We start from the raw sequence: 57671 nt of genomic DNA, 5'->3' as shown, positions 1-57671 counted from the left end.
TCCGGTACGACGTACCTCCCGGCGCTCACGCGGAGCAGCGCCTCGTCGACGTCGGACGCGCGCTGCCCGAGCATCATCGCGACCTGGTCGAGATCGCTGCGCTGGTCGGGTGAGATCTCGCCGGTCCCCCACGACGCGGTCGCCAGCGCGGACACGTACCACCGATGGAGGTGATCGACCTGCGGGCGTGTCATCCCGAGCTCGGTTGCCACCTGCACCAACTGATCGGCGTCCGCGGCCGTGATCTCGCGGTTGGCGAGGATCGTGTCGAGGAGGACGAGATACGAGTCGGCCTGCGGCGGCTCCGGGACGCGTGGCAACTGGTCGACGAGCCGACTCATCCAGCCGTGGCGACCACCGGCATGCACCGGTCGCACCGTCGGCGCGACGTCCGTGCCCGGAAGCTCCGGCCAGCGCAGCCGACGTACCTCCTCGTAGGCCCACTGCCACGGTGGCGGTGCCGCGAAAGCCCCGAGGTACTGGGCGAAGAGCTCCGCCGTCGCGCGGGTGTCCGCCAACGCCGAATGCCAGCCCTCGATCGAGATCCCGGCCGCGGCGCAACAGGCGCCGAGGGTCCGTTTGGCGCCCGGATGCAGATACCCGGCCAAAGCCATCGTGCACATCGACCGCTCGGTGATCAGCGGAACGGTGACACCGAGCCGCGCGAACTCGGCCCGCAGGAATCCAAGATCGAACTCGACGTTGTGCCCGACCACCATCCGCCCGGCGAGCAGCTCGCCCAACTGCCGTGCGATGTCCCGGAACTCCGGCGCCGCCAGCACGTCGGCGGTGAGGATCCCGTGAATGTGCTGCGGGCCCAGATCGCGTTGCGGATTCAGCAACGTCACCCACTCGCGCTCGACCCGCCCACGCGCGTCCAGCAGCACGACAGCGATCTCGATGATCCGGTGCCGATGGGTCGGCAGCAGACCGGTCGTCTCGGTGTCGATGACGGCGTACATCCAGGCCTCCTCCGGCTCGCTGACCGACTGAGACAACCCAATCACACGCCGCCGACAGTTTCCGTCACGTCAGGTATCGGACGGGATGTGGACCTCGATCTCCTCGCCCAGCCGCGCGCCGCGCGCCAGCTGGAGTTCGTCGCCGCTCCAGAACCGCCCCGGGTCGTACCAGTTGAGCTTCCGCCCGCGCAGCAGTCCCATTTCCTCGTACGTCACCGCGACCACCTCGGCGCAGTACGCCGACTCCAGCTCGAGCTCACGCGATCCGCGACGAATCGCCGGCACCCGTCCGCGGACCCAGCGCGACGCGAGCCGGGCCGTCGACGGGAACGGCGTACCGTCCAGGCGGGCGACGGTCCGCAGTACCGCGTCCTCCATCTCCCGCGTGACGGGATGATCGAGCTGCCGCAGCCAGGCTTGCTGACCGTACTTGCGGGCCCACACCAGCACCGCGTCGCGCAGGTTGTGCAGCTGCGCACCGCGCTGGTGCTGGCCGGTCCACATGTCCGGGAGCGAGCGACCCAGCTCCGCGTGCCACATCAGCGGCGGGAGGTCCTCGACGACGACCGCCATCCCGACGTGGTTGACCGGGCTGTTGGTGGTCATCTGAATGGCGCGATCCGCGGCGCTCCCACCGCGGAACAGCCAAATGTCACCTGTTCGTGTCAGTTCCGTAGCGTCATCCAGTGAAATCCGGCTGGTCACGTCGCTAGGTTAGTCGGCATGAAGGTATGGAAGGTGGTAGGGCTTGCGGGACTCGTCGGCGTCGCCGCGACGGGGGTCGTGATCGCCCGGGGCGAGCGGAAGCGCCGTGCGTACACGCCGGAAGAGGTCCGCGATCGCCTCAAGACCCGGGTCAAGGAAGCAGCCAACGCCTGACCCTGGCGACAACCGGCCGGGCAGTCGTGGTGCGCCGTAACTCGGTGGTACGGCGCCGTCCACGTCCGCCCGGCCGCGGTCGTTGCAGTACGCAACTTAAAGGTTGCGCAAGGCAACCTGTTGCAGTCGGCCGGCGGTGATCGTCGCGGTCTGGTAAGTGCAGTACGGCTGCCGCCTGCGATCGGTCGGCGACCCCGGGTTCAGCAGCCGGAGCCCGCCGGGCGCGGTCGTGTCCCACGGAATGTGGCTGTGCCCGAACACGAGGCGGAGCATCGTGGCCTTTGCACCCGTGCGGCGAGGTGCCGTGCCGAGTGCCCCGCAGTAGGCGGGGAACCATCAGACACCCCCTAAGCCTTCAGGGCCGCCAGCAACTCTTTCTCCTTGGACGGGCTGAGGCCTGCCTTCCGCTCGCGGTCCAGGCCGAGCTCGCGCTCCCAGGCCAGGGTGTCCTCGACGAACTCCCGGCGGGATCGGTGGACGAGGCCGGCCGCGGCCGCCGCCGCACCGCTGCGGGACGACCAGCCCTCGTAGCCCGGCTCGGTCAGCCACATCGCCAACGAGTCCGGGCCCATGTACTGCTCGACCTTCTGCTCCTCCAGCCACTCCCGCGGCGCGAGCACCACCGGCCCGGCGTGACCGCCCACCTCCCGCGCCAGCTCGATCCACTCACCGAACGGCACCACAGGCCCGAACGTGTCGAACGTCCCCGTACGCCCCTCGGTCGCGTTGTCCAGCAGCCATCCCGCGAGGTCCCGTACGTCGATCACCGCCGTCGTCAGCTCGGGCGTGTCGGGCACCAGCAACGGCTCCTCCGGCGCCCGCGCCGCCCGCGCGACCCAGGCGCCCGCGCGATCGGTTCCGTCCCCCGGCCCACCGATCAGACCGGCGCGAGCGATCACCAGCCGATCCCCGACCACCTCGCGCGAGGCGAGCTCACACGCGACCTTCGCCTCGCCGTACAGCTCCCGATCGGCCACGTCGTCCGCGGTCGGCTCCCGCAGGGCCGCGGTCTCGTCCGCGCCGGGAGTGTCGTACTTCTCGTACGCGTTCACCGACGACACGTACGTCCAATGCTTGGCACGGGCACCGAACGCCGCGAGCGCGCCCTTCACGAAACCGGGCTGCCACGAGACCTCGAACACCGCGTCCCAGTCCTGTACGGGCACCGCGTCGTACGCGTCCGGGCTGCTGCGATCGGCCGCGACCAATGTCGCACCGTCCGCCACCGTGCCGCTCTCGCCACGGGCCACACACGTCACCGCATGCCCGCGCGCGATCGCCTGGGTCGCGATCTCCCGACCGAGCCACGCCGTACCACCGAGGATCAGAATCTCCATACCGGCCAGCCAATCAGGCCCGGCCGGCATTGCCCAGGCGCCTCTGCCGAGGGCAGAAACACCCGATGCCCTCGTCACGTCACCGTAATCGTCGCCCCCTTGCCAGGCAGGCGATCCGGGCGCACTGTCGAACCAGAAGACACCCAGGGGTGAGTGTCTGTGGAAACAGGGGGAAGTGATGGCTGGTTTCGTTCAGATCATCGAGTACCGGACGTCCAAGCCGGACGAGGTCGCGGCGCTGCTGGAGGACTTCCGCGCGAAACGCGAGGCCGAGGGCGACGGACCGGCGCCGACCCGCGGCATCACCTGCGCCGACCGCGACGAGCCGGGGCGCTACTTCGCCATCGTCGAGTTCGAGTCGTACGAGGCGGCGATGGAGAACTCACAGCGTGCCGACACCACCGAGATGTCGGAGAAGATGATGGCGCTGTGCGACGGTCCGGGCGCGTTCTACAACCTCGACAAGATCGCCTCGATGGAGTGAATCCTCAGGTACGGCGTACGCCGGCTCGCCCAGGCGTACGCCGTACCGAGGTGACCGGTGCCGGGAGGGGTTTGGGCCGGCACCGGTGGATCGGGACCTCAGCGGAAGGCGCGGTACGACGACGTGGACGGCGGCGCCGCGCCGTACGGGCCGAGGTCGCGGTCGGAGTGCAGCGGGTCGGGGTCCTGCGGCTCGGGCGCCGAGTGCAGGTCCGGCCACGGCCGCGGCGGGAGGGACTCGCGGGGCGGCAACTGAAGGTCGGGATCGGGACCCCGTTCGGGGTCGAGCCACTCGACCGTCGTGGCCCCGCCGTGCCCGTGGATCGCGACGACGGAGTCGATACCGTCCCAGACGGTCGTGGTCGGATAGTCGCCGTACCAGCGGAGCGCGACCGCGCCGTCGGTGAACTGCACACCCTCGGCGACGGGTCCGGTGCCGCTGACCCCGGAGACATCTTGATGACGGATCAGCCGGAAGCGACGGGAACTCATTTCGGCGCTACCTCCCAGAGCCGCTCCCCCGGCAGCTTCCGTTCCGGTCCTGGATCGTGGTCCGGCACCGGGTCACTGGTCACCCGCAACCCGGCGAACCTGCGCGACATGGCCGCGGCGTACCGCTCGGCCAGCTCCGCTTCGGCCCGGTAGTCGGCGACCACATGGTCCCCGAACCAGACCCTCACCCGACGACGCTCCACCCGGACCGCAGCCGGGCGCGGATCACCACCGTCAGGCATCTCAATACACCCGGCACCGAGTCGAGCCGGATCCCATCAGCGACCTCGCAAGACAACCCTTCACGGCAATCACTTCCACTTCCCTGTGGGGATGGGTTCACAGGTAGTGACGGCCCGCCCAGCCGTTCATGACGCGATTCCACAGAAAAATCTCACACCCAGTGAGAAGGCCCACGGAGGACCCATCAACGTCGGGCGACCCAGGGTTCCCAGGTGCTCAGGTCGGGGTCGTCGACGGTCGTGCCGGGGTCGAAGGTGTGGGTGCCGCGGCCTGGGAGGGACGCCGCGACGAGCACCTCCACGTTGTGCGACAGGAGCGCTGGTACGTCGCTCAATGCGTCGACCAACCGCTCGAACATCAGCCGGGCTTCTTCCGCCTGCGCGTCCTTCCGCGTGCGGTACTGGACATCGACGACAACGGCGTATCCGTCCATCGCCTGGACCTCGTCCGGCTCCGGCTCGAAGGTGTTCGGACCGATGTAGACACCGACGACCCCATCGGACGTCCGCGCGCGGACCTTGTACTGCAGCTCGCCCGTCTCGGCCCGCAGATCTCCGTTGAACTCCAGCTCCAGTACGCGGGCCACCCGCTCAGCCGCCACCTCCAACGGCTCGTCCAGCGCCAGGAAGATCTCATCGCTGTCGGCCATCACGACTCCTTCACAAAGGTCACCAGACGTCCATCCCCAAGAATCACATGCACCATGCTCGCCACTCGTGACCCCGGCTGCCCGCAGGCCCGCCGAAAGGCCCGAAGCGCGTCGTCCTCCGACAGACCGATCGGACGGCCGTCGATCACCACCTCGCCGTCTCGTCCAGCCTGTTTGCTGCCGGTGTTCATGTTCCGCTTGAGGGCACTGTTCTTGCCGCTCGTCGGTGTCTTGAACTCGACGACGACCCCGCTGCTGGAACCCGACTTGCGAACCATGACGTCCGGATTCTTCTTGTGCGGTGTGTCGTGGTCGGCCAGGCGGGCGTCGATGCGCCAACCTTCCTCGGCCAGCCGCTCCGCGATCGCCAGCTCCTGCGGGTCGAACGTGCGCGTCGGATCGTGCACCCCGGGAGTGAAGTCGACCTCGAGGGGCCGGACGTCGAAGGCGGGATCGAGATCCGGTACGTCGAGCGGCGGGAGTTCGAGGTCGACGATGAGCGGGGCGGGAGGGTTCTCGGGGTAGTCGAAGGTGGCTTCGATGTGGTTTGTGGTGATGGTGAGGGTGGCGTGTTGCCACTTCTCGGTGTTCTCGTCGGTCATGGAGTCGAGGAGGGTTTTGACGGCTTCGGTGAGGGTGGGGTCGATGTCGAAGTCGCGGGTCAGGCGTTCGGTGCGTTTCTCGTCTTCCTTCTCGTCGCGTTCCTCGAAGATCACCTCGCCGGTTTCGGTGACGGTGATTTCCAGCTCCAGGAGGTTTTCGTCGTCGCGGTCCCGGTCGTCGTCGTCCTTCTCGTGGGCCTTGCGGTAGTTCTCGAAGGCCTTGCGGGCGACTGTGACCAGGGGCGGCTCGTTGTCCTCGGCAACCTCCAGGTCCTCGTACGTCGCGGTCAGGCGTCGCGTGCGGATCTCGGCGCCGGTGCCGCTGGTCGCCTTGTTGCGGTCGGCGGAATCGGACGAGGGGCGGTTGGTCGACGGTCCCGCCGTACCGACCAGGCCTTCGGCCCAGCCGCGCGCCTTGGGCGGTGCCATCGACAGGAAGTGCGCCGCGGCTTCGCAGGCGCGTGCCGCGGCGTCGAGCTGCTGGGCGGCGACGGTCGCCTGCCCGCGGGAGGCGATCAGCGCGACCTGTGCGTTCTCGCGGCAGCGCGCGGCCGTCCGCAGCAGCTGGTCGACGACCCGGGGGATCTCGTCGAAGCAGTCGATCAGGCCGCGGGCGACCCGCTGCAGCTCGGACGGCACCTTGGTGGCTCGGGCGTCAGATCTGGTCGGCGTAGTTCTTGCAGCCGGCCGAGGCGATCTCCAGCGCCTCGGCGGCCTGTTCGACGGCCTTGCTGGCGGCCTCCAGGATCTCGGTGATGTCGCGGTCGATGCCGGTGGCGGTCCCCGCGATCAGGCTCTCCACCAACTGACTGTGCTGCGTGAACCGGAGCTTGAATCCGGCCAGGCCACCGGCTGCCTGCTTGGCCTCCATCGAGACCTGGTGCAGCTGTTCCTTGAGCCGCAGTACGTCGGACACCTCAACCCACTCCCAAACCTAGTTGCGCTTCTTCGGCAGCACGATCGCCGTACCGGCCACGACGACCGGGACCAGGATCCCGAGCCACCACGGCAGACCGGCCGCCATCGCGACGACGACGAGGACCGCGCCGCCCCAGCCCCACCAGCGCGCGCCGGGCAGCCTTGGCAGCCCGAGCACCCGCGACGCGGCCAGCATCGTGACGGCGGCGATCGCCGCGGCCTCGACCCCGGCCAGGAACGATCCGGTGAGCACCCATACCAGCACGAACCCGACCAGTGCCAGGACCGCGCTGATGGTACGCCGCTTGCGCTGCTCCTGGAGCGCGCGGGCCGCCGTCCGCAACTCCTCCAGCTGGTCGACCGACTCTGCGAGCTGCTTGGTGATCCGCTCCGCGACCGTCTCGATGTCGTTCAGCGCGCGGATCTCGGGCAGCGTGTGGTTCGCCCGCTCGCCGTCAGCGGGCAGCCCGGCGCGCTGCAAACTCTCGGCCGCCTTGTCGGCGAGCGAGTTCAGCCGGGTCTGCAGTTTCCGTCCGCGTTCGGCCATCGCGTCGGCCTCGGCGGCCGCGGTCGCCTCGGCTTTCGACTTGTGCGCCGTCACCCGATCCTGTGCCTGCTGCGCGTCGGCCCGCGCCATCGCGACAGTCCGCAGCGCGCGCACGTACTCGGACCACTCCTGCGCTTCTGTTTTCATCGGCGTACCAGCTCCACGGCGCGATCGACCTCGTCCGACCGCAGTGCGGCGAACGGTACGACGACCTGTGCCTCAGGATGCAGCCCGTCCCACAGCAACGCCCGATGCGGTTCGGAGGCCCACCGCACCAGCGGACCCGCCACCGCGCGTACGCCGTCCTGCGGGTGCCGGAGGAACAGGTGGGTCGCGACGTTCGCCCGCCCGTACCCGAGCTGCTCGGTGCACACGTGCAGCCGGTTCCACCACCCGAACGTGATGAGGCCCTGCGCCGGCCCGTCCCGCACGATGTCCTGCAACGCGTTCGCCGGGCTCTCGAAGAACCCCTCTGCATGCAACTGCATCCGCGGTACGCCGTGGAACCCGAAGCCGATCAAGTACGTCCCGCCGGCCTCCCCGCTGCGCATCGCATCCCGCAGCGCGAACATCCGCGGCGCGATGTCGTCGTGCTTGTCCACGGTCTCGACCTCGCACCCGAGCTGCCGCAGCACCTGCACCAACGCATCCTTGCCCTCAGCAACGGACGGTGCCGAGTTCGTACCGTCCATGAAGAGGAACCGCGGCGGCTCCACGGCTGATGCGGCCGTCGACACCGCCAGCCCGGTCAGTACGCCGAGCGCGTCCGGCGGCCCGTCCCCCAGCACCAGTACGCCGGCGCCGGGCTCCGGCCGTACCTCGACCGACACCGGCTCCTCGGTCACCGCGATCGGCAACCCGGTCCACGGCCGCCCCAACTCGGGCTTCACCGCCGTCGCCGTGTCCGTCAACCGCGCCGGCTCAGCCAGATGGAACACCCGCGGCGGATGCACCGCCGAACCCGCGCGCGTCCACAGCTCCTCCCGCAGCGAGTCCAGCACGGGCTTGTCTGCATAGCTCACGAGCACGTGCTGGTTGTCGTCCGGCGACCCGAAGTTCGCGTTCAGCACCGCCTCGCCGCGGAACTGCAGCTCGGCCGCCGCCGTGTTCCCGCTCCGCAGGATCGCCTGCGAATCGGCCGGCGTCGTCTTCAACGCGATCCGGTACGGCACCTGCCCGAAGATCGAGTCCCGCCGCGTCGACAGCCGCTTCACACCCTCGATCGTCTGCGTCGCCAGGACGACGTGAACGCCGTACGCGCGCCCCAGCCGCACCAACCGCTCCAACAGCTTGGCCGCCTCGTCCGCCAACTCGTCGTCGTCCTCGAGCAGCACCTGGAACTCGTCCAGTACGACGAGGATCCGCGGCGGCCGCTCCGGACCCGGGGGCAGCTCCGCGATATCGGCGACGTTCCCGTGCGACTTGAAGATCTCGCTGCGCCGCGCGAGTTCGTCGGACAGATGACGCAGTACGGCCAGACCGAACGCGCGGTCGCTGTGCACGCCGAGCACGCGGATCTGTGGCAGCCAGTGCGGACGGTCCGGGCCGGGGCCGAGCGCCGAGAACTCGACACCGTGCTTGAAGTCGAGCAGGTACATCTCCAGGTCGGCCGGGGAATACCGCGCGGCGAGACCGTGGATCAGGACGAGCAGCAGGTTCGACTTGCCCTGGCCGACCGCGCCGCCGACGAGCACGTGCGGCAGGGCCGGGTTGCCGCTGCGCAACCGCACCAGCGCCGGCGTGCGGTCGTCGTACCCGATCACCGTCCCGACCTCGTCCTTGACCGGCTGCCACCAGGTCGAACGGTCCGGCAGGGTCCGGTCGAAGTCGATGGTCGGGAGGACGGCGATCTCGGCCTGCTCGGCGATCACGTCACAGATGCCCGCGGCAACGGTCGCGTCGAACGGCGGATCGAGCCGGGCCGGCGGCAGCTGCGCGACCTCGACGCGATCGTTGACGATGGCCACCGGATTGAGGAGATCGAGCAACTGTTTCGAGTCCACGTCGAGCTCGGCCGCCGTGGACGCGTCGTAGTGCACGAGGAAGCAGATACCGCGCTTGCCCGCGGTCGCGGCCAGCCGGAGCAGGTCGCGCTGGGCGAGTGTGTCGATCCCTGACGGGTAGTCGAACAGGACGACGATCCGGTAGGGATCGGTGACCTGGCCGGTCTCCTTCAGCAGGTCCTCGAACCGCTCGTGCCCGAGCTGCGCCTGCCGGCTCGCGCGCAGCGACGACACGTCGACCAGGCCGGACAGCACGGTGTGCAGCTGCTCCGCGGTATGTGTTGCCCTGGGCACCAATTGCGGGTACTTCGTGGTCAGATGACCGAGCAGCCCCATCATCCCGGTCAGCCGCGGATCGAACGCGTCGATGCGCAGCCGGAACGGTTCGGCCGCCGCCACGAGTCGCAGCGCGACGCTCTGCAGCAGGCGGCGTGCCGACTCGTTGCGGTCGCCGGTCACCTTCCAGCCGTTGGTGCGGAGCAGCGGCGCCACCACCGGCGTACCGGCCTCCAGCTCACCGACCCGGACGTACGCCGGAACGCCCGCGCCGACCAGTTGACGCGAACGCCAGCGGGCGTCGTTCGGCGGGATCGACGCCAGACCCGGCGCGAGCCGGTCCGCGAGCAGCCGTGCCTTCGGCTCGGCCTCGGACAACGCCTCCGCGGTCTTCGCGTCGACCAGGGACCGCGACTCACGCCGGGCGGCGGCGGTCTGCTCCTGCAGTTGACGATGCAGCTTCACGGCGCGCTGATGCTCGCCGTACGTCAGCCGCCGTGCGTTGTCCAGCAACTGCCCCAGCGCGTGCTGCAAACCGCGGATCCGCGCTTCCAGGAGCTCCGGCGCAACCGGTCCCCCGTCAGGCTTCTCCGTCACGAGCATCGTCCTTCCACACTTGCCCCGCGACCGTACAAACTGCCTGGTGTAACCATGTCATACCGGCAGTCCCAGTGGTCACTCAGGCATCAGTAGTCTCACGGGGCGACAATCTCCAGTTCGTAGCCGTCGGTGTTGTGGAGGAAGGCGGCGTAATGCTGCGGGCCGCCGGCGTAGGGATGGCGGTCGGCGAACATCAGCGTCCAGCCGTGTTCGGCGGCCTCCGCGACGATGCCGTCGACCTCGGCCCGGCCGGCCGCGTTCAGCGCCAGGTGGTTCATCCCCGGCCGCATCCGGTCGTGCTCGGCGGCCGACAGCGCGGGGCTCTGCTCGACGACGACGTAGCAGCCGTCCGGGGCGGTCCAGGTCATGCCGCCCGGCCAGCCGTCACCGTCCTTCCAGCCGAGCCGGTTGAGCACCCAGCCCCAGCTCGTGACGGCCCGGGACAGGTCCGGGACCCAGATCTCGACGTGATGCACCGCGGCAGCCATCGGAGCATTATCTGTGCTCGGCGTGATGGTGCGACACGGCTGTCGAGATCCCTGCCGCGATCGCGCCGGAAACCAGCAGCCAGACCAGCGCGGCGAGCAGCCACGGCCACCACGGCCGGACCTGCGCGGCCTCGGCGACGGCCTTGCCGAACAGCCCGCCCGCCGGCGCGAAGACGAGCACGAGCACCAACCGTGCGAACCTCGTCTCCCTGGTCATTTCTTCATTGTGCGAGGCGTCCGCCGACCCTGCAGAAACCTTGGCGTTTCGCGCCCGGTCATCTTTCTGTCCGTGGGAGGGTTTACGGTCTCGGTGACAGACAACAGATCGGGGCTTCGTCGTGGGTACCACCCGGATCGAGAGCACGGCGTACGGCGCCGCGGCTCTGGAGCGCTTGGAAGCCGTCGTCGCGCGGCTCAAGGCCGACGATCCGATGACCCCTGTCACCCTCCTCCTGCCGAACAACCTGGCCGGCGTGATCGCCCGCCGCCACCTCGCCCGGTCCACGGTCGCCGGTCTGTACCTGGCGACCCTCGAGCGACTCGCCGAGCAGATCGCCGCCGGGCTGCTGTCGCCGCGACGTCCCGCGACCCGTCCGATCGTGGCGGCCACCTGGCGGACAGCACTCGCGAAGGCCCCTGGCATCTTCGACGAGGTCGCAGAGCACCCGTCGACCATCCAAGCGCTTGCATCCGCCCATCGCGAGCTCCGCGACCTCACCGAGCCGGCGCTCGACAAGGTCGCGAAGGCCTCGGCGCTCGGGCCCGATCTGGTCCGTCTGCATCGGCACGTGACCGCCGAGCTGGCCGCGGACTGGTACGACGCAACCGATCTGCTCCGCGCCGCCACATCCCGGATCGCGGCCTCGCCGGCGACAGTCGATGAGCTGGGCGCGCTGGTCCTGTATCTCCCGCAGGAGCTGACCCAGTCCGAGGCCGCGTTCGTCGCCGCGCTGGGCGAAGCCGCCGCTGATCTGACGGTGATCGTCGGACTGACCGACGTACGCCGCGCCGACCGCGCCGTCCGGCGATCGCTCGACCGGATCGGGATCGACCTGCCCACGTCGATCTCGAAGAACTATCCGGTCGCGACCGAAATTCTCAACGCGTCCGACGCCGACGACGAGGTGCGGTGTGTGGTGCGGGACGTCGTCACGGCGTTGCAGCACACGCCGGCACACCGGATCGCGGTGCTGTACGCCGCGGCCTCGCCGTACGCACGGCTGCTGCACGAGCACCTGGCGGCCGCGCGCATCGAGGTGAACGGTCCGGGCACGCGTCCGGTGCACGAGCGGGCGATCGCGCGGACGCTCCTCGAAGTACTCGCGCTGGTCGATCAGGATCTGCCGCGCGCCGACGTGTTCCGCGCCCTGGCGAACGCGCCGACCCGGGACTTCACCGGCGAACGCATCCCGGTGCCGCAGTGGGAGCGGATGTCACGGGCGGCCGGGGTGGTGCGCGGGGACGACTGGGACACGCGACTGGCGCGGTATGCGCAGTCGGAGCGGCGGACCGCTGACCAGGAGGAAGCGGCCGAGGACCCACGGCCGGCCGCGGTGCGGCGCGCGCAGTACAACGCGTCGACGGCGGAGCGATTGCATACGTTTGCTTCGACCTTGCGTCAACGGCTTGGCAGTTTGGCTGCGCTGGAGACCTGGGCCTCGCTGTCCGAGGGTGTGCTGCAACTCTTCCACGACCTGCTCGGGGACTACTCGTCCTTGCCGGTCGAGGAGCAGTACGCCGCGGCCGCGGTCGAGGGGTCGTTGAAGGGGCTGTCGACGCTCGACGAGCTCGGCACGCCGGCCAGTCTCGCCGTACTGCGGGATGTGCTCGATCTGGAACTGCAGCAGTCACTCCCCCGAGTCGGCACGTTCGGGACCGGCGTACTGGTGGCGCCGTTGTCGGCGAGTGTCGGGCTGTCTGCGGACATCGTGTACGTCGTCGGTCTGTCGGAGGATCTGTATCCGGGCCGCGTGCACGAGGACGCACTGCTCCCCCATCGGGTGCGCGAGGCGGCCGCGCCGGAGTTGGCGTCGTTCCGCGATCGCCTGGACGAGAAGCAACGGCATCTGCTCGTCGCGTTCTCGGCCGGTGCGCGGGTGGTCGCGTCGTTCCCGCGCGGCGACCTGCGACGGTCGTCGCGGCGGTTGCCGACACGCTGGCTGCTCGGGTCGCTGCGCGAGCTGACCGGTGACCACACGTTGCCCGCGACACAGTGGGACCGGTACGGCGACGTGCTGCAGACGTCGGCGTCGTACGCCGGTTCGTTGACGACGGCAACGATGCCGGCGACCGAGCAGGAGTGGCAGACGCGGGCGGCGGCGGCGCGGCTGTGGGTTCAGGACCGGGTCCTGGTGCGGGCGCGGGAGTTGTTGCGGGGGCGTGCTTCGGCGGCCTTCACGCGCTTCGACGGTGACCTGTCCGGCGTGTCGGGGCTGCCCGAGTTCGCGGTCGAGGATCGGATCGCGTCGCCGACGTCGCTGGAGTCGTACGCGACCTGCCCACACGCGTACTTCGTCGAGCGATTGCTGCAGGTGGAGCCGTTGGAGGCGCCGGAGGACCTGCTCGTCATCTCACCGATCCAGATCGGGAACCTGATCCACAACAGCCTGGACGCGTTCGTGACGCGGCTGGCCGGTTCGTTGCCTGGGTACGGCGAGCCGTGGACGGAGGAGCAGCGATCGCTGCTGCTGGCGATCGGCGCGGACCTCGCGGACCAGTTCGAGGCGGAGGGCCTGACCGGGCATCCCCGGCTGTGGCAGCGCGAGCGATTGCGGATCCTCGGCGACCTGATGGTGCTGCTCGCCGACGACGACCGCTGGCGTGCGTCGCGGTCCGCGTCGGTGGTGGCCAGCGAGCTGACGTTCGGGTTCGACGGCGAGCCTCCGGTCGAGATCCCGGTGCCGTCCGGGCGGGTGCTGCTGCGCGGATCGGCCGACAAGGTCGACCTTGGCGCGGACGGCACGATCTACGTGACGGACGTGAAGACCGGCGGTTTCTCGCGGTACGAGGGCATCGAGGCGGACCCGGTCGCGGGCGGCACGAAACTGCAGCTGCCCGTGTACGCGTACGCGGCCCGCGCGCGGCTGGGCGAACCCTCCACACCGGTCGAGGCGTCGTACTGGTTCGTCCGCCGCGGCGGCAAACGGATCCCGGTCCCGCTGACCCCCGAGGTCGAGGCACGGTACGTCGACACGCTCGATGTGATCGTGTCGTCGATCGCGGCCGGGCACTTCCCGCCGAAGGCACCCGAGGTGCCGGACTTCCTGTGGGTCCAGTGCCCGTACTGCAACCCCGACAGCCTCGGCCACAGCGAGGTCCGGGCCCGCTGGGACCGCAAACGCCACGACCCGGTGCTGGAACGGCTGGTGCGGCTCATCGACCCGACTGCCCTTGCTGCTGAGGAGGTCGCCGATGAGTGAGCAACTCCTCGACGGGGCCGCACGGGACCGGATCCGCTCGGACACCGACACCACGCTGTTCGTCGAAGCGGGCGCCGGGTCCGGGAAGACGCACGCACTGGTCGAGCGGGTCAGCACGCTGGTGCTGCGGGACGGCGTACCGCTGCGAACGATCGCCGCCGTGACCTTCACCGAGAAGGCAGGGGCGGAGCTGCGGGACCGGCTGCGGGTCGAGTTCGAGAAGGCGCGGAAGGGCGACGATCGACACCTCGCCGACGCCGCGCTGGACGATCTGGATTCCGCGTCGATCGGCACGCTGCACGCGTTCGCGCAGCAGATCCTGCTCGCGCATCCGATCGAGGCCGGGCTGCCGCCGCTCATCGACGTCCTCGACGAGGTCGGCTCGTCGGTCGCCTTCGAGGAACGCTGGGCCGAGCTGCAGCAGCAACTGCTCGACGACGACTCGATCGCCGAGCCGCTGCTGCTCGCGATGGCGGTCGGGGTCGAGCTGAAGCATCTGCGATCGCTCGCCCGCCTGTTCGGCAACGACTGGGACCTGATCGCGGACCGGGTTCTGGTCGAGCCGCCGGAGCTCGTCGCGATGCCGGACCTCAGCGGCCTGATCGCCGCGGCCGCGCAGATCGGCGCGGCCGCCGAGTCGTGCCTGGACCCCGAGGACCGGCTGCTGCCGAAGGTCCAGCAGATCCGCGAGCTCGGCCTGACGCTGGACGCCGCGTCCGATCAGGAGACCCAGCTGGCGCTGCTGCAGACGTTCCGCGGCCTGAAGGTGGGGCGGATCGGGCGCAAGGAGAACTGGCCGGACATCGCCAAGGTTCGCGCGGACTGCACCGAGGTCGTCGAGGTCGCCGGCTCCCTCGTCGAGCTGCTCCTCGACGCTTGCCTACGGCATCTTTCGCACTGGATCGCGGAGCGCGTGCTGGAATCGGCCGAACTCCGGCGCACCGAGGGACGGCTCGAGTTCCACGACCTGCTGGTGCTCGCGCGCGACCTGCTCCGGCGCGACCCCGACGTACGCGCAGACCTCCAGGAGCGTTTCGAACGGTTGCTGCTCGACGAGTTCCAGGACACCGACCCGATCCAGATCGAGCTCGCGGTGCGGATCGCCGGCGGCGCCGACGCGGACGCCACCGACTGGCACGACGTCGAGGTCCCGGAGGGGCGGCTGTTCGTGGTCGGCGACCCGAAGCAGTCGATCTACCGGTTCCGGCGGGCCAACATCGCGACGTACCTCACCGCCCAGCAGCTCCTGGGCGAAACCGTCGCCCTCACCACGAACTTCCGCACGGTGCCCCCGATCCTGAGCTGGATCAACACGGTGTTCGGCACCCTCATCCAGGCCCACGAGTCCGCTCAGCCGTCGTACCAGTCCCTCTCCGCCCACCGCACCAACCCGACCTCGGCCGGCCCTACCTCCACCAGCCCTGTTGACGCCTCGCGCCCCGCACGCTCGGGTGCCGCCTCTGTGCCGCCGCCCGACGCCCCCGTCAAGGGCGATCAGCTCTCGATGTTCGACTTCTCCTCAGACACCGAGGATCAGGTGAGCGATCTCGCGGCCGTCCTCCCGTTCCGCCGGCGCGGCACCGACGTACCGGCCGAGCCACCGGCCGAAGAAGACCCAGCGGCCGGTCCGGCCGTCACGATTCTCGGCGCCACCCCGCACGACGACCTCCCGCGCGCACAAGCCTCCGTCCTCCGCGAACGCGAAGCCACCGACGTCGCCGCGGTCATCGAGGAAGCGCTCCGCGAAGGCTGGCTGGTGTACGACGACCGCGCGGAAACCTGGCGTCCCGCGGAAGCGGGAGACATCGCAGTACTCGTACCGGCCCGCACCTCGCTCCCGTTCCTGGAAGAAGCTCTCGACCGCGCCGACATCCCGTACCGCGCGGAAGCCAGCTCCCTCGTCTACCAGACCGCCGAGGTCCGCGACCTGCTCGTCTGCGCCCGCGCGCTCGGCGACCCGAGCGACCAGCTCGCTCTCGTCACGACGCTCCGCTCGCCGCTGTTCGGCTGCGGCGACGACGACCTGTACACCTGGAAGGTCAACGGCGGCAGGTTCCTCCTCAACGCGCCGATCCCGGACTCTCTGCTGACCCACCCGGTCGGCGAGGCGATGGAATGGCTCCGCCGGACGTACTACGCGGCGCGCTGGCTCACCCCCAGCGAGATCCTCGCGAAGATCGTCGCCGACCGCCGCATGCTGGAAGTCGCCGCGATCGGCCCCCGCGCCCGCGACGCCTGGCGCCGGATCCGGTTCGTCGTCGACCAGGCCCGGGCCTGGTCCGAGGTCGAGCACGGCGGCCTCCGCTCGTACCTCGCCTGGGCCGCCCACCAGGGCGAGGAGACATCCCGCGTCGCCGAGGCCGTCCTTCCCGAGACCGACGCCGACGCGGTCCGGGTGATGACGATCCACGCCGCGAAGGGCCTCGAGTTCCCGATCGTGATTCTGTCCGGCATGACTGCCTCTCCGAACCGTCAGCGCGGCGTTCAGGTCCTGTGGCCGCTGCCCGGCGGGTACGCGGTGAAGCTCAAGTCATCCGTCCAGACCGAGGACTTCGACCTCGTTCAACCCGTCGACGAACAGATGGACGACTACGAACGCCGCCGCCTGCTGTACGTCGCCGCGACGCGCGCCCGCGACCACCTGGTCGTCTCACTCCACCGCTCCGGCAACCGCCGCCACACGAGCAACGCCGAACTCCTCGCCAGCGCCGGCGGCGTCGACGCACCCCACGCCACCCTCTTCACCGGCCCGCCGGTCCCCGACCGCGAACCGACCGCCAACCCCGAAGTCACCCCACCAATCCCCCGCACCGAGTGGGAAACCCGAGCCACCGCCGCGCAGTCAGCCAGCCGAGCCCACTCGGCCCAGTCCGCCTCAGGTCTGGAAGGCACCGCCCCACAACTGGCCCTCACCACCCCTGCCTCGCAGTCCGGCACGGAGCAGCCCGGCGATGAGGGTTTCGCCGCCGATCCGTTCGACCCCGGCACCGCGAAGGGCCCCCGCGACCTCGAGCTGCCGCCCTGGTCCAAGGGCCGCTACGGCACCGCGATCGGTCGCGCGGTGCACGCCGTACTCCAGGTCGTCGACCTCTCCACCGGAGTCGGCCTCGAAGCCGCCGTCTCCACGCAGTGCCTCGCCGAGGGCGTCCTCGAGTACGCCGACGTCGTCACCGCACTCGTCCGCTCGGCACTCGCGTCCGAGGTGGTGAAACGCGCTGCCGCCCGCGACCACTGGCGCGAGTCGTACGTCGGTACGGTGCAGCCCGACGGCACCGTCCTCGAAGGTTTCGTCGACCTCATCTACCGCGAGGACGACGGCCGCCTGACCATCGTCGACTACAAAACCGACGCCATCCCCACCGCAGCCCTGGACGCCCGAGTGGAGTACTACGCCCCCCAACTCCAGGCCTACGCCAAGATCCTCCCCAACACCGCCCCGCCTATCCTCCTCTTCCTCAACCCCACCACCGCGATCGAACGCACCCTCTGATCCGAAAGCCGATCCAGCACTCGACCTCACTCGTTCAGGTAGCCGCGGAGGACCTCGATCCACCGGTCGAAGGCGTCGAGGTGTGCGTCGTGGCTGGCTCCGGCGATGTCCGCGCGCCGCGTACCGGGACGACGACGGATCAGTTCGTCCTTCTGTGCCTCGGTGAACATCCCGTTCTCGGCGAACACAGCCAGCGTGGGAACCGCCAGCCCCTCCCATTCCGCCCAGCGATCCGCCTGCACCGCCGCGATCGTCGCCTCCATCACGTCAGCATCGAACCGCGGCCGCAGCCCGCCCGGCGTGCGCTCAAGATCGTTGACCCAGGCAACCGCCAGCACCCCGTCGCCAAGGTACGACCGCGCCGCAGCTTGATTGGCGAAAGGCACCGGCCAGGAGGCAAAGTACTTCCCGATCTTGCGCGCCCCGTCAGGCCGTTCGTCGCCGCCGGCGTTGCCCTCGAGCATCACCAACCGGTCGACCAGATCGGGACGCGCCGCGGCCGTCAGCATCGCCGTGTGCGCCCCCATCGACTGACCGACAAGCCGGACCCGCTCCCCAGGTACGACCTCCTCGAGGACAGCAACCACGTCGCCGACGAACGCCTCGCGCGAGACATCCGCCGGGCGACGGGTGCTGTTCCCGTGCCCGCGCTGATCGATCAGTACGGTACGAAAGCTGTCCGCCAGCGCATCCGCGGTAGGCAGCAACTCCCGTGAACTACCGGCAAGCCCGTGCAGCAACACGACGACCGGCCCGTCACCGCCGCGATCGGTGACAGCGATCTCCACGTCCCCACGCCTGATGATCACGGCCCATTTCACCTAAGCGAGCAGCCGAACCGCAAGCGCGACGATCAGCAGACTCGACGCCAACGCAGTCACCAACCGCCCCAGCGGCCCGGTGAGCAACCGTCCGAGCAACGCGCCTCCGCCCGCGAGCACCAGCTGCCAACTCGCCGACGCCACGAACGCCGCCACCACGAACACGATCCGCTCGCCAAGTCCCGTGACGCCGGACCCGCCCAGCACGAGCGCAGCGAAGTAGATCACCGTCCACGGGTTCAGCATCGTCATCCCGAGCATCCCGAAGTACGCCGTCCGCGCCCCGACCGGCGTCTCCTGCTGCAACGCATCGATCCGCCGCGCGCGATACCGCCGTACCGCCTTGACGGCCCCCATCACCGCGAGACCGACCAGCACCACAACCGACGCCCACCGCAACGGCCCGACAACCGGCACCAGCAACGGCGCCAGCACAGATCCGGCCCCCGCGGCCACCGCCGCGTAAACCCCATCAGCCGAAGCAACCCCGAGCGCCGCAAACACCCCAACCCGCAACGAGGTCCGCGCGGTCAACGCCACAAGATAGGTCCCGACAGGCCCAACCGGCAGAGCAACCCCAAACCCAGCCAAGAGCCCCGCGACCACAACCCCGATCACAACTGACCGAAGCTCGACCCCCACCCAAGACAAGCCTGCTGCTGAACCCGAGCCACCAAGGCCACAGGTCCCACCAGCAACACCCCAAAGCTCGTCGTAATCATCCCCCCATCATGAGCACCCACCCCCACCCCCTCAACCCAATTACCGCCGGACCAGCAGGTCTTCGCCCGCCGACTCGTAGATGAACCATGCCGCGATGAGCGGATAGGCAGGGTCCACGGCGACAGTTCTGAGGTCCGGTGTTGCCAAGTCCCAGAGAGCACGCTGGAAGGACAACAGCACTTCGGTCCGGAACGATGCGGGATCTATAGCCGTCACGATTGCGCTCACGAGATTTCGGCGCTTCCATCAGCCGCCATGCCCCGAGCGATCAAGTCAGTACTCCTCTATCTCGGTAGCCCCGGCGGCCTTGAGGAGCCAGCGCAAGGCGCCGATCGGCGCCGGGGCCCCGTCGATCTCAACATGAACCAAGAGATGCTGCGCGCCTACGACGTCGGCACCCAACCAATACCACGTCCGATTTTCCGGCTCGAGCCACCACAACCAGTCGGACAGCGCCCACCGCGACACCTCACTCGCAACCATCTGTTCGCCCGGTGACAGGCCACGCCACCAGATCAGCTTGGCGTCCGCCTCCTCCTGCGTCCTCTCGGGCCCACACGCCAGCACGAACCACGCAGGCAGTTCCCGCTGCCACACTGGCAGATCCGGCCAGTCTTCCTCCCCGTGCTGCAAGATCTTCACCATGACCTCACGGCACCGTTCCAACAGGAGCGCACTGTCGGCAGACTCAACGGAGAGCTGAACGCCTGCTTCCCTCGCAGCCCTGGGATTGTCGTCCAGCAGACGCAGGAGTTCCTCATCGGCGTTCAACAAGTGATCCTTCCGCTGCCAGGTTGTAGCTGCTCGAGCAACTCGGGAGTGTGACACCTCCACAGACCGAACAGGTCGCCCGCCTTCGTCCGGGCAACAGCGGAGCCCTCGGGTTAGCTTTCGCATCCTCCTCCGCCACCGCGGATCGACGCATTGACTGCCGCGGCGGCGTTCGGTCGTCAACTCAAGACGTGCAGACTCTGTCACTGGCGGGGCTCCAAGTCCGTCGCCGAACCAATCTCCACGAGTCGGCCGACAGTCTCAGCTCTCCCCACGGACTCATGCTCGTGCAGTTGAGTACACAACGTTTGAAGCACTCGTCACCGACGAGTTGAGTTGCCGAGTGAACCGCCCGGCTAGCTGACAACTGTCACGCTGACTCCGTAACTGCTGGCGAAATCTCCTGCAAGTTCCTCTCCGGCGAGTCTTGGAACACGCGCCTCCCACCAGGGGCGGCCAGGACGAACTTCATCATCCAGAAGAATTGCTCGATAGCGACCATCGATTTCGGCGACCTCGTCCCGCACCCAACCCATCTGCGAATAGGTCCGAAGTTCCTCGCTGTCGAGAATTTTCCTGATGAGATCCCGTACGGCGAGATCGTTGGCGAACTCATAGATGTTGTCCGCGTATCCCTCTTCGCACTCCTCGACGAACCCACGCCAACTGCCAATCACGTCAGTCGGCGTCAGTAGCCGCTGGGACCCGAGAGAGCGCGCCGTCTCACGGAACCTGCCGAGAAATTCTCTTGTGTCAGTCATGGCGACAACTGCTCCAAGAAGTAGGTCGTTGGGTCGTCTGGCCGGAAGAAGGTTCTGATGATTCCGTCCCTGCTCCGCACGCCGAAGTATCCAGTGGAGGGATCGAGGCGAATCACCGCGCCATCACTCGAGCGAACTCCCTCGATTGTTCCTGGCTGCGCACCGCCTCCCATGAACAGGCGCGCTCGCCGCCGATACGTCTGGTAATCGAGAACCTCCGGTACGTCCGGGCCTCCGTTCTTCAGCGTAGCCGATCCTTTAGATCCGAGCTTGATTCCCTTCACGTGTTTCGCATAGTGCGAGAAGGCTGCTCGATCATTCGCGAAATCAGCTACGCGAATTAGCTCACCAGTCGAGTTGCCGGCAGCGGCACGCATTTGCCCAAGGCCGGGGAAGCGGGTTGCGATCAGGCCGACGCCTACGTCGGCCACCAGTTGGGAGCAGTTGCCTTTGAGGATGCAGGCTTGGGAGTCGAGGATGCCGGCGGTGCCGGCTGAGAGGACTCCGGTGGCTGAGGAGACTTGGAGGAGGATGGGAACGGCGGGGCCGCAGGCTCGGGCGAGGGTGCAGATGACGGCGCCGCCCAGGGCGGCTGTGGAGATGTAGCCGGAGATGTGGGAGACGTCGGTGAGGGTGCCGTCGATGCCGTCCAGGCCTTGTAGGTCTGTGGATTTGAGCGGGTTGGCGGCGGTGTAGGCGTAGGGGTTGGCGGAGCCTGCCTGGTCTGTGGTGAGGAAGGTGCCGGTGGTGGGGTTGTACTCGCGTTGGCCCAGGAGGTAGTTGCCGGTGGGGAGTTTGAGGCCGCCGATGTAGCCGGGGGTGGGTGGGCTGGAGGGCGTCTGGTTGCTTGGACCTGCCCGTGTCAGGCCGTAGGGCTCGTAGTTGGCGGTTGTTGCTGTGAGCACCGAACCGTTCGGGGTGGTGGTGAGTGCGGTTCGGGTGCTCGGGGTCTGTTGGGCGAGGAGGCCGGAGCCGTACAGGTAGCGGGTGGGTTGCGAAGCTCCTGCAACGCTCAGGATTTGCGGGGAGAGCGGGTCCCAGAGGTAGCGGGTGGTTTGGGAGCCGGTGGTGGAGGTTGCTCGGCGGCCGTCGCCGGTGTGGGTGTAGGTGGTCTTAGCGCCGGCGGTGGTTGAAGTGACGGGTTTGCCGGCTGCTGACCAGGTGTAGGTGGTGGTGCCGTCGGAGGTGAGGTTGCCGTCGGGGTCGTAGGTGTAGGTGTGGGTTGTTGGCGGGCGAGTGGGTAGTCGGCGGGTGCGGTGATGGAGGCCTGGAGTTCGTTGGCGGGGCCGTAGAGGGACCAGGTGCTGCCTGACGGGCGTTTCTCCCAGGTGCGGTTGCCGTTGGCGTCGTAGTCGTAGCGGATGTAGTCGGTGGCGGCGTCGCTGCAGTGATCGACGCCGTAGCAGGCGGCGGTCAGGCGGTTCAGGGCGTCATAGCTGTACGACGTCTGGCCGGCCACCGTGTCGTCGGTGCGGAGGAGGTTGTCCGCGGTGTCGTACACCGAGCTGATCGTGCGTAGCGGGCTGCCGCGTTGCGCGAGCGCGAGGGTGGTGGTGCGACCGCGGAGGTCCAGCCGCTCGGTCCTCGTCAACCCGCCTGGTTGGGTTGTCGTGATCGTGCCGTGGGCGGCGTCGTAGCGGGACGACGCGAGTGGCTTGCCGTCAGCGGCGGCGGAGGTCAGGCGGTTGGCCGCGTCCCAGGTGTACGACTCGGTGTGGCCGGCTGCCGTCCGCCCGGCGAGGTTGCCGACGGCGTCCCAGCGGTAGGACACGGCGCCGGCCGATGTGAGCTGATCGAAGGCGTCGTATCCGAAACGGGTCGTGCCCAGGCCGTCGGTCATCGACGTACGGCGGCCTGCCGCATCCCAGGTGTAGCTGACCGCGGGTGTCTTGTCGGAGTACGTGATCCGCAGCGGTGCACCGCGCGCGTCCAGGACGAAGGACGCCGTCTTGCCCGAGGGGAGCGTGGTGCGGATCAGGCGGCCGGCCTTGTCGTACCCGAACTTCCAGGTGCGACCGCCGTACGTCGTCGAGGTCGTCCTGCCCGCGCCGTCGTACTCGAACCTCTGGGAACGGCCGCTGGCGTCGACGGTCTCAGTGACCCGGCCGGACGCGTCGAAGGTCGTGGTGGCCTCGGGCAACGATGGTCTGGTGACGCCGGCTACCGCGCCGGCATCGTCGTAGCGCAGTTTGGTGGTGCCGCCACGGGCATCGACCACCGTCGACACGCGGCCCTGGCCGTCGTACGTCTGGCTCGTGGAGACACCAAGCGGCCCGTGCTGCGAGAGCGGCTGGTCGTCGTCGTTGTAGGCGATCGTGCTGACCGCACCACGCGGTGAGGTCGACTTGGTCGGACGTCCCCACCCGTCGTTCTCGAATCGAGTCACCTGCCGCAAAGGATCCGTGACCGCAACAAGATCACCGTCGGCGGAGTACGAATAGCGCACCACCCGGCCCAAGGCGTCATGGGAGGCCGTGACCAGCCCGCGTGGGTCGTAGCTGACCGACGAGGTGCGACCGGCGTACGACGTGCCGGTCAGGTTCCCGCGGACGTCATAGGTGTACGTCGTACGCCGTCCCAGCGGATCCACCGTCGCGACAACGTCGTTCGAAGCGTTGTAGGTCCGTCGCGTCACAGCACCGACCGCGTCGGTCGAGGCGACAACCCGACCGAGGGAGTCGTACTTGTGCCGCGCACCATGCCCCAGGCTGTCGAAGACCCGGATCAGATTGCCGTCGGCATCGTAGTGGAACGTGGCCGCGACGCCGGTCGGATCGGTCTGGCGGATCAGCCAGTTCCGCTCGTACTCGTTGATCCACTTCCCACCTGTCGGATCGGTCATCGTCGACGTGCCGCGGATCCCCTCGGTGTCCCAGGACCACGTCGACCGCCCGCCCTTGGCGTCGGTCTGCGCGACGACGCGCCCGTCGGTGTCGTATTCGGTCACGTACGCCGGCTTCGCCGCATCCCCCACCGTCTCGGACGTCAGCCGCCCCTCGGAGTACTCGTACCGCGTGCGAACCCCACCCGGTGACGTCACCCCGACCAGCCGCCCGTCGGCGTACTCGTACCGCACCGTCCGCGGCGCGACGCCGGGCCCCGACAACCGCACCGACGTGATCTGCGCCGCTGAGTTGTACTCGTACGACAACGACCGCCGCCCGTTCGCGACCGTCCGCACGAGTCCCGACGCCCGCGCGATCGTCACCCCTTGACCGTTGCGATCCCGGATCGCCTGCAACTCACCGGTCGCCGAGAACTGCATCCGCACCTGGTCGATACTCGTCAGCACGTACGTCGGCCCCGACCGCGCCAGCGTGAATCGAGCAGCGCCTGGCTCCACGGCGAACCCGGTCCCGTGACGCGCGAACCCGATCTCCCGCCCGTCGGACGCCAGATAGCGAACACCACCGGACGACACGATGAGACGGTCCGAGTACGACGCACGCCACCCGGCACCGAGTGTGCCGGTGGATTCGTCGTTCGAGTTGTACGTCCGGGTCACCGTGAGCGGTACGCCGAGCGCCGTCACCGAGGCGTCAGTCTCGACGGCGGCCAGTGCGCCCGTCAGCGAGTTGACAGGATCGGACTGCATCGCGAACGGCCCGAAGAACGCGCGCGCCTGCTTGTCCGGGAACACGAACCCGGGGGCTCCGGCGTAGATCATCATCGACGCCGACGCCGAACCCTTGCCGTTCGTCAAGGACACGGACAGCAGGTTCGGTGAGCCGACGAACTTGCAGTCGAGTGGCACGAAGACCGACCAGCTCAGCGACTGGGTCCGCGCCGGCTTCGGTTTCGGCACGTTCTCACAGGGCCAGTGGTTGACCTGCCACGTGCGGGTGTCGGTGATCCGGAGGTAGCAGAGGTCGATCGTCAGGTTGAACGTGCGGGCCTGGAAGGTGAAGGTGAGCCCGGTGCCGGCGTGGGCCATGCCGCCGTCGAGGGCGACCTCGGTGCCGGTGCTCAGGACCTCGCCGTTCGCGGAGACGGTCATGTCCGGGTGCAGACAGGGGTACTCGTCCGGGCGGGCGGCCTGCGCGAGGGGTGGGACGGGCACGAGCAGGAGGACCGCCAGGACGAGCGTGAGAAGCCGGTTCCGCACAGTTCGCCTCCGCTCAGTCGTGGGGTTGTGACAGAGAGTTTACGGAGTTCGGCGTGCCGGACGACCGGATGATTACAGGTTGTGGATAACGGGCAGTGACTTTGGCGTGCGGGGGGCCGCGGAGTCGCTACGATCTGCGGAAACAGGTGAGGAACGTTCGAATGATGGTCCGCCCGCTGGCGGGTCTGCCACCACAAGTGTGAGGGTGTGGCTCATGAACATCGGTACCCGGAAGATCGTCGTCGACGAGGCGATCGCGCAACTGCGGCTGTACGCCGAGACCAACGGCGCCGTGCTGCAGTACTACGACGGGCTGCCGGGTATGACTACCGTCGGTGGCTCCGACCCGAATCGGATCACGTTCGAGGACCTGGGGCGGATCATGGTGATCGGCGCCGATCTGCGCGTGCTCGACATTCCCTGGCTGCTCGAGGTGGAGGCCGAGAAGGAGCTCGCCGCGATCCCGGTGGACGCGCGCCTCGAGGACGCGGCGCCGGGCACCGAACTGTTCGAGGCGGCGATGGCGCTGGACGACAAGTTCACCGGCCACCGCGGGTTCGGGCACGCGAAGAAGTCGAAGCTGCTGCACCTGAAGCGCCCGTACCTGTACCCGGTGACCGACAGCTTCATCCGGATGACCTACGGCTCGGCGTCGGCCGGGGCCGAGTTCCTCAAGGCGGTCCGCGAGGACCTGGTGAACCCGGCAAACGTCCGCGACTTCAAGCTGCTGCAGGTCCGCCTGATCGCGGAGCCGGCGACCAGCGCCGCCCGTCTGCTCGGCGAGGTGCCGACGCTCCGCCTGCTCGACATCCTCGCCTCCCTGCTGGGCGAAGCGAAGTAGGACCTACAGCACGCCGAGGCGCGCCAGCGGCTCGACCAGTTCGCGTTCCTCGTAGGACAGGTGCGACAGCAACGTGTCGTCGAGCAGGTCGACGGCCGCGCGCAGACCGTTGATGTCGCCTGATCCGTCAACCAGCGCGACGAGTGCTTTGTCGACACCTTCCAGTACGTCGTGAATGATCTTGTGCTCCTCCTGCAGCCGGTCCACCACCGGCGCCAGGTCGGGGTCGGCACGACGTAGGTGCGGGAACAGCGAGGCGTCCTCGAGTGAGTGGTGCGTCGTCACGAGCCGGCAGTACGACTCGCAGTACGTCCCGAGCGTCCAGTTGTTCTGCCGCATGGTCATCGTGTTGATGTGCGACCGCGCAGCACCAACGCCCAGCGTCCCTGCTGCGACCTGCTCGACCAGGTCCCGTACCTGGTCGAGTTCTGCACGCAGGTGGTCGTGTACGTCGATCAGGTGCTGACCGGACTGCAGCTGGTACGGCGTGTACGTCCGCGACGGGTCCTGCGCCGGACCGGTCGGCCGAGCGGACTCATCCAGCACCTGTACGGCGCTGCGTCGTACAGCGGGAGGTGGTGTCGGTACAACGCTGAAGCCGGCCGGAGCAACCGACCGCGCAACCACAGCCCCAGACCGAGCCACCGCGACGGCCTCGCGCACACCGGCAGCCACCTCAGCGAACCGCCGGATGTCGTCCGGGTTGTCCGAGGCAAGGATGTAGGTGCTCATCCCCTCCCCCAGCGTCAGCTCGGTCAGCTGGTCGATCCACAGCTCCTCAGGCCCTTGCAGGAACCCACCGCCACCACTGAAGACACCAGAGACGTTGTAGAGCCGCCGCACCGCAGCAGGGTCCCGCCCGGCGTCCACAGCAGCCTCGTCGATGATCTTGTTCATCGCGGCCAGCTCGTCCGGGCCGGCGTACCCGCTGCTCGGGAGCCAGCCGTCCGCCAGCCGTCCGGTGAGTGCGAGCATCCGCGGCTTGTACGCGCCCAGCCAGATCGACACGTCGTGAGCGGGCGCCGGACCGCGCTTCGCACCGGACACCGTGTAGTGCTTGCCGGCCAGCCGGATGCCGCCGCCACCTGGCGTCCAGACCTCGCGCATGATCGCGATGGCCTCTTCCAGTGCGGCGATGCTCTGTCCGGTGGTCAGCCGCGGCCCACCGTTCGCTGCGACCGCGTCGAGGAACCCACCGGCGCCCAGGCCGAGCTCAACGCGCCCGCCGGTGATCAGGTCCAGCGTCGCGACGCTGCGCGCCAGGACGACCGGGTGCCGGAGCGGGAGGTTGGCGACGTTGGTAGAGACCTTCACGCGCTCGGTGTGGGCTGCGACGACGGACAGCAGCGTCCAGGCGTCCATCAGCCGCGGCTGGTACGGGTGGTCCTGGAAGGTCACCAGGTCGAGGCCGACCTGCTCAGTCAGCTGGGCCAGCGCGATCACGCGGTCCGGGGCGTCGACCGTGGGGGTCAGGAACGTGCCGAAGACCAGCTCGTGGCCGTAATCCATGATTCACCTTCTCGAAGTGGGTTCGGGAGCAAAACTACTTCGATAGGCGAATAATCTCAACTACAGAACATCTACTGCCGGATGAGCAACTCGAATGCGTCCGCCGGGCGCATCCCCTCGCCGCGCCGGTACGCCGCCTGATACGCATCCGGACCCAACGCGAGCGACGTCGCGGCGACCGCCCGGGCGAGATCCTCCGCCTCTGTCGAGGCCATCAGGTAGTTCTCGGTCGCCCGGGTCGCGGACGCACTCCCCAGCAGGGTCGCGGCGAGCGTCTTGTCCGGGTGCGAGGCCGCGATCCCCTCCAGCGACCAGCACATCCCCCGCAGCGAGTCGAACTCCTCCGAGACCCGGAAGGCTTCCAGATGCAGCTCCAGCGCATCGTCCGGCCGGCCTTGGAGCTCCCGGACGAACCCGAGCTCGACCAGGACGATCGACAGGTACAGCACCGATTCCGTCTGCAGGCGGGCGGCGTCGATCAAGGCCTGCAACCGCTCCGAGGCTTCGTCGAGAGCGCCGGTACGACGAGCCGCGAAGCCGAGCACCAGCTCCGCCAGAGCCTGCGTCGCGCGCTGGCCCTGCTCGGACGCCAGCCGCAGCGCACGCTCGCCGTACGCCCGGGCAGGCTCGTAATGTTCTCGCCGGATCGCCGTCCAGCCGAGCATTGCCAGCGCGCCGGCGACCTCCGGCCACAGCCCGATCTCCTCCGCGGCCTCGGCACCTTCGAGGTGCAACCGCTCCGCCTCGTCGAAATCGCCGACGAGCTCGGCGTGGGCCCCGAACCAGCCCGTCGCCTGCAGCACACCCCACCGGTCTCCCAGCGCCCGGAACATCCCGATGCTCTGACAGGCGTCGTCGTACAAGGCCGGCAGATCCGCCCGGACGTGGGCATGCTTCGCTCGCGCAGCCAGCACGGCCGCCACGCCCCACTGGTTCCCGTCGGCCTCGAACGTCTTCAGAGCCTGCTCGAGCAACGACAGACAGGCCGAGAGGTCGCCGACGTCGCTGGCAGCATGGGCGATCCACCACTGCCCCATGGCATCAGCGCTGTCCAGCCATCGGTCCCGCTCCGCCACAGCGTCAGGGTGTCCCAGCAGGTACATGAACCCGGTCCGCCAGACCCCAGCTCGAGCCGAATCCGGCACCGTGTCCAGGGACCGTAGAGCCTCCACGTGCCGACCACGCAGGAACCAGTACCACGACAGCGCGTCCACAAGCCGTTCAGCGAGGTCCAGCTGCCCTGTGGTCACTGCACGATCCAGAGCGGTCCGGAAGTTGGCGGAGTCCTCGTCCAGCAGCTGCAGCCACCTGCTCTGCTCGTCACAGAACAGTCCGGGCCGCGCCGCCTCAGCCAGCGACACGTAGTACGACAGGTGCCGCTGCCGCGACGACTCCAGCTCACCGCTGACCCGCAGCTTCTCGACGCAGTACGCCGCGACAGACTCGAGCAACCGGAAGCGACCACCATCGACCGGTACGACGAGCGACCGGTCCACCAACCGCACCAGGACATCGAGTACGTCGTCCTCGCCGCAGACAGCCGCCGCAGCGTCCGCCGTACACCCATCTGCATGTACGGCGAGCTGCCGCAGCACGGACTGCTCCTCCGGCGCGAGCAGCTCCCAGCTCCAGTCGATCATCGCGTGCAGCGTCTGCTGGCGTGGCGCAGCACCGCGGTGTCCTGTCGCCAGCAGCCGGAAGCGGTCGTCGAGCCGCGCCACAAGCCCCCGGACACCGAGCGCTCGTACTCGCGTCGCAGCGAGCTCCAACGCGAGCGGGATCCCGTCCAGCCGCCTGCACAGTACGGCGACATCGGCAACGGTCTCGTCCGTCAGAGCGAAGCCACGTGACGCGGCCGCCGCACGTGTCACGAACAGCTGCGCCGCGCTGGACTCGCCAACGACCTGCACGCCACCCGACAGTGGCGGTACAGACAACGGCGGCACACTCCACACCACTTCTCCAGCGAGACCGAGTGGCTCACGGCTTGTCGCCAGGACACGTAGCCCTGGAGCAGCAGCCAGCAAACGGTCTGTCAGTACGGCGACCTCCTCGACGATCTGCTCGCAGTTGTCCAGCACAAGCAGCCGGGACCCCATCACCGAAGCCAGTCGATCGACCACAGGTGTGCCCTCGGTGTCACGGAGATCCAGGGCAGCCTGCACCGCGTCCGTGAGCGAGTTGGCGACCGACAACGCGTGAGGAGTCACGGCTGCCAGCTCGACCAGCACGACGCCGTCCGCGAACCGCTCCGCAACCTCAGACGCGGCCGCGAGCGCCAGGCGGGTCTTGCCGACACCTCCCGGACCAGTCAGCGTGACTAACCGTGATGTGCCCAAACAGGCACCTACGTCGGCCAACGCATCGGTGCGACCGATCAACTCAGTCAGCTGCGCAGGAAGGTTGCTGCGTGCGTGCGGCAGCTCCTGAGCGAGGATCGACTGCTGCAGCGCCACCAGTTCCGGGCTCGGGTCCAGCCCGAGGTCCTCCAACAGCAGCTGCCGCAGCTCCTCAAAACTCTCGAGCGCCTCGGACTGCCTTCCGGACCGGTAGAGCGCCTTCATGTGCGCGGCCCGGAGCCCCTCACGCAGCGGGTGCTCCTTCACGAGCGCTGCCAGGTCCACGACCGGTAGATCGGCTTGCTCGAGCGCAGTCAGCCGCAGATCGGTCAGCCGGGCCACAGCGGTCTCGACGAACGCGTCGTCCGCAAAGTCGGCGTACGCGGGGCCACGCCACAACGCCAGGGCCTCGTCGACCGAGCCGGCCGCCAGCAGCTCACCGAACTGCAGAGCGTCGTACGTCCCAGCAGAAACCACCAGCGAGTAGCCGGCCGGGCCGGACTGCACCAGCGAACGGCTACCGGGCTCCGCGTCCTCGAAGGCCCGCCGCAGCTGGGACACCTTCGCCGACAGCGTCCCGGACGGGTTACCGGGCAGTTCCGACCCCCAGAGGTCGTCGATGAGACGGTCCGCGGGCACAGGTCGGCCCTCGTGCACCAGCAGGTTCGCCAGCAGTGCACGCACCTTCAGCCCCTGGATGACCACGGGGGTCCCCGCGTCCGTCCACGCCGTCACCGGTCCCAGTACCCCGAAGCGCATGACGGCACCTTATTCCGGTCAGCCCGAAAGGACCGGAAAGAAACCGTAAACCCCTTCCGGCAGAGTCTGTGTCAGACGGAAGGAGGACGCAGATGCGACTGGCAGTGATCATCGGCAGCACCCGGCGCGGCCGGTTCGGACCGACCGTGGCGCACTGGCTCGCCGAGCAGGCAGCCAAGCAGTTCGAGATCGACCTGGTCGATCTGGCCACCGCCGACCTGCCGGCCACGCTGCCCGACACGGACGACGAGACACCGCACGAGGTCGCCGTACTGAGCAGCAGGCTGGCAGCGGCGGATGCGTTCGCCGTGGTCACGCCGGAGATCAACTGCAGCTTTCCGGCGACGCTGAAGACCGCACTCGACTGGTACTACGAGGAGTGGCACGCCAAGCCGGTGGCGATCGTCAGCTACGGCCGGGAGAGCGGCGGCTGCCACGCCACCGCACAGCTGCGGCAGGTCTTCTCGGAACTCCAGGCCGTCACCATTCGCAATACTGTCGCACTGCCCTGCTACTGGGAGCAGTTCACCGCCGACGGCGGTTGGCCCCGCGCCTCCGCCGGCTACGAGGCAACCGCCAAGCTCATGCTCGACCAGCTCGTCTGGTGGGCCGAAGCACTGCAGGACGCCCGAAAGCGGCGTCCGTACCAACCCTGAGAGGAAAAGACCCATGAGGAAGCTGATCGAGTCCACGTTCGTCACCCTGAACGGCGTCATCGAGGAGCCGCAGAACTGGAGCCCGCCGTACTGGGACGAGGAGCACATGGCGTACAACCAGTCGCTGATGGAGGGCGTCGAGGGACAGGTCCTCGGCCGCGTCACCTACGAGGGCTTCGCGGACGCCTGGCTGTCCCGGGCCGGCGACCCGGTGGCCGACATCTTCAACGCGATGCCGAAGTGGGTGGCCTCCCGCACTGTCACCGAGTGGAAGTGGAACGCGCAGCCGCTCGAGGGCGACGCGGCCGAGGCCGTCCGGAAGCTCAAGGAATCCGAGGGCGGCGACCTGATCAAGTACGGCACCGGGGAGTTCTCGAAGACGCTGCTGGAGAACAAGCTCGTCGACGAGTACCACTTCTGGATCTTCCCGGTGGTCGCCGACGGCCCGACCATGTTCCAGGGCGCGGGGATCGACATCACCCACCTCGATCTGCTCGGTACGACGACGTTCAAGTCCGGCATCGTCGTCCACAAGCTCGCGCCGAAAGCCTGACAATGACCGAGCTGAACGCTGAACATGCTCGGCGGGCGATCGTCGAACACAGTCGGCGGCTGGCGGAGTCAGCCGTCGCCGCGGGACCTGACGCCGCCGTGCCGACGACCCCGGAGTGGACCGTCGCCGAGCTGGTCGAGCACGTGGGCCAGACCCACCACTGGGTCGCGGAGATCATCGAGCGGCGCATTTCCGACCCCACTCAGTTGCCGGCGACGGACATGGCGGTGCTCCCCACCGACCCTGGCGAGTGGGTGACGTGGCTGTCGGAGTCCGCGGAGCGTGTCGCGAATGCTTGCTCCGACGACGCATTGGATGCGCTGGTGTTCAACGCCGCGGGGGACGAGCGCTCCGGGACCCGGTTCTGGATGACCAGCGTTCTCAACGAGTCGGTCGTTCACGGCGTCGACGCGGCCAACGCCGCGGGCCGGCCGGCCGACATCGACGCCGACGTCGCCGCCGCGCTCATCACCAACCACCTCAGGATGCTCACCTCCCCCACCTGGGAGATGCAGCGGCCCAAGTCCGCCCACGCGATCCGGGGTACGGGGCAGACCCTGCAGTGGCGGGCGACCGACGCGGGCGCTTGGTTCGTGGAACGCCGCCCCGACGGGGCAACGTGGCGGACGGGAACCGGGGAGGCCGACGTGACGGTGACCGGCCCGGCGGCTTCGTTGTTGCTGACCTTGACCCGGCGACGTTCTTTCACCGACCGTGAGGCGACCGGCATCACCGTCGACGGCCAGGCCGACCTCGCTCAGCACTGGCTCGACAACACCGCCCATGTCGCGGACTGAACGTACCGAAGAACTGAGCCTCCGGCCGGTCACCCGCAGCAGGGTGGCCGGCCGGAGGCTTGTTCGCGCGAGACCGTGGGTACCGGTCGGGGCCACGGGGGATCGAGGCGGCGCTGGGGACCGTCTGCCAGGGATCTTCGCGACCGGCCGATGCTGGATCGCGGATCCACACGTGCGATCCGACTGGAGTTCTGATGGGTACCGTCCTGACCATCGTGATCATCGTCGTGGTGCTGCTCGCGGCCGCGGCGTTGTTCTACCTGTATCAGCGCAGACGCTCGGGAGAACTGCAGCAGCGGTTCGGCCCGGAGTACGAGCGCACCGTCGAGGAATCGGGTGATCGTCGCAGCGCGGAGCGTGAGCTGCGCGGACGCGAACGCCGGGTGTCGCGGCTGAACATCACGCCGTTGAGCCGTGAGTCCGCGCAGACCTACCGCGCCGAGTGGGCGGAGGTGCAGCAGAGCTTCGTCGACCGTCCTGCCGGGGCCGTCGCGGCTGCAGACCGGCTGGTGCTGCGGATGATGCGCGAGTCCGGCTACCCGGTCGACGAGTTCGGCCAGCGGGCCGACGACGTGTCCGTCGAGCATCCGGCGGTCGCCATGCATTACCGCGAGGCGCACCGGATCGCGGTCGCGCAGGCCCGTGGCGACGCCGATACCGAGGACCTGCGGCACGCGGTCACGGCGTACCGGCAACTGGTCGACGCCCTGCTGGACGACAGCGAGACCACCTCCCGCAGCACGAACACCAAGGAGCAAGCATGACTACGCCTGACCGTCGCGACGTCCCCCTCGACGACGACCGCACGCTGGACAACGAGGACCTCGAGACCGACCCCGAGCTGCGCGGCAACCGCGGCCTCGACGACGACCGCACGACCGCCGAACCGAACGGCCGTACGACCGACGACCTGAACGACCTGAACGACCGTACGACGGACGGCCGGGCGACGGCCGGTGAGCCGAGTGCGGCGGATGAGCCGTTGGTGGCGGCGGATGCGGCTGTGGACTACCGGGCGCGCTGGGAGGTTGTGCAGCAAGGGTTCGTGGATGATCCGCGGAACGCCGTCAGCGAGGCCGACAAGCTCGTCGACGACGTGCTGAAGAACCTGGCGGACGGGTTCGACCGCCAGCACCAGGACCTCGAGCAGCAGTGGTCGAACGGCGAACCGTCGACCGAGGACCTCCGCTCGGCGCTCCAGCGGTATCGCGCGTTCTTCCAGCGCCTGCTGACGTTGTAGCCACAAGAGTGCTGCCGGTACGACGACGTACCGGCAGCACTCCCCTACGCTCTACGGCGCGATGTTCTGGTTCAGATGGAACACGTTGCTCGGATCGTACTTGCGCTTGACCTCGGCCAGCCGGTCGTAGTTCTGCCGGTAGTTGTCCCGGATCCGGCCCTGGTCGTCGTCGGCCATGAAGTTGATGTACCCGCCGGCCTCGGAGTGCGGCGCGACGTCGTCGTAGTACGACCGCACCCACTCGATCCCGGCCTCGTTGGTGGCCGGGTCCGGCCACATGCCGGCGATCACGGTCGCGAAGTTCGCGTCCCGGTAGGCGAACGCGGTCGCGTCGGCCGTCACCCGGTGGCAGGCGCCGTTGATCGGGTAGATGTGCACGGTCGAGTTCACCGACGGCAGGCCGGGCGCGTGCCGTACGTGCGCCTGGATCGCCTCGTCGGTCAGCTCGGTGACGAAGTTCGCCTTCCAGTAGTGCTGCAGGCCGGGCGGCACGAGCGCGTCGAAGGCGCTGTTCAGCGCCGGGTACGGCATCGGGCCGACGTGCTCGGCCATCACCGGCGCGAACTCGCGGAACTTCGAGATCTGCGCCTCGCCCTCGTCCAGGTCGCCGGCCCAGCAGCCGACGATCGCCGCGAACGGCTCGCCGTGCCGGTTCTCCGGGATGAACGGCAGCGGCGGCGCGATCTGGAACGCCGGGAACCCGCCGAGCTGCTCGGGTGCGTCCTTGATCAGCTCCCGGAAGCCCGACAGGACGGCGACCGCGTCGGACATCTCGAAGAACATCGGGCCGCCGTAGATCGTCGACACCGGCGCGAGCCGGAACTCGAGCGCGGTCACCACGCCGAAGTTGCCGCCACCGCCGCGCAACGCCCAGAACAGGTCCTCGTTCTCCTTCTCGCTCGCGATCAGGAACTGCCCGTCCGCCGTCACCACGTCGGCCGAGACGAGGTTGTCGCACGACAGCCCGAGGCCCCGGTCGAGGTACCCGATCCCGCCGCCGAGGGTCAGCCCGCCGACGCCGGTGGTCGAGATGATGCCGCCGGTGGTGGCCAGCCCGAAGGCGTGCGTGGCCGCGTTGAAGTCGCCCCACGTCGCGCCGCCGCCGGCCCGCGCGGTCCGGTTCACCGGGTCGACCCGGACGTTCCGCATCCCGCTCAGATCGATGACGAGACCGTCGTCGACCGTGCCGAACCCCGGCACACTGTGCCCGCCGCCGCGGACCGCGAGCTCGAGCTCGTTCGTCCGCGCGTAGTCGATCGCGGCCATCACGTCACCGGCGTTCTCGCACCGGACGATCACCTGTGGCCGCTTGTCGTGCATCGCGTTGTTGACCCGGCGCGCCTGGTCGTACCCCTCGTCGCCGGCCGTGAAGACCTGTCCGCGCGTGCGTTCTCTCAAATCGTCGATCACTGTTCACTCCCCGAACCACTGCCGCCTGTCACAGAGCAGCGCGCGTCCACGGAACACGACGCACACCGCGCAGACCGGTCGTCGCCGTCGAGCGCAGCGCGAGAACCTCACCCCAGAAAGCGTCTGACCCCCGACGGGCGGCCGGCCCTCCCCCAGACTCGCCCGTTCTCCCCGACCCTCCCAAGCAGGACCGGTTTCGTCAATCCCCAGACAGCGTGCTGAGCAGGCGGCCCTGGGCCTGCTCGAGGTGGTAGGCCAGGTGCTCGGCCGCGGCGTCCGGGGCCCCTTCCTCGATCGACGTGAGGATCGCGGCGTGCTCTTCGGCGACCGTAGTCGGCGCGGCCTTGCGGTGCGCCTGGTACTGGCCCATGGTCAGCTGCACCTCGCCGATGATCAGCTCGTGCATCCGGGTCAGGCGGCGGCTGCCGACCGCGGCCACCAGCGCCGTGTGGAACGCGATGTCCGCCTCGACCTGGTTCTCGAACAGCCGGTCGCGCGCGGCGTACTCGATCGCGACCTGGGCCCGGGCGGCCTCGGCCGGCACCTGACCGGTCGCGGCCAGCGTGGAGACCGCCGCCTTCTCGATCGTGATCCGGCTGAAGAACAGGTCCCGGATCTCGGCCTCGTCGAGCACCGGGACGACCGCGGTCTTGTGCGCGGTACGCCGCAACAGGCCGAGCGCCGTCAGCCGCTCGAGGGCCGCCTTCGCGGTCGGCCGGGCGACGTTGTACTCCGTCGCGAGCCGGACCTCGGTGAGTTTCTCGCCCTGCGGGATCTCGCCGTTCACGATCCGTTTGCGGATCGACTCGTAGAGCGCGTCGGTCAGCGAGGACGGCCCGAGCTCGAGACGCGCTTCGGTACGCACAGCACCCCCTCCACAACAAACTGGTCTGGCAAGTGTACTGGCCTAGTAACCGGCGGCCTTGTCCACCACGTTCCGCAACGGCTCGCCGCCGGTGAAGCGGCGGATGTTGTCCGCGACGATCTCCTGGTGCCGCCGGACGGTGCCGTCGCTGGTGGCGCCGTTGTGCGGCGTGACGACGACGTTCGGCAGCGACCAGAACGGGCTGTCCGGCGGCAGCGGCTCCACGCCGTGCGCGTCCAGGCCGGCGCCCGCGATCTGCCCGGTCCGCAACGCCTCCAGCAGCGCCTCGTCGTCGGCGATCCCGCCGCGCGAGATGCAGATGAAGTACGCCGTCGGCCGCATCCGCGCGAACGCGTCCCGCCCGAAAACCCCGAGTGTCGAGGGCGTCCGCGGCGCCGTCACCACGACGAAGTCCGACTCCGCGAGCAACCGGTCGAGATCGCACAGCTCGTCGACGTTCGGCGACGGCTGCCCAGGACGCCGCCGTACGCCGAGAACTCGCATGTGGAACGCTTTCGCCTTCGCGGCGAGGTCGAGGCCGGAGTTGCCGAGACCGTAGATGCCCACGGTCCGGCCGGCCAGCTCGCCGTGGCGGTAATGGTCCCAGCGGCGCTCGGCCTGCGCGCGCATCCACCGCGGTACGTCGCGGCTGAGCATCAGCATCAAGAGGATCGAGTGCTCGGCGAGCGAGATCCCGCCGTTGCCGGCGCTCGAGGTGAGGACGACCGGCGACGCGAGCATCTCCGGCGTGAGGTCGGCGTCGACCCCGGCCGAGGGACTGTGCACCCAGCGCAGCCGCGGCGCCCTGACCAGCACGTCAGGCGGCACGCGACCGATCACCGCCTCCATCTCCCCGAACACGTCCGACGCGTCGGCCAGCGTGTCGACGAAGCGCACCGGCACCTCCCCGGCCGCCTCGACGTACGCCGGCGATTCCTTGCCCACTACAACGATCATCACTTCAGTCCCGTCGTCGCGATACCGCGGATCAGGTACTTCTGGGCCACGGCGAAGAAGATCAGGATAGGAATCAGCGACAGCAACGACATCGCGAACAGCATCCCCACCCCGCTCTGGGTCTCGGAGTCGACCATCGAGTTCAGCGCCACCGGCACCGTGAACACGCGGGTCCTGGTCAGGTAGATCAGCGGTACGAAGAAGTCGTTCCAGGTCCAGATGAAGGTGAAGATCGTGGTCGTCACCAGCGCCGGCCGCATCAGCGGCAGCACGACGTACCAGAAGGTCAGGAACGGGCCCGCGCCGTCGATCCAGGCCGCCCGGTCGAGCTCGCGCGGCAGCGTCCGGATGAACTGGACCATCAGGAAGACGAAGAACGCGTCGGTGGCCAGGAACTTCGGGATCAGCAACGGCCAGTACGTGTTCACCAGACCGAGCTGCGAGAAGAAGATGTACTGCGGGATCACGAGCACGTGGAACGGCAGCATCACCGAGGCGAGCGTGATCGCGAAGTACGTCCTCCGCATCCGGAACTGCAACCGGGCCAGCGCGTACGCCGTCAGCGAGCAGGAGAACAGGTTGCCGGCGATCGAGGCGAGCGTCACCACCAGCGAGTTCACGAAGAACGCCGAGAACGGCCGGTTCAGCGCGTGCCAGCCCTCCTTGAAGTTCTCGAACGTCAGGTCCTTGGGGATCAGGCCCGGCTCGGTCAGGATCTGCTCGGGCGGTTTGAACGCGCTCACCACCATCCACACCAGCGGATAGATCATGACCGCGACGAACACCAGCAGACCCGCATGCTTGAGACGTGTCATCAGCTGTCCCTTAGTTGTCGCCGTAGAAGACCCAGTACTTCGAGACCAGGAAATGCAGCGCCGTCACCACGGCGATCGCGACCATCAGCACCCAGGCGAGCGCGGACGCGTAGCCCATGTCGAAGGCGACGAACCCCTGCTGGTACACGTACAGCGTGTAGAACAGCGTCGAGTTCGCCGGACCGCCGGTGCCGCCGCTGACGATGTGCGCCTGGGTGAAGGTCTGGAACGCGCCGATCGTCTGCAGGATCAGGTTGAAGAAGATGATCGGCGTGAGCAGCGGCACCGTCACATGCCGAAACTGCTTGATCACCCCCGCGCCGTCGACGCGGGCCGCCTCGTACAGCTCGTCCGGGATCTGCCGCAGACCGGCCAGGAAGATCACCATCGGCGACCCGAAGGTCCACACGTTCAGCACGATCAGCGTCGCCAGCGCGGTCCGCGGGTTCTGCAACCAGCTCTCGCCGTGGATCCCGACCAGCGCGAGGCCTTTGTTGATCAGGCCGTCGTCACCGAAGATCTCCCGCCACAGGATCGCGATCGCCACACTCGATCCGAGCAGCGACGGCAGGTAGAACGCGCTGCGGTAGAACGCGAGTCCCTTCAGGCCGCGGTCGAGGATCAGCGCGAGCAGCAAGGCGAAGGCCAGCTGCAGCGGCACCGACACCAGGACGTAGATCAGGGTCACCCGGACCGACGCCCAGAACTGGTCGTCGTGGATCATCCGCTGGAAGTTCTCCAGCCCGGTCCACTCCGGCGCGTTCAGGATGTCGTAGTTCGTGAACGCCAGGTACAGCGACGCCAGCAACGGCACTGCGGTGACGAGCAGGAACCCCAACTGCCAGGGGATCAGGAAGACGTGCGCCGCCCGCCCCTGGCGGTTGAGGTGGAACCGCGAGCGGGACGTCATGCGGCCCGCTTGATCCCGGCGCCGATCTCGTCGACCAGTTTCTTCGCGCCGGCCGGCACCGCGGTCTTGCCGAGCGCGATCTCCTCGCAGATCCGGGCCATCGTGGTCCGCCAGGTGCTCGACCCGGGCGGCGCCTCGTACCGCGGTTTCCGCTCGGCCGCGCGTTCCTTCGCGACGATCGCGAGCATCTCCTTCTCGTCCGGGCTCGCGAAGGCGGCGGCCTGCTCGGCGACCTTCGGGTTCGTCGGCGCGCCCATGGTCAGCCGGACTGTTTTGAGCATGTCTGCGCTGTTCACGTTGTAGTCAAGGACCTTGCCGGCCGCCTCGAGGTTGCCGTCGTCGATCCGCTGGTAGATCGCCATCCGCGGGAAGTACAGGTACTTGTGCCCGGCCGGCGCGCCCGCCGCGATCGGCGCCGCCCGCAGCCGGAACTTCTCCTGCGGGAACATCTTCGCGTCGTCGATGATGTGGTTGGAGTTGCCGAAGTTCACCAGGACCTTCTTCCCCACCTGAGCCCAGTCCGGGCCCATCCCCTCCTGCTCGCTCAGCGACAACGCACCACCGGCCTTGCGGAGCTTCTCCCACCAGTCGAGCCAGCTCCCCAGGCCGTCCACCGTGAACCCGACCTGACCGTCCTGCGTCCACAGCTGCTCACCGCGCTGCCGCAACCACGCCTCGAAGGTGAGGTCGTGGTCGGGCGCGTACGGCGTACCCTTGCGCTTCCCGGGATTGTTCTTGCTGTAGGCAACGAGGAGCTCTGCCAGACTGTCCCAGGTCCAGCCCGGCCCCTCGGCCGGAACGGTCACGCCGTCGGCCTTGGCAACGGTCTCGTTGTAGCGGATCACCGGGGTGAAGATGCCGAACGGCAGCGTGTTCAGCTGCCCGTCGAGCTTGAAGGTCTCGAGATCTTCCTTGCTGTAGTCGTCCCATTTCAGCGTGGGGATGTCGTCGAGCTTCCGGTACAGCTTGCTCTTGTGGTACGTCAGCACCTGCGGCGACGCGATCCAGAAGATGTCCGGTACGTCGCGGGCCGCGATCTGCGTCGTCATCCGTTCCTGGAAGGCGGTGTAGTCGGCGAACTCCGGCTCGATCGTGATCGACGGGTTCGCCGTACTGAACTGCTTCAGGGCCTTGGTGTAGTTCTGCTGGCGGATGCTGTTGCCCCACCATGCGTACCGCAGTGTGACCTCGTCGCCGCCGCCGGACGATCCGCCGCCGCTCCCGCCGCAGCCGGCGACCGTTGTGATCGCTGTCGCCGCGAGCCCCGTGCCCAGTGACACCTTGAGAAATCCTCGCCGATCCATCTCGTTCTCCTCACACACAGACGAGTACGTCGAACAACTCGATCTCCGGCACCTGCACCCACCCGTCGTCGACCGGCAGGCGTTCCTGCGCCACCAGCGCGCGCACCTCGCGGACACCGTCCGGCACCCGCAACCGCGCCGGCCCGATCCGGACGGGTGGAGCGAATCGCTGGTCGGCATCCCCCGATCTGTTCAGCAGATGGACGACGTACCCAGCCGCCGACCGCCCCACCACGATCTCCACCTGCTCCGGCAGGTCCGTCTCCACCGCTCCGCCCACCTGATCCGCGAACAGATCGCGGTGAACGCTCAACCCCACCTCCCGGTAGGCCCGCCCGATGGTCCACGGGAACAGCACCACGTTGCCCTGCTTCACCATCCCGGGATGGTCGAGCGGCACATGCCCGTGGCACTTCTCCGGCGGACCGTACGGCGCTCTCGACAGCGCCCGCACCGCGACCTCCGCGTCAGGTGGCGCCTCGAAGACGTCGAAGGTCCCGAACACCGGGACGCCGCCCTCGAGGTGCAGCGAGCGAACCTCCGCTTCGGTCTCGTACCGGGCCAGCTGTCTGATCGGAAGCACGCTTGAGGTGCCGGTGGCGACAACTCGGCCGGCGTAAGCACCTAGGTCCACTGGTCCGACATCCGGCAGCACGACCGTTCGATAACGGCTGAGGTCTGCCTCGCCGAGCCGCTCTTCCGGCAGCACGTCGAACGGCACATGGCGCTGCAGGAGCGACAGGTAGAGACCTTCGAACTCGGCCCGCGAGTGCACTGGTCTGACCAGGAGCGTCTGCGCGGCGGGTACCAGCTCCCGATAGACATCGACATGATCGCGATGGAACCGCGTCAGCTGCCCAGCAACCTCCAGGCAGGTGTACGGCGTGGTGGCCGGCGTCCCCATGATGTACGTCGACGGGTTGGCGCCGCGCGCGATCGCCTGCACCAGGTACTGCGCGAAGTGGTGCGGATCCTCGCTGGCCATGCGGTACGGCATGTCCACGAAACCCACCGAATTGGTCAGCACCGGGACCGTGGGACGGAAGGTCTTCGCGGCACTCACGCTCTCGCTGGTCCGGTGGTGCCACAGCCGCCGGCCGACCGCGTTGTTCGCCTCGTGGAACACGATGTCCGCCTGATCGCCGAGGACCAGCGGCGCCTCCGGACGTCGCGCCGCCAGGTGATCCCGGATCCGCCCGGTGAGATCGGCCAGCACGTCCTTCGAGAACCGTAGCCAGTCCGCATACCCCGGCGCGTCACGGTCGTCCGGCAGCGCACCGTCGTACCGCTCCTGGCACGCCACGCAGTGGCACACCCCGTGGTAGACGCGGCTGTAGTCGACCTCGTTGAACGACATCCAGTTGCAGAAGAAGCCGTCCAGCGGATAGCGATCGAGCACCTCGTCCAGGACCTCGAACAGCTTCACCTGGTAGTAGTCGCCGCTCGGGCACACGCTCGTCAGCCCGTTGTAGACCTGCCGCGCCCCGCTCGGTCCGACGAAGCACCAGTCCGGATGCGCCTCCGCTCGCCGGTGGTCGATCTTGGAGAAGTCCATCCGGCCCATCACCCGGATCCCGCGCCGCGCCGCCGCCTTGACCGCGTCGCCGACCAGGTCACCGGACGGCCGCTCCGCCAGGTACGGGTTGCGGGTCTGGAACTCCAGATCGGTCGGGTAGTTCGACAGGATCCCGCCGACGCTCAGCAACCAGGTGTCGGCGCCGAACTCCTCGAGGTAGTCCAGCACCGACTCGACGTCGAGCCCGGCGTCGATCTCGCGCAGGTTGGTCTGGAACATCCGGAACGGGTCTTGCCACCAGAGCCTCATCAGCCCCTCCGCAGGGTCTTGTAGAGCGCGGAGTGGTCCAGCTCGCCGTCCCCGTCGGCGATGGCGGCGTTCATCAACTGCTGCGTCGCGGCCGTGTTCGGCAGCGGCAGATCCAGTTCGGCCGCGGCCTGAACGGCGAGCCCGAGGTCCTTGCGGTGCAGCCGCAGACGGAACCCCGGCTCGAACGTCTCGCCGACCATCCGCTCGCCGTGCACCTCGAGAATGCGTGAGCTCGCGAACCCACCCATCAGCGCCTGCCGTACGACGGCCGGATCCGCGCCGGCCCGTTCCGCGAACAGCAGTGCCTCGGCCACCGCTTCGATGGTCAGCCCAACGATGATCTGGTTCGCGACCTTCGCGGTCTGACCGGCGCCGGCGCCACCGATCAGCGTGATGTTCTTCCCGAGGACGCCGAAGATCGGCCGCGCCCGCTCGAAGACATCCGGCCGGCCGCCGACCATGATCGTCAACGTCCCGTCCCGGGCGCCGACCTCGCCGCCGGACACCGGAGCGTCCAGGTAGTCGCAGCCCAGTTTCTCGATCAGCTGGGCGAAGCCGATGGTGGCGGTCGGCGAGATCGAGCTCATGTCGATCACCAACGACCCCGCCCGCAACCCTTCGGCGGCTCCGCCCGGGGCGAACAACGCCACCTCGACATCAGGCGTGTCCGGCACCATCAGGATCACGACCTCGGACCGCTCGGCCACCTCCTTGGCCGACGTACACACGTGCGCCGCGAGGTCGGTCCGGCCGCGGTACACGGACAGTTCGTGGCCGGCGGCAACCAGGTTGTCCGCCATCGGACGGCCCATCACCCCGAGCCCGATGAACCCGATCCTCATGCCTGGCTCCAATCGACGTGCACGACCTCGAGCAGCCCGGCGGTCGGAATCACGACCTCGACGCGCCCGTCCACCACCTCCGGCTCCAGATCCACCCCGGCCACCAGCAGCCGGACTTTCGGTACGGCGCCTTGTACAGCAACTGATATCGTCTGCGGCGGCAGTGGGAGCGTCTCGCGGATCGCCCCGCGCATCGCCATCGGATTCGTGAGGTTGACCAGCGCGACAGCGACTTCGCTCTCGCCCCGATGGACCGCGACGTCCACCAGCCCCGGGCCCTCGACCGTCACCTCGGGAGTCTTGCCGAGCGCCCAGGAGACCGCGTTCGCGATCAGCCGGCCGTGGTCGGACTGCAACGCCTCCCAGAAGATCGCGCCGAGGTCGAACGGGAAGTAGACCGTCCGGCCGCCCTGGGCGTTCTCGGTGCAGACCACCGCGGGCTTGTCCGGAGCGTCTCGCTGGTAGACCTCTTCCATCGGCAGGTCCGGGAAGTCCGGAACGAACCGGAACGGCGTGACCACGTCCGACGCGACCCCGATGATGTGGGTACCGCCAATGATCCGGGTCGTACCCTCGAAGCCGGCGTTCAACGGATGCGCGTCCGTCAGCGCGATGTAGTTGTTCTGGACCGCCCGGCTCGCCTCGGTGAGGCGGACGCCGAGCACGTCCCCCAGCCCGAAGTCGGTCCGCCTTGTCCCGTTCTCGTCGTACAGCGAGCTCTGGTACGCCGCCACGAGCGACCCGCCGCCGTCGACGTACGAGCGCAGGATCGCGCACTGGTCGTCGCTGAGCTGCTCCGCGTTCGCGAGGACGACGACCTTGAAACCGCTCAGCCGCTCGACCGTCATCGCCTGGTCGGAGACGAACTCGAACGGTACGCGTGCCTCGACGAGCGCGTGGTAGAAGCCGTCCTCGTGGTCGTTGTCGCCGGCCCGCAACTGGCCGGTCCGAGTCGGGTCGAGCACCGCGACCTCGGCGGTGATCCGCAGATCCTTGAGCACCGGTTCGACCGAGGCATGCAGGTTGAACGCCTCGACGACCGGCCGCACCCACCGCTGATCCGGCACGCTCGCGTTGAACTTCGTGAACCACGGCAGCGCACCGTGCGCGAACCCGTCGACGATCCAGGTCTTGGTCTCCTCCGGTGGCGCGACCGAGTCCTTCCAGCGGTACTTGTGCTCGGGCCCGACGGACGTGATCAGCCGGACCGGACGATCCGGGAACACGCCTCGATTGCGCTTCCCGTTCCGGCCGGCCGCCCAGGGCGCCTCGATGCCGTGCCGGCCTTGTTTGTCGATGATGAACAGCGGCGCGACCGGCTCGGCCAGATCACGTGCCAGGTCACGCGCCGCCAGCGCGCCCATGTTCGGCACGAAGCGGGCGTGCGGGCGGAGGTCCCGGACCGCCTGGTCCCAGATGCCGACCAGCTGCCCGAGTCGCCGGCGCCGCCACGCGACGTACTCCGGCCAGCCTTCACCGTGCTCCTCGGCCGGCAGTTCCAGACCGGTCTCGTCCCGGAACGACCGCTGGGCGTCCTCGCTGTACGAGATCCCGTAGTACCCCTCCCACCGATTGGCGAAGACCGCGTCCACGCCGTACTCGCGGACGATCTCGCGAATCACCTCGGTGACGAACTCCCGGTGGTACGGCGTGAACGCGCACGTCAGCCAGATACCCGGGTACGCCCAGTGCTCGATCGGGTTGCCGTCCCGGTCGCGGGCCAGCCATTCGGGGTGCGCCGCGGCGGCGTCGGCGTGGATCGCGTGCGGGTCGACCCGCGCCATCACACTCATGCCGAGACCGCGGGCGCCGTCGACGAGCGTCCCGAACGGGTCGGTGTCGCCGAGGAACTTGCTCCGGTAGTGGTACTCGAGCTGCGTCGGGTAGTAGGCGACGTACCCGCCCGCGCTGATGCAGGTCGCGTTGGCCTTGCTGTCACGCATCAGCCGCAGCCAGAAGTCGGCGTCGAAGTGCGCGGGATCGTCCTCGGCCAAGGTGATCTGGGCCCAGCGGGTCGCCGCCAACGGCCAGTCCGGATCGGAGTCGGCTACTCGGTTCTCGTGCTCGGTGTGCATCGCACCTCCGGCGTCGTCGGGATCCTCAAATTGTTAGACAAGAATGCACGACTAGCAAGAGCTGGTGTTAGTCTTCGGCGATGGAGTACCGCGGCTACGAGCTGAGTGCGAACGTCTCGATGCTGTTCACCGAGCTGCCGTATCCGGAGCGGTTCGCCGCGGCCGCGCGGGCGGGGTTCCGGGTCGTGGAGTCCTGGTGGCCGTTCGCCGTCCCCGATCCGTCGACGGCCGAGGTCGACGACTTCGTACGCACCGTGTCGGCGGCCGGCGTTTCGCTCGGCGCGTTGAACTTCTACGGCGGCGACATCCCGGCCGGCGAGCGCGGCGTCGCCTCGCACCCCGATCGGCAGGAGCAACTGACCGCCAATGTGCGAGCGCTGGTCGGGATCGCCGAGCGGACCGGTTGCCGGCTGTTCAACCTGCTCTACGGACAACTCGACGACCGTTGGACGCCGGAGGAACAGGCCGCTGTCGCGTCAACCGCGATCCGCTCAGCCGCTTCGGCCATCGCCGCCGTCGGCGGCACTGTGCTGCTCGAACCACTGACCAAAGGTTTGAACGGCCGCTACCCCCTGCTCACCGCGGACGACGTCCTGCGGCTCCTCAACGGCCCACTGCGAGACGTGGAGAACCTCTCGCTGCTGTTCGACACGTTCCACCTCGGCAGCAACGGAGTCGATCTGATCGCCACGGCGTCGACGGTTCCGGTCGCGCACGTCCAACTCGCCGACAGCCCGGGCCGCGGCGAGCCGGGCTCCGGTGCGCTCCCGATCGACGCGACCCTCGACGCGTTGACGGCGGCCGGATACCAGGGCGTCGTGGCCTGCGAGTACAAGCCGACGACGGACACCCTCGAGAGTTTGGCCTGGATTTCCTGAACCGATGTCAAAGCCGGGCGACCGGCACCGACCAGGAGGCACAAGCAGCCGTCACCTGGAGGACATCATGCGGAAGATCATGTACTACGTGCACCAGTCGCTGGACGGGTTCATCGAGGGACCGAACGGCGAGTTCGACTGGCCGGTGCTCGGGCCCGAACTGGGCGCGTACTCGATGGGGCTGACCGACCGCGCCGACCTGTTCCTGTACGGGCGGACGGTCTGGGACATGATGTCGTCGTACTGGCCGAACGCCGAGGCGATGAACCCCGACCAGCACGCGGTCGAGTTCGCGCCGGTCTGGCGCCGTACGCCGAAGGTCGTGCTCTCGACGACGCTGCAGAGCGCGGACTGGAACACCCGGATCATCCGCGCCGCCGAGGAGCTCGCGGCGATCAAGAACGAGCCGGGCAAGGACATTCTGCTCACCGGCAGCTCGTCCGTCGCGGCGGCGCTGACCGAGCTCGGGCTGCTCGACGAGTACCACGTGATCGTGCACCCGGTGGTGCTCGGCGGCGGCAAGCCGGTCCACCAGCCGACCGGGCGACGTACGCTCCGGCTGGCGGAGACCCGGACCTTCGACAACCGGACCGTGCTCCTTCGTCACGACCTCGTCTGATCGGTGGCCGCGGCGGCGAGTGCGTCCGCGACGGCGGCGACCGCGGGAGTTCGGGTACGGCGGGTCAGCAGGAACACGGCCCGCCCGACGTCCCCTTCGGCCGGCAGCCGTACGGCGACGCCCGGAGCGCCGGCGCCGATGACCAGGTCCGGGAGCAGTGCGCCCGCGCCCGTCGTACGGACAAGCTCGAGCAGGATGAGGAAGTCGTCGGAGCTGTAGCGGATATCGGGCTCGAACCCGCCGAGCTCGCGGCAGACGCGGACATGCATCTCGCGATGCCCTGTCCCTGGCTGGCACGCCGCCCACGGCAACTCGGCGAGCTGCTCGATCGGGACGCGCTCGGCAGCAGCCAGCGGATGGTCCTCGGGGAGAATGACGCGGATCTGTTCGCGGAGCAGGTGCTCACGATGCAGATCGGCGTGTACGGCGCGCGGCTGGCCGTCGTACTCGTCGCCGACCATGACGTCCAACTGCTGCAACCGGAGCGCGGGCGCCGCCTGCTCGACCTCGAGTTCGGCGGCCTCGACGCGGATATCGGGATGCGTCGCCGCGAGACTGCGGATCGCCGGAGCGACGACGCGGATGAACGCGGACTGGAACGATGCAATCCGGACCACTCCCGCAACCCGGCCCGCCGCGACCGCGGCCAGCTCTGCCTCGGCTGCTTCGACGCCGTCGAGCAACGTCGTCGCGTGCCGCACCAGCACGTCGCCCGCGGCAGTCAGTCGCACGTTGCGCCCGACCCGCTCGAGCAAGCGGGTCCCGGTCTCGCGCTCCAGAACGGCCAGCTGCTGCGAGATCGCGCTGGGCGAGTAGCCGAGCGCGCGGGCCGCGCCGTGCACGGTGCCGCGACCGTGGACCTCGCGCAGCAACCGCAGTCGGTGCAGATCCATCATCCGTTCAGCTTAGCTTCACAATGCTGTCCGTGAAGCCGTGATGGACGTGAACAGTCAGTTCCCCTGACCATCGATGACGTGGGACGTCTCTTCTGCCTTCTTTCCGCCGCCACCTTCGGGGTCATGGCCGTCTTCGGCAAGCTCGCGTACGACGCGGGCGTGTCGGTGGACGCCCTGCTCCTGGTCCGCTTCGGCCTGGCCGGCGCGCTACTGCTCACCCTCGCGCTCGCCCGCGGAGCACTCCGCAACCTGCCCCGCCGCGCCGTCCTCACCGGACTCGGCATGGGTGTGTTCGGGTACGCCGCCCAATCCGGCCTGTACTTCTCCGCGCTGGCCCGCATCGACGCATCACTGGTCGCGCTGCTGCTCTACCTGTATCCGGTCCTCGTGATGGTCGGGGCGATCGCCCTGCGCCGCGAGCGTGCGTCACGCCGGCGGATCGGGGCCCTCGCGGTCGCCCTGATCGGGATCGGGTTGGTGCTCAGCGGAGCGATGACCGGGCGGTTCGACGTACTCGGCATCCTGCTGGCGATGGGTGCACCAGTCGTCTACACCTGCTACATCCTGGTCGGTGACTCGCTGACCGGCGAGGTCCAGCCGCTCGCGCTGACGGCGTTGGTGTGCACGGGGGCGTTCGGCACCTTCCTGGTGCTCGGATTCTTCCGTGGGATCGACCTGACGTTCGAGCCGATCGGTTGGCTTTGGCTGGCCGCGGTCGCGCTGATCAGTACTGTCGCGGCCATCCTGTTCTTCTTCGCCGGGATGGCGCGGGTCGGTCCGTCGGTCGCCTCGATCCTGTCGATCTTCGAGCCGGTGGTCACGGTCGCAGCTGCCGCGCTCGTGTTCGGCGAGCAGTTGACCGCTGTGCAGTGGCTCGGTGGAGCGCTCGTGCTGTCGTCGGTCGTGATCGTGCAGTGGCGGCAATCGTTGCCGGAACTTTCGCCGACTTCTCCGAAGGCGACGGCAGACTTGGCGGTATGAGCCGGCGGATGGCGTGGGCGGGAGTCGTCGCGTTGATGACGACGGCCGCGATCGCCTGCACCGACGACGGCGCGGCACCCTCCGCGCCGGCATCGAGCGCGATGTCCCCCACGTCGTCCGCTGCTCCTCCCACCACCGCCCGTCCCACTACCGCTCCGCCCTCCGCTGTGTCGCCGGTCGTACATCCGGTGTCGTTGCAGGCGTTGACGGCGAAGAAGTACAACGGCGGCGACCTTCGACTCGGCCGGGTGCTCGCCCGCAACCCGGCGTACACCCGCTATCACGTCACCTACCGCAGCGGGACGCTAACGATCTCAGGGATCCTCAACGTCCCGTCGACGCCAGGACCGCATCCGGCGCTCGTCCTGAACCACGGCTACATCGACCCGGCCGTCTATACGAACGGTCGCGGACTCATGCGCGAGCAGGACTACCTCGCCCGCCGCGGGTACGTCGTCCTGCACACCGACTACCGCAACCACGCGCAGTCCTCGAAAGACCCGAACTCCGAGGTCAACCTGCGACTCGGGTACACCGAGGACATCGTCAACGCGGTCCTCGCACTCCGCACCTCGCAGTACGTCGACCCGGCGCGGATCGCGCTGCTCGGCCGCTCGATGGGCGGCGGAATCACCTACAACGTGCTCGTGACGAAGCCTGGGCTCGTGAAGGCCGCCGTCGTGTTCGCGCCGGTCAGCTCGGCCGCGGCCGACAACTTCAACCGCTGGACGCGACCGGATCGGCCGATCGCCGCCCAGATCCTGCGCACGTACGGCGAACCGGCGGCGAACCCGTCGTTCTGGCGGAACGTGTCCGCGGTCAACTTCTTCGGCCGCGTCACGGAGCCGGTGCTGATCCACCACGGCGAGTCGGACTCGACCTGCCCGATCGCGTGGTCCCGCGAGACCCTCGCCGCACTCAAGGCGGCCGGGAAGGACGCGACCCTGTTCACTTATCCCGGCGAGGAGCACGCGTTCGGCCCGGCGTGGCCGACGTCGATGGCGCGGACAGTCGGATTCCTCAAGCAGCACGGGGTTTGAGGATCACGCAGGCTTGCAGGTGGGCACGTCCGCGAGGGTCGCGGTGGCCCGCGCTGCGGCGTTGAGGTTTCGCGTCGCGCCGGTCCAGGCGGCGACCCAGAGCTCCTGTGCGTGCTCAGCTCCGAACTCCCCCGCCGCGTGGGCGGCCATCGCCTGCAAATGGGTTGCCCAATCCCGGGCGGCGGCGCGGTAGGTCGCACCCACGGCGTCGAGGGTGGCGAGCCGTTGCTTGCACACCGCGGCCGCCTTGCCCGGTAGACCGGCACAGCCGCCGTTGACCTTCGTGCGCTCGGCAACCGCCGAATTCACCGCGACACCATCCGCGGGACCGAGCAGCCGGGTGCGCTTCCAGATTGCCTTTGTCTGTTCCTCGGAATTCTTACCGGCCAGCAAATCCGTTCGTGCCTGTACGTGTTCACGCCAATGCTCAGCGGCATTACCCGCCGCGGCCACGACAGCTTCGGCCGCCTTGATTTCCTGGACACAGGCCGCCGCGCCGGGATTCACCACGTTGCGCTCGGTCGCAGGCGGCGTACTGAGCGTCGGGGTGGTCTGATGTGCCGAATGCGTAGCCAGCTGGGCGGCTGGCTCCCCCGACCCGGACCCCGATCCTGCCTGCGCGATCGCCACCCACGCCACGGCGGTCAGCGCGGCGACGGTCCCGACGGCCAGCCACACCGCGCGATGTTCCTGAGGTATTGCCCGTTTCGCTCGCGCCATAATCCCCATCCCCCAATCCGAGAATGCTGCCACGGGGCTGGGAGAAACGCGACCAATTCACGGTACGCAACGGTAGTCCTGCATTCCGTGTGGCTATTGTTCAGGGGCCCGCCTTCAGGGCAGTGGCTGCCATTCGTCGTTCGGCATCCGGAGGATCGCCCACCCCACCGCGGCGAAACCGGCCGCCTGCAGTCCCCAGCCGACCAGGTCCAGCGGGTGACTGCTGATGATCACCGAGATCAGGTGCAGCGGCTGCGAGATCGCGACCGCCACCGCGGCCCATCGGCCGCCGACCCCGGAACGCCACATCGCGATTCCGAGCAGGATGGTGCCGAGGACGTGACCGACCACGAACACCGTCGCCGCCACATCCACCGAGCCGTGCGTGACGTCGGCGATCCTCGTGATCGTCGCCTGATCGACACCCGCCGTACCCGCCGACCAGGTGAACACGTCGCTGGACGCCAGCCAGGGCAGGGACAAGTAGCCCGGGACCATCAGGAACACAGCGATTCCGGTCAGCCACGGCGCGCCCCGGCGAGCGAGCCGGCCGACGAAGTACACGCCCGGCACCAGCGTGACCAGCGCGATGTACGACAGCCAGAGGATCGTCGAACTGCGATCAAGGTTGCCGACGATCTTGCCGGTGATCGTCGAGACGTCGTCCGCGGTGTCGTACGGCAGCAGGAACCGGAGCAGCGCCACCGCGGCAGGCCCGATCGGCAGGATCAGCGCGGCGGCCCACCGCCACACCGGGCGGACATCGGCGCGCGTCGTACGGCTGATCGTCTGCGTCATCGCGCACCTACCAACTCGCGCTTCGGCAGCAGTACGGCGATCACGCCGACGACCGTCGCAGCGACTCCGAACCCGGCCGCGGCGACCGCGGCAGCCGGTACGTCGGACGCGAAGAACGCCGGTACGGCGAGCAGCGCCGACGCCAGCCGCAGCGTGATCAGCGGCGCCAGCGCCCACCGCCGCCCGCGCCAGGCGAGCCCGACCAGCACCAGGCTGATCAGCCCGGCCACCGCGGCTCCGATCGCCACACTCATCGGCGGGTGATCCCCGTCGGTGAGAAGCGGCGTCGCGATGTCCAGCAGTGCTAGCAGTCCGAGCAGTGCTAGGCCGAATCTGTACATCTCCCTACCCCCTTGTTTCGGTGTTGGCCACCACCGTCGCCCGGGCGCCGTACCGTCCGCCTGGGCGTCCGATCCCGCGCGGGCAGGCGATTCCCCGACCGATCCGGGATCGTGTTCCCGAGACGCCGGGAACCTTCCGGGCGCACACTGCCGGTATGAGAACCTCCGTGAACCGCCGCGGCCTGGCCGGCGCGCTGGCCGGTCTGGTGGTCGCCGAGGTGACTTTCGCCGTCGTCTACGCCCTGTCCGCGGGCTGGGGCTGGACCGAACTGGTCGACGGCTTCGTCGTGACGAACGGCCTGATGGGCCTCACCTTCGGTCTGTGCGGCGCGGTGATCGCCTGGCACCGGCCGGCCAACCCGATCGGCTGGCTGTTCCTCGCGGACGGAATCGGGCACGCCACGACGCCGTTCGCCGACGCCCTCGCGAACCTGGTGCACAGCGAACTCGCCCAGCAGATCCTCGTCACCGTCTCGCTGGCGGCTTGGCCGTGGTCGATCGGCCTGTTCCTGCCGCTCGCGCTGCTGCTGTTCCCCGACGGCCGATTGTTGTCCCCGCGCTGGCGCTGGGCCGCGATCGGGATCATCGCGACCTCGCCGCTCTTCGTGCTGGAGATGTCCGGCAGCGGCGAGTCGGTCTCCCCCGCACTGCCGCGCGGCCTGTTGACCCTGCGCGACTTCGACGCCCTGCAACCACTGTGGACAGCGACCGAGGTGCGCAACCTGGTCGCGATCCTGGTGGCTCTGGTCTGCCTCGCCATCCGTTACCGCCGCGCCGACGAAACGGGCCGCCGGCAACTGCTCTGGCTGCTGCTGGCCTCGGTGATCGCGGTGCTCTTCATCACGCCCTGGGCATTTGTCGCCGGCACGCCGATCCTTGTCCTGCTGGCGATTCCGCTGATCCCGATCGCGGTCGCGGTCGCGATCGTCCGCTACCAGCTGCTCGATATCCGGCTGGTCGTCTCGCGTGCGTTGACGTGGGCACTGCTGTCGCTGGTTGCCATCGGCAGCTATGCGGCGCTGGTCGCGCTACTCGACTCGCTGATCGCGTCCCAGGTCGGACGATCGGCCGCGGTCACCGTGTTCGTGGCACTGATCATCGCGCCGGTCCTGCCCCGCCTTCAGCAGCTGGTCGACCGAGCCCTCTACGGCGACCGCCACGACCCGGCCCGCGTCGCATCCCGCGTCGGCGAACAGCTGTCCGCTGGCCTCCCTGGCGTAGTAGCAGCGATCCGTTCGGCCCTCCGCCTGCCGTACGCCGCACTAGTCGTCGACGACCGAGTCATCGCGGACGGCTCCGTCGCGAGTTCCGTCGTACAGCTTGAGCTGTCGTACGGCGGTGAGGTGGTGGGGACGCTGGTGGTTGGCCTGCGGTCGGGTGAGTCGGGGTTGTCTTCGGCTGATCGGAGTGTGCTCGGGCTGGTCGCCGTACCGCTGGCGGTGGCTGTGCATGCGACGCGGTTGTCGGCGGAGTTGCAGTCGTCGCGGGAGAAGCTCGTGTCCGCGCGGGAGGAAGAACGGCGCCGGCTGCGGCGGGATCTGCACGACGGCCTGGGGCCGACGCTCACAGGAGTCGCGTTCTCCGCGGACGCGGCGGCCAACCTCATCACGACCGACACGTCGCGAGCCGTTGAGCTCCTCGCGCGTCTGCGCGCCGACACCCGCTCCGCGATCGCCGACGTACGACGCCTCGTGGACGACCTACGTCCTCCGGCCCTGGACGAACTCGGCCTGCTCGGCGCCCTGCAACAACGAGCCGACCAGATGTCGATCCGCGCCGACGGCACCGCGATCCGCGTCGTGGTCTCAGCCTCCGGTCTGCCGACGCTGCCGGCCGCGCTGGAGGTCGCGGCGTACCGCATCGCGACCGAGGCCCTCACAAACGTCGTACGGCACGCACGGGCGACATCCGCCGTACTCACCCTGCGATGCGAGAACCAACTGGAGATCAAGATCACCGACGACGGCCCACCAACCGCCCCCTGGCAACCAGGCGTCGGGCTCCAAGCCATGCAAGAACGCGCCGCCGAACTAGGCGGCACCTTCGAAGCCGGCCCCACCCCCACCGGCGGCCAAGTCCAAGCCCACTTCCCCCTCCCCACCCACACCGCTCCCTCCGCCGATCTGTCCTTGGAGGTCAGGTGATCCGGGTAGTGCTGGCCGACGACCACCCAGTGGTTCGAGCCGGGCTGGCAGCCCTCCTCAGTTCGCTGCCCGGGATCGAGGTCGTCGGTGTCGCGGCGACCGGCCGCGAAGCGATTCGCGAGGTCGTCACGACCCGCCCCGACGTCGCCGTACTCGACCTCCAAATGCCCGACCTCGACGGTTTCGCCGCCACCCGCGAACTGACCCGCTCCGCACCGGAAGTCGCCGTCCTGGTCCTCACCATGTTCGAGGACGACGACTCGGTCTTCGCCGCGATGCGCGCCGGCGCCCGCGGCTACCTCGTCAAAGGCGCCGAACAGGAGGAGATCGCCCGCGCCATCCGCGCCGTAGCCGCCGGCGAAGCGATCTTCGGCCCCGGCGTAGCCCGCCGCGTCCTCACGTTCTTCGCCGCCCCACCACCCACCGACCCGTTCCCCGAACTCACCACCCGCGAACGCGAGATCCTGGACCTGCTGGCCGCCGGCCTCTCCAACCCCGCGATCGCCACCCGCCTCGACCTGGCCCCGAAAACCGTCGCCAACAACGTCTCCACCATCTTCACCAAACTGGGCACAGCCGACCGCTCCACCGCCATAATCCAAGCCCGCAACGCCGGTCTCGGGGTACCTAAGGACAGGACGTAGTCGAACGGCCGGCACTCGCGCCCGCCTGAGCTCCCCCGCCCGCGCCCAGTTCCGCCGACTACGTCCTGTCGTTAGGTCCATCAATCGCCTTCAAGTACCGCTCGCCCACGGTCCGAAGGTGGGTGACAAGCGCGGGTGGACCACTGACATGGAAGTCGAGCCCAAGCATCCCGATGTAGACGGCGATCGTCTCGAGGGAGTCAGCGCCCGTGACCAGGACGCTGGTGTTGTCGTCGACCGACTCCACGATCCCGACTGCGGCATGGATCCGCGACAGCACCTCCTGCGCGGGCGCGTACACCGTGATCCGCGCATGCACCTTCCACCCGGTCGACGCGACGTCACGCAGTACGAAATCGGTGTACGCCTCATCGGTCATCGGCCGCGGCTGATACCGCCGGCCTGTTGCCATCCGCAACGACATCCAGTCGACCCGGTACGAGTGCCACACCGCCTGCTCGTCCCGCGCCACGAGATGCCAGTACCCGTGCCAGCTCACCAACCGGTACGGCTCGACAAGGATCGGCAGGTCCCGCCCCACCCCCGACCCGGCCTTGTACATCGAGTCGCCCTCCGGTACGACGTACTCGAAACGCAGATAGTGCTCGTCCCGGATGCAGGCCGCGATCGTCGACAGTACGGCGGGATCGATCTCGGGAGCGTCGACGTTCGACCGCGTGTTGTCGGGGCCCTTCTCCATCGCCCTGTTGATCGCGTTGACCTGCCGCTGCAGACGGTGCGGGAGGACCTGCTGGAGCTTGGTCAGCGCGCGGACGCTGCTCTCCCCCATACCGACGACGCCCGCGCCGGTCCGCAGTCCGACGGCGACGGCGACCGCTTCCTCGTCGTCGAGCAGCAGCGGCGGGAGCTTCGCGCCGACGCCGAGCTGGTAGTGGCCGGCCGGACCGCGCGTGGCGTCGACCGGGTACCCGAGCTCGCGCAGCCGGTCGATGTCGTTCCGCACCGTCCGCGTCGTCACCTCGAGCCGCTCCGCCAGCTCGGAGCCGGTCCACGCCGGGCGCGTCTGCAGAAGCGCTAGCAGTGCTAGCAAACGCTGCGAAGTCTCGAGCAAAAGAAGTCTCCTAATTAGGAATCTAATGTTCCTATACGGATTCTACGGTAGAGCCATGAACAAGAACGAGAGCATCCGGTCCTTCACCGTCAAGATCGACCAGGCCGACCTGGACGACCTGCAGAACCGCCTCGCGCGGACCCGGCTCCCCGAGGCCGCCCCGGGCGACAACTGGGACCTCGGTACCCCGAACCACTACCTCGCCGAGATGGTCGACCGCTGGCAGAACGAGTTCGACTGGCGGGCGCAGGAGGCCCGGATGAACGAGTTCCCGCACTACCTGACCGAGATCGACGGCCAGACCGTGCACTTCATTCACGTACCGTCCGCGGTCGAGGGCGCCACGCCGCTGCTCCTGCTGCACACCTACCCGGGCTCGTTCGTCGACTTCCTCGACATGATCGGCCCACTGACCGACCCGGTCGCGTACGGCGGATCCGCGGAGGACGCGTTCTCGGTCGTCGTACCGTCGATGCCGGGCTTCGCCTTCAGTACGCCGCTGGTCGACCGGGGCTGGACGATGGCCCGGGTGGCGCGCACCTACGACACGTTGATGCGGCGGCTCGGCTACACGTCGTACGGCGCGCACGGGTCCGACGGCGGCGCGATGATCTCGCGTGAGCTCGGCGTACTGAACCCTGAAGGCTTCCTCGGACTGCACGTCCTGCAGCTGTTCTCGTTCCCGTCGGGCGACCCGTCCGAGTTCGAGAAGTTCACGCCGGCGGACTACGCGGCGCTCGAGCACCTGCAGTGGTTCCAGTCGGTCGGCGGGTACAACGCGATCAACTCGACCCGCCCGCAGACCGTTGCCGTCGGCATCTCCGACTCGCCGGTCGGGCAGCTCGCCTGGAACGAGCTCTTCAACAACTTCGGCAACGGCACCAGCCTGGTCACCCAGGACCAGATCCTCACCGAGGTCTCGCTGTACTGGTTCACGAACACCTCCGCCGCGGCCGGCCGCTACCACTACGAGGAAGCGAACTCCGGCGCCGAACCGCAGCTCAACCACGCCCCGACCGGCGTCGCTGTCTTCGCCGACGACTTCAAGACCATCCGCCCGCTCGCCGACCGCGACAACACCAACATCGTGCACTGGTCCACCTTCGACAAGGGCGGCCACTTCGCCTCCCTCGAACGCCCCGAAGAAGTCACCGCGGACCTCCGCACGTTCTTCCGCAACCTCTGATCCAACCGAAAGGCCGGGCCCACGGGCCCGGCCTTTCAGCCGTTCGTGTCGATGATCCCGATCTGCTTGGGTCCGGAGCTGTCGAGCACGTCGATCCCAGGCTCGAAGAACCGACTCAGATAGATCCGCTGCCCGTCCGGGCTGACCGCAATCCGCGACGGCAACCCCAGGTTCTCGATCAGAGAGCCGACGACCTTGCCTTTCCCGACGTCGATCACCCAGACAGCATCTTTGTTGTCAGACCGCCCGAACACATAGAGGTGCTTGCCATCGTTGCTGACGGCACCCGCTGTGACCTCCGCCGGTATCGTCACCTCAGTCGGCTTCGTCAGTCCGACCTTCGTGTTGATGACTTCGTACGTCGCACGCCCGACGACAAAGAGCGCTCCATCGGGTCCTGGGACGAGGTCACGTGGCTCGTCACCGACGTCGATCGGACTCCGGGCCGCCCGCCGGGTCTGCGCATCGATGACCGCAACGTTGTCGCTGTCCTTGGACAAAACATAGAGTCGGCCCCGGTCGTCGATCGCGACGTCCGTCGGGGTGGAGCCCGCGGCGAGTGGACCGCCGACCGTCGACAGAGTCTCCGTGTCGATCTCGGTGATCGTCGCCGCCGTCTGACTCAGCACGAACAGCCGGTGCATCGCAGTGCTCAACGCGAACTTCGTCGGCCCCGGCGCGACGGCGATCGGCTGACCGACCACAGTCCAGTTGGCGGCATCGATCACCGAGACCGAGTTCGAATTGGCGTTGGCGACGTACAGCCGGGATCCGTCGGGCGCGACGATCAGGTTGCTCGGGAACTCGCCGACCTCGAGCGGATCGCCGACGCGTTCCCGTGTCGTCGTACTGAACCTCATCACCCGGCCGTTCGCGACGTCGGTCGCGTACAGGAACCGGTCGTCCGGGCTGATCGCGAGCCCGACCGCCGACGGGGGCCGTGGAGCAGACGGTACGGCGATGATCCCGACGACACCGACTACTGCCGGCGCCACGAGGACGGCCGCGATGATCCGGCGCCGGAGTGGTTTCCCGGTCTTCTTTGTCCGCACCGCGGCGACGCCGAGCGCCAGCCAGACTGTAAGTAGAGCGATGATGGCGAGTTGCTGCAGGTCGGTTTTGCTCTGGAACCGCAGGAAACCGAACAGAACCACGAATCCGCTCACGACCCAACCGATCAAGAACACCCGGCTGAACTGGATCAACGGTCCCGCGATCGCCATCACAGCGGTCAGGAGATAGAGGACAACCACGGAGAGCGGAAGCATGGTGATATGGCGGTCGGAGTCGAGCGAGAAGACCCTGGCGTGACGGTCGGCGTACAGGAGGATCACGAGCACCAGGAGCGCCGCCGCCGCGCCGAGCCCTATGAGCAGTGGGTTTCTTGAGAGCGGCGTACGGCGGACTCGCAGCAGACCGAGGACGCCGGCGGCCAGCCACGCCACGGACGCGATCAAGTAGAAGGTCGCCGGCCATGGTTGCAGGTCTGACCGGAGTTCGCGCGTGATCCAACCGGTCGCCATCGCGGTGGAGAGGAGCGCCGGCCCGGCCAGGCCGACGGCGAAGGAGGTCGCGTTGGCGCGCAGCCTGATCACCGCCGGCACGACGGCAACCGCTAGCACTGCTACGACAATCATTTCCCAGATGCGCGGTGTCGCGAGGACCGCGCACACGACTTGCGCGGCGGCGGCAATCACGGCCAGACCGAGAAGCGGCCAGTCCTGATCCGGCAGGTGGAACCGGCCGCGCCACCGCCTCGCCGTCGCTCGCGCCGCTCCGCTGAACGTCGGTCCGCTCGTCCGTCTAGGCGTCGGCGTGGTCAGTGTGGTGCTCGTCTGCGGGCGGACAGGTGGTGGCGGGTTGTCGAGGTACGCCTGCGCGGCGGCCGCGACGCTCCGGCTGTCGTCGTCACGGAGTAGCTCGAGCTGCTCGCGCGCCGTACGGCGTACCAACTCGTTGTTTGCCTGCAGCAACTGCCCTAGCGGCGCTAGTGTCCTGCTTCTGAAATTCGCAACATAAGTCTAGGGTGGGTTGTATGCCTAGGACTGGGCGGCCGAAGGCCGAGTTGGTGTTGAGTGTTGATGAG

Annotated in this window: 53 protein-coding genes (1 of these 53 running past the window's edge); 17 read left to right on the top strand and 36 right to left on the bottom strand. The window is 68.5% G+C overall.

The annotated features are described in order from the left end of the window. Positions 1-962, bottom strand: the 5' portion of a protein-coding gene (locus E0H50_RS38190; protein WP_131296029.1) for an exonuclease domain-containing protein. It extends 271 nt beyond the left edge of the window; 962 of the gene's 1233 nt are visible here — the first part of the coding sequence; its start codon is at positions 960-962; the stop codon falls past the left edge of the window. Positions 963-1031: 69 nt separating this feature from the next. Further along, positions 1032-1568, bottom strand: a complete 537-nt coding sequence (locus E0H50_RS38185) for a hypothetical protein (protein WP_238151633.1) — start codon at positions 1566-1568, stop codon at positions 1032-1034. Positions 1569-1685: 117 nt separating this feature from the next. Here E0H50_RS38185 and E0H50_RS43315 point away from each other — a divergent pair, with 117 nt between their 5' ends. Beyond that, positions 1686-1841, top strand: a complete 156-nt coding sequence (locus E0H50_RS43315) for a hypothetical protein (RefSeq protein ID WP_165546543.1) — start codon at positions 1686-1688, stop codon at positions 1839-1841. A 96-nt stretch (positions 1842-1937) separates the two neighbouring features. Here the strand turns inward: E0H50_RS43315 and E0H50_RS38180 are convergent, their stop codons facing one another. Beyond that, positions 1938-2114 carry a hypothetical protein gene (locus E0H50_RS38180; RefSeq protein ID WP_238151632.1) on the bottom strand — a complete coding sequence of 59 codons (177 nt, stop codon included), beginning with the start codon at positions 2112-2114 and terminating at the stop codon, positions 1938-1940. Positions 2115-2188: 74 nt separating this feature from the next. Beyond that, positions 2189-3178: an NAD-dependent epimerase/dehydratase family protein gene (locus E0H50_RS38175; protein WP_131296027.1), complete on the bottom strand. Its 990-nt coding sequence runs from the start codon at positions 3176-3178 to the stop codon at positions 2189-2191. Positions 3179-3356: 178 nt separating this feature from the next. Between E0H50_RS38175 and E0H50_RS38170 the strand changes: the two genes are divergently transcribed. Beyond that, the gene (locus E0H50_RS38170) at positions 3357-3662 is read left to right on the top strand and encodes a hypothetical protein (RefSeq protein WP_131296026.1); all 306 of its coding nucleotides are present in this window, start codon (positions 3357-3359) and stop codon (positions 3660-3662) included. Positions 3663-3760: 98 nt separating this feature from the next. On the opposite strand, the gene E0H50_RS38165 is transcribed toward E0H50_RS38170, so the two are convergent. The 9 genes from E0H50_RS38165 to E0H50_RS38125 form a co-directional block, all read right to left on the bottom strand. After that, entirely contained in the window at positions 3761-4153 is a 393-nt protein-coding gene (locus tag E0H50_RS38165; RefSeq protein WP_238151631.1) for a hypothetical protein, read from the bottom strand. Beyond that, on the bottom strand, positions 4150-4341 hold the full coding sequence (locus tag E0H50_RS38160) for a hypothetical protein (protein WP_420323273.1): 192 nt from the start codon (positions 4339-4341) through the stop codon (positions 4150-4152). Before E0H50_RS38160 ends, E0H50_RS38165 begins: the two co-directional genes overlap by 4 nt. A gap of 239 nt (positions 4342-4580) precedes the next feature. Continuing rightward, positions 4581-5045 carry a hypothetical protein gene (locus E0H50_RS38155; RefSeq protein WP_131296024.1) on the bottom strand — a complete coding sequence of 155 codons (465 nt, stop codon included), beginning with the start codon at positions 5043-5045 and terminating at the stop codon, positions 4581-4583. Further along, the gene (locus E0H50_RS38150) at positions 5045-6286 is read right to left on the bottom strand and encodes a hypothetical protein (protein ID WP_131296023.1); all 1242 of its coding nucleotides are present in this window, start codon (positions 6284-6286) and stop codon (positions 5045-5047) included. The genes E0H50_RS38155 and E0H50_RS38150 overlap by 1 nt, the downstream gene beginning before the upstream one ends. A 16-nt stretch (positions 6287-6302) precedes the next feature. After that, positions 6303-6563 carry a hypothetical protein gene (locus E0H50_RS38145; RefSeq protein ID WP_130388988.1) on the bottom strand — a complete coding sequence of 87 codons (261 nt, stop codon included), beginning with the start codon at positions 6561-6563 and terminating at the stop codon, positions 6303-6305. An 18-nt stretch (positions 6564-6581) separates the two neighbouring features. After that, on the bottom strand, positions 6582-7259 hold the full coding sequence (locus tag E0H50_RS38140; protein ID WP_131296022.1) for a hypothetical protein: 678 nt from the start codon (positions 7257-7259) through the stop codon (positions 6582-6584). After that, positions 7256-9988 carry an FtsK/SpoIIIE domain-containing protein gene (locus E0H50_RS38135; protein WP_238151630.1) on the bottom strand — a complete coding sequence of 911 codons (2733 nt, stop codon included), beginning with the start codon at positions 9986-9988 and terminating at the stop codon, positions 7256-7258. Before E0H50_RS38135 ends, E0H50_RS38140 begins: the two co-directional genes overlap by 4 nt. A gap of 98 nt (positions 9989-10086) precedes the next feature. After that, positions 10087-10479 carry a VOC family protein gene (locus E0H50_RS38130; protein WP_131296020.1) on the bottom strand — a complete coding sequence of 131 codons (393 nt, stop codon included), beginning with the start codon at positions 10477-10479 and terminating at the stop codon, positions 10087-10089. Positions 10480-10486: 7 nt separating this feature from the next. Continuing rightward, on the bottom strand, positions 10487-10696 hold the full coding sequence (locus E0H50_RS38125; RefSeq protein WP_131296019.1) for a hypothetical protein: 210 nt from the start codon (positions 10694-10696) through the stop codon (positions 10487-10489). A gap of 121 nt (positions 10697-10817) precedes the next feature. On the opposite strand from E0H50_RS38125, the gene E0H50_RS38120 reads away from it, so the two are divergent. Both E0H50_RS38120 and E0H50_RS38115 read left to right on the top strand, forming a co-directional pair. After that, positions 10818-13898 (top strand): PD-(D/E)XK nuclease family protein, encoded by a 3081-nt coding sequence (locus E0H50_RS38120; protein ID WP_131296018.1) that lies wholly within the window; start codon positions 10818-10820, stop codon positions 13896-13898. Continuing rightward, positions 13891-17388, top strand: a complete 3498-nt coding sequence (locus E0H50_RS38115; protein ID WP_131296017.1) for a UvrD-helicase domain-containing protein — start codon at positions 13891-13893, stop codon at positions 17386-17388. The genes E0H50_RS38120 and E0H50_RS38115 overlap by 8 nt, the downstream gene beginning before the upstream one ends. A 26-nt stretch (positions 17389-17414) precedes the next feature. On the opposite strand, the gene E0H50_RS38110 is transcribed toward E0H50_RS38115, so the two are convergent. From E0H50_RS38110 to E0H50_RS38085, 6 genes are all read right to left on the bottom strand, one after another. Beyond that, entirely contained in the window at positions 17415-18197 is a 783-nt protein-coding gene (locus E0H50_RS38110; RefSeq protein WP_202868520.1) for an alpha/beta fold hydrolase, read from the bottom strand. 12 nt (positions 18198-18209) lie between these two features. Next, positions 18210-18815, bottom strand: a complete 606-nt coding sequence (locus tag E0H50_RS38105; protein WP_272948556.1) for a LysE family transporter — start codon at positions 18813-18815, stop codon at positions 18210-18212. A 390-nt stretch (positions 18816-19205) separates the two neighbouring features. Continuing rightward, the gene (locus E0H50_RS38100) at positions 19206-19703 is read right to left on the bottom strand and encodes a hypothetical protein (RefSeq protein ID WP_131296014.1); all 498 of its coding nucleotides are present in this window, start codon (positions 19701-19703) and stop codon (positions 19206-19208) included. Between the two features lie 356 nt (positions 19704-20059). After that, positions 20060-20464 carry a hypothetical protein gene (locus tag E0H50_RS38095; RefSeq protein ID WP_131296013.1) on the bottom strand — a complete coding sequence of 135 codons (405 nt, stop codon included), beginning with the start codon at positions 20462-20464 and terminating at the stop codon, positions 20060-20062. Further along, positions 20461-21369, bottom strand: a complete 909-nt coding sequence (locus E0H50_RS38090; RefSeq protein WP_165547438.1) for an RHS repeat-associated core domain-containing protein — start codon at positions 21367-21369, stop codon at positions 20461-20463. The genes E0H50_RS38095 and E0H50_RS38090 overlap by 4 nt, the downstream gene beginning before the upstream one ends. Positions 21370-21476: 107 nt before the next feature. Then, the gene (locus E0H50_RS38085; protein ID WP_131296011.1) at positions 21477-24569 is read right to left on the bottom strand and encodes a DUF6531 domain-containing protein; all 3093 of its coding nucleotides are present in this window, start codon (positions 24567-24569) and stop codon (positions 21477-21479) included. 214 nt (positions 24570-24783) lie between these two features. Between E0H50_RS38085 and E0H50_RS38080 the strand changes: the two genes are divergently transcribed. After that, the gene (locus E0H50_RS38080; protein WP_131296010.1) at positions 24784-25410 is read left to right on the top strand and encodes a DUF6308 family protein; all 627 of its coding nucleotides are present in this window, start codon (positions 24784-24786) and stop codon (positions 25408-25410) included. 3 nt (positions 25411-25413) lie between these two features. Here E0H50_RS38080 and E0H50_RS38075 read toward each other — a convergent pair whose 3' ends face one another. Further along, positions 25414-26919 carry an LLM class flavin-dependent oxidoreductase gene (locus E0H50_RS38075; protein WP_131296009.1) on the bottom strand — a complete coding sequence of 502 codons (1506 nt, stop codon included), beginning with the start codon at positions 26917-26919 and terminating at the stop codon, positions 25414-25416. Positions 26920-26990: 71 nt separating this feature from the next. Next, positions 26991-30017, bottom strand: coding sequence for an AfsR/SARP family transcriptional regulator (locus E0H50_RS38070; protein ID WP_131296008.1), 3027 nt, complete (start codon positions 30015-30017; stop codon positions 26991-26993). Positions 30018-30109: 92 nt separating this feature from the next. On the opposite strand from E0H50_RS38070, the gene E0H50_RS38065 reads away from it, so the two are divergent. From E0H50_RS38065 to E0H50_RS38045, 5 genes are all read left to right on the top strand, one after another. Then, the gene (locus E0H50_RS38065) at positions 30110-30673 is read left to right on the top strand and encodes an NADPH-dependent FMN reductase (RefSeq protein WP_131296007.1); all 564 of its coding nucleotides are present in this window, start codon (positions 30110-30112) and stop codon (positions 30671-30673) included. Between the two features lie 13 nt (positions 30674-30686). Further along, positions 30687-31226, top strand: a complete 540-nt coding sequence (locus E0H50_RS38060; protein ID WP_131296006.1) for a dihydrofolate reductase family protein — start codon at positions 30687-30689, stop codon at positions 31224-31226. 2 nt (positions 31227-31228) lie between these two features. After that, positions 31229-32023 carry a maleylpyruvate isomerase family mycothiol-dependent enzyme gene (locus E0H50_RS38055; protein WP_131296005.1) on the top strand — a complete coding sequence of 265 codons (795 nt, stop codon included), beginning with the start codon at positions 31229-31231 and terminating at the stop codon, positions 32021-32023. Positions 32024-32217: 194 nt separating this feature from the next. Beyond that, the gene (locus E0H50_RS38050; protein WP_131296004.1) at positions 32218-32787 is read left to right on the top strand and encodes a hypothetical protein; all 570 of its coding nucleotides are present in this window, start codon (positions 32218-32220) and stop codon (positions 32785-32787) included. Further along, a complete protein-coding gene (locus E0H50_RS38045) occupies positions 32784-33263 on the top strand; it encodes a hypothetical protein (RefSeq protein ID WP_202868519.1) in 480 nt (159 codons plus the stop codon). The genes E0H50_RS38050 and E0H50_RS38045 overlap by 4 nt, the downstream gene beginning before the upstream one ends. A 51-nt stretch (positions 33264-33314) precedes the next feature. Here E0H50_RS38045 and E0H50_RS38040 read toward each other — a convergent pair whose 3' ends face one another. From E0H50_RS38040 to E0H50_RS38000, 9 genes are all read right to left on the bottom strand, one after another. Next, positions 33315-34673: an FAD-binding oxidoreductase gene (locus tag E0H50_RS38040; protein ID WP_238151628.1), complete on the bottom strand. Its 1359-nt coding sequence runs from the start codon at positions 34671-34673 to the stop codon at positions 33315-33317. Between the two features lie 199 nt (positions 34674-34872). Next, complete coding sequence (locus E0H50_RS38035; RefSeq protein WP_131296003.1) at positions 34873-35538, bottom strand: GntR family transcriptional regulator; 666 nt, start codon at positions 35536-35538, stop codon at positions 34873-34875. A gap of 42 nt (positions 35539-35580) precedes the next feature. Then, the gene (locus tag E0H50_RS38030) at positions 35581-36495 is read right to left on the bottom strand and encodes a D-2-hydroxyacid dehydrogenase (protein ID WP_131296002.1); all 915 of its coding nucleotides are present in this window, start codon (positions 36493-36495) and stop codon (positions 35581-35583) included. Further along, positions 36495-37310, bottom strand: a complete 816-nt coding sequence (locus E0H50_RS38025; protein WP_131296001.1) for a carbohydrate ABC transporter permease — start codon at positions 37308-37310, stop codon at positions 36495-36497. Before E0H50_RS38025 ends, E0H50_RS38030 begins: the two co-directional genes overlap by 1 nt. Before the next feature lie 10 nt (positions 37311-37320). Next, positions 37321-38220: a carbohydrate ABC transporter permease gene (locus E0H50_RS38020; protein ID WP_238151627.1), complete on the bottom strand. Its 900-nt coding sequence runs from the start codon at positions 38218-38220 to the stop codon at positions 37321-37323. Next, positions 38217-39524, bottom strand: a complete 1308-nt coding sequence (locus tag E0H50_RS38015; protein WP_131296000.1) for an ABC transporter substrate-binding protein — start codon at positions 39522-39524, stop codon at positions 38217-38219. Before E0H50_RS38015 ends, E0H50_RS38020 begins: the two co-directional genes overlap by 4 nt. A 10-nt stretch (positions 39525-39534) precedes the next feature. Further along, positions 39535-41349, bottom strand: a complete 1815-nt coding sequence (locus tag E0H50_RS38010) for an alpha-amylase family protein (RefSeq protein WP_165547437.1) — start codon at positions 41347-41349, stop codon at positions 39535-39537. Further along, entirely contained in the window at positions 41349-42191 is an 843-nt protein-coding gene (locus tag E0H50_RS38005; protein ID WP_131295998.1) for a 2-hydroxy-3-oxopropionate reductase, read from the bottom strand. Before E0H50_RS38005 ends, E0H50_RS38010 begins: the two co-directional genes overlap by 1 nt. After that, positions 42188-44266 carry an alpha-amylase family protein gene (locus E0H50_RS38000; RefSeq protein WP_131295997.1) on the bottom strand — a complete coding sequence of 693 codons (2079 nt, stop codon included), beginning with the start codon at positions 44264-44266 and terminating at the stop codon, positions 42188-42190. Before E0H50_RS38000 ends, E0H50_RS38005 begins: the two co-directional genes overlap by 4 nt. Before the next feature lie 80 nt (positions 44267-44346). Here E0H50_RS38000 and E0H50_RS37995 point away from each other — a divergent pair, with 80 nt between their 5' ends. Both E0H50_RS37995 and E0H50_RS37990 read left to right on the top strand, forming a co-directional pair. Then, positions 44347-45144, top strand: coding sequence for a TIM barrel protein (locus tag E0H50_RS37995; RefSeq protein WP_131295996.1), 798 nt, complete (start codon positions 44347-44349; stop codon positions 45142-45144). A 67-nt stretch (positions 45145-45211) separates the two neighbouring features. Continuing rightward, entirely contained in the window at positions 45212-45763 is a 552-nt protein-coding gene (locus tag E0H50_RS37990) for a dihydrofolate reductase family protein (protein WP_131295995.1), read from the top strand. Here E0H50_RS37990 and E0H50_RS37985 read toward each other — a convergent pair. Beyond that, positions 45748-46659 (bottom strand): LysR family transcriptional regulator, encoded by a 912-nt coding sequence (locus E0H50_RS37985; RefSeq protein WP_131295994.1) that lies wholly within the window; start codon positions 46657-46659, stop codon positions 45748-45750. The two genes, E0H50_RS37990 and E0H50_RS37985, sit on opposite strands and share 16 nt — an antisense overlap. Positions 46660-46737: 78 nt before the next feature. Here E0H50_RS37985 and E0H50_RS37980 point away from each other — a divergent pair, with 78 nt between their 5' ends. Next, positions 46738-47640, top strand: a complete 903-nt coding sequence (locus tag E0H50_RS37980; protein ID WP_131295993.1) for a DMT family transporter — start codon at positions 46738-46740, stop codon at positions 47638-47640. Then, positions 47637-48680 (top strand): alpha/beta hydrolase family protein, encoded by a 1044-nt coding sequence (locus E0H50_RS37975; RefSeq protein ID WP_238151626.1) that lies wholly within the window; start codon positions 47637-47639, stop codon positions 48678-48680. The genes E0H50_RS37980 and E0H50_RS37975 overlap by 4 nt, the downstream gene beginning before the upstream one ends. Before the next feature lie 3 nt (positions 48681-48683). Here the strand turns inward: E0H50_RS37975 and E0H50_RS37970 are convergent, their stop codons facing one another. The 3 genes from E0H50_RS37970 to E0H50_RS37960 all read right to left on the bottom strand — a co-directional run bounded on the left by E0H50_RS37970 (position 48684) and on the right by E0H50_RS37960 (position 50539). Continuing rightward, positions 48684-49358, bottom strand: a complete 675-nt coding sequence (locus tag E0H50_RS37970; protein ID WP_131295992.1) for a hypothetical protein — start codon at positions 49356-49358, stop codon at positions 48684-48686. A 156-nt stretch (positions 49359-49514) separates the two neighbouring features. Next, positions 49515-50198 (bottom strand): hypothetical protein, encoded by a 684-nt coding sequence (locus E0H50_RS37965; RefSeq protein WP_131295991.1) that lies wholly within the window; start codon positions 50196-50198, stop codon positions 49515-49517. Further along, positions 50195-50539 carry a hypothetical protein gene (locus E0H50_RS37960; RefSeq protein ID WP_131295990.1) on the bottom strand — a complete coding sequence of 115 codons (345 nt, stop codon included), beginning with the start codon at positions 50537-50539 and terminating at the stop codon, positions 50195-50197. The genes E0H50_RS37965 and E0H50_RS37960 overlap by 4 nt, the downstream gene beginning before the upstream one ends. 155 nt (positions 50540-50694) lie before the next feature. On the opposite strand from E0H50_RS37960, the gene E0H50_RS37955 reads away from it, so the two are divergent. Both E0H50_RS37955 and E0H50_RS37950 read left to right on the top strand, forming a co-directional pair. Then, a complete protein-coding gene (locus E0H50_RS37955; protein ID WP_131295989.1) occupies positions 50695-52683 on the top strand; it encodes a sensor histidine kinase in 1989 nt (662 codons plus the stop codon). Continuing rightward, positions 52680-53327, top strand: coding sequence for a response regulator transcription factor (locus tag E0H50_RS37950; protein ID WP_238151625.1), 648 nt, complete (start codon positions 52680-52682; stop codon positions 53325-53327). Before E0H50_RS37955 ends, E0H50_RS37950 begins: the two co-directional genes overlap by 4 nt. A 58-nt stretch (positions 53328-53385) precedes the next feature. Here the strand turns inward: E0H50_RS37950 and E0H50_RS37945 are convergent, their stop codons facing one another. Then, entirely contained in the window at positions 53386-54399 is a 1014-nt protein-coding gene (locus E0H50_RS37945) for a helix-turn-helix transcriptional regulator (RefSeq protein WP_131295988.1), read from the bottom strand. 55 nt (positions 54400-54454) lie between these two features. On the opposite strand from E0H50_RS37945, the gene E0H50_RS37940 reads away from it, so the two are divergent. Beyond that, complete coding sequence (locus tag E0H50_RS37940; RefSeq protein WP_131295987.1) at positions 54455-55585, top strand: epoxide hydrolase family protein; 1131 nt, start codon at positions 54455-54457, stop codon at positions 55583-55585. A 35-nt stretch (positions 55586-55620) separates the two neighbouring features. Here E0H50_RS37940 and E0H50_RS37935 read toward each other — a convergent pair whose 3' ends face one another. Then, entirely contained in the window at positions 55621-57558 is a 1938-nt protein-coding gene (locus E0H50_RS37935; protein ID WP_131295986.1) for a YncE family protein, read from the bottom strand. Between the last annotated feature and the right edge of the window lie 113 nt (positions 57559-57671).

This window comes from Kribbella sindirgiensis, from assembly GCF_004331435.1.
Classification (GTDB): domain Bacteria; phylum Actinomycetota; class Actinomycetes; order Propionibacteriales; family Kribbellaceae; genus Kribbella; species Kribbella sindirgiensis.
This window is presented reverse-complemented; position numbering and strand designations above follow the sequence as displayed.

What these genes read in the sequence shown, in the direction of transcription:
- E0H50_RS38185 (WP_238151633.1), bottom strand. Translation starts at nt 1,568, where the DNA reads ATGACCACCAACAGCCCGGTCAACCACGTCGGGATGGCGGTCGTCGTC.
- E0H50_RS43315 (WP_165546543.1), top strand. Translation starts at nt 1,686, where the DNA reads ATGAAGGTATGGAAGGTGGTAGGGCTTGCGGGACTCGTCGGCGTCGCC.
- E0H50_RS38180 (WP_238151632.1), bottom strand. Translation starts at nt 2,114, where the DNA reads ATGCTCCGCCTCGTGTTCGGGCACAGCCACATTCCGTGGGACACGACC.
- E0H50_RS38175 (WP_131296027.1), bottom strand. Translation starts at nt 3,178, where the DNA reads ATGGAGATTCTGATCCTCGGTGGTACGGCGTGGCTCGGTCGGGAGATC.
- E0H50_RS38170 (WP_131296026.1), top strand. Translation starts at nt 3,357, where the DNA reads ATGGCTGGTTTCGTTCAGATCATCGAGTACCGGACGTCCAAGCCGGAC.
- E0H50_RS38165 (WP_238151631.1), bottom strand. Translation starts at nt 4,153, where the DNA reads ATGAGTTCCCGTCGCTTCCGGCTGATCCGTCATCAAGATGTCTCCGGG.
- E0H50_RS38155 (WP_131296024.1), bottom strand. Translation starts at nt 5,045, where the DNA reads ATGGCCGACAGCGATGAGATCTTCCTGGCGCTGGACGAGCCGTTGGAG.
- E0H50_RS38140 (WP_131296022.1), bottom strand. Translation starts at nt 7,259, where the DNA reads ATGAAAACAGAAGCGCAGGAGTGGTCCGAGTACGTGCGCGCGCTGCGG.
- E0H50_RS38130 (WP_131296020.1), bottom strand. Translation starts at nt 10,479, where the DNA reads ATGGCTGCCGCGGTGCATCACGTCGAGATCTGGGTCCCGGACCTGTCC.
- E0H50_RS38125 (WP_131296019.1), bottom strand. Translation starts at nt 10,696, where the DNA reads ATGACCAGGGAGACGAGGTTCGCACGGTTGGTGCTCGTGCTCGTCTTC.
- E0H50_RS38115 (WP_131296017.1), top strand. Translation starts at nt 13,891, where the DNA reads ATGAGTGAGCAACTCCTCGACGGGGCCGCACGGGACCGGATCCGCTCG.
- E0H50_RS38095 (WP_131296013.1), bottom strand. Translation starts at nt 20,464, where the DNA reads ATGACTGACACAAGAGAATTTCTCGGCAGGTTCCGTGAGACGGCGCGC.
- E0H50_RS38080 (WP_131296010.1), top strand. Translation starts at nt 24,784, where the DNA reads ATGAACATCGGTACCCGGAAGATCGTCGTCGACGAGGCGATCGCGCAA.
- E0H50_RS38075 (WP_131296009.1), bottom strand. Translation starts at nt 26,919, where the DNA reads ATGGATTACGGCCACGAGCTGGTCTTCGGCACGTTCCTGACCCCCACG.
- E0H50_RS38070 (WP_131296008.1), bottom strand. Translation starts at nt 30,017, where the DNA reads ATGCGCTTCGGGGTACTGGGACCGGTGACGGCGTGGACGGACGCGGGG.
- E0H50_RS38065 (WP_131296007.1), top strand. Translation starts at nt 30,110, where the DNA reads ATGCGACTGGCAGTGATCATCGGCAGCACCCGGCGCGGCCGGTTCGGA.
- E0H50_RS38060 (WP_131296006.1), top strand. Translation starts at nt 30,687, where the DNA reads ATGAGGAAGCTGATCGAGTCCACGTTCGTCACCCTGAACGGCGTCATC.
- E0H50_RS38055 (WP_131296005.1), top strand. Translation starts at nt 31,229, where the DNA reads ATGACCGAGCTGAACGCTGAACATGCTCGGCGGGCGATCGTCGAACAC.
- E0H50_RS38050 (WP_131296004.1), top strand. Translation starts at nt 32,218, where the DNA reads ATGGGTACCGTCCTGACCATCGTGATCATCGTCGTGGTGCTGCTCGCG.
- E0H50_RS38045 (WP_202868519.1), top strand. Translation starts at nt 32,784, where the DNA reads ATGACTACGCCTGACCGTCGCGACGTCCCCCTCGACGACGACCGCACG.
- E0H50_RS38030 (WP_131296002.1), bottom strand. Translation starts at nt 36,495, where the DNA reads ATGATCGTTGTAGTGGGCAAGGAATCGCCGGCGTACGTCGAGGCGGCC.
- E0H50_RS38025 (WP_131296001.1), bottom strand. Translation starts at nt 37,310, where the DNA reads ATGACACGTCTCAAGCATGCGGGTCTGCTGGTGTTCGTCGCGGTCATG.
- E0H50_RS38020 (WP_238151627.1), bottom strand. Translation starts at nt 38,220, where the DNA reads ATGACGTCCCGCTCGCGGTTCCACCTCAACCGCCAGGGGCGGGCGGCG.
- E0H50_RS38015 (WP_131296000.1), bottom strand. Translation starts at nt 39,524, where the DNA reads ATGGATCGGCGAGGATTTCTCAAGGTGTCACTGGGCACGGGGCTCGCG.
- E0H50_RS38010 (WP_165547437.1), bottom strand. Translation starts at nt 41,349, where the DNA reads ATGAGGCTCTGGTGGCAAGACCCGTTCCGGATGTTCCAGACCAACCTG.
- E0H50_RS38005 (WP_131295998.1), bottom strand. Translation starts at nt 42,191, where the DNA reads ATGAGGATCGGGTTCATCGGGCTCGGGGTGATGGGCCGTCCGATGGCG.
- E0H50_RS38000 (WP_131295997.1), bottom strand. Translation starts at nt 44,266, where the DNA reads ATGCACACCGAGCACGAGAACCGAGTAGCCGACTCCGATCCGGACTGG.
- E0H50_RS37995 (WP_131295996.1), top strand. Translation starts at nt 44,347, where the DNA reads ATGGAGTACCGCGGCTACGAGCTGAGTGCGAACGTCTCGATGCTGTTC.
- E0H50_RS37990 (WP_131295995.1), top strand. Translation starts at nt 45,212, where the DNA reads ATGCGGAAGATCATGTACTACGTGCACCAGTCGCTGGACGGGTTCATC.
- E0H50_RS37985 (WP_131295994.1), bottom strand. Translation starts at nt 46,659, where the DNA reads ATGATGGATCTGCACCGACTGCGGTTGCTGCGCGAGGTCCACGGTCGC.
- E0H50_RS37975 (WP_238151626.1), top strand. Translation starts at nt 47,637, where the DNA reads ATGAGCCGGCGGATGGCGTGGGCGGGAGTCGTCGCGTTGATGACGACG.
- E0H50_RS37965 (WP_131295991.1), bottom strand. Translation starts at nt 50,198, where the DNA reads ATGACGCAGACGATCAGCCGTACGACGCGCGCCGATGTCCGCCCGGTG.
- E0H50_RS37960 (WP_131295990.1), bottom strand. Translation starts at nt 50,539, where the DNA reads ATGTACAGATTCGGCCTAGCACTGCTCGGACTGCTAGCACTGCTGGAC.
- E0H50_RS37955 (WP_131295989.1), top strand. Translation starts at nt 50,695, where the DNA reads ATGAGAACCTCCGTGAACCGCCGCGGCCTGGCCGGCGCGCTGGCCGGT.
- E0H50_RS37940 (WP_131295987.1), top strand. Translation starts at nt 54,455, where the DNA reads ATGAACAAGAACGAGAGCATCCGGTCCTTCACCGTCAAGATCGACCAG.